53 protein-coding genes and 2 pseudogenes are annotated in these 57,135 nt (G+C 58.6%); 32 read left to right on the top strand and 23 right to left on the bottom strand.

Features of this window, described 5'->3' with window-relative positions:
• Positions 1-444 precede the first annotated feature (444 nt).
• The 4 genes from JQF37_RS19575 to JQF37_RS19590 all read left to right on the top strand — a co-directional run bounded on the left by JQF37_RS19575 (position 445) and on the right by JQF37_RS19590 (position 5,629).
• Positions 445-2,049, top strand: a complete 1,605-nt coding sequence (locus JQF37_RS19575) for a response regulator (RefSeq protein ID WP_130209433.1) — start codon at positions 445-447, stop codon at positions 2,047-2,049.
• The gene (locus tag JQF37_RS19580; protein WP_130209435.1) at positions 2,046-2,738 is read left to right on the top strand and encodes a HAMP domain-containing sensor histidine kinase; all 693 of its coding nucleotides are present in this window, start codon (positions 2,046-2,048) and stop codon (positions 2,736-2,738) included. The genes JQF37_RS19575 and JQF37_RS19580 overlap by 4 nt, the downstream gene beginning before the upstream one ends.
• Before the next feature lie 215 nt (positions 2,739-2,953).
• On the top strand, positions 2,954-4,195 hold the full coding sequence (locus JQF37_RS19585) for a glutamine synthetase family protein (protein ID WP_189340448.1): 1,242 nt from the start codon (positions 2,954-2,956) through the stop codon (positions 4,193-4,195).
• 69 nt (positions 4,196-4,264) lie between these two features.
• Positions 4,265-5,629, top strand: a complete 1,365-nt coding sequence (locus JQF37_RS19590) for an MFS transporter (protein WP_130209439.1) — start codon at positions 4,265-4,267, stop codon at positions 5,627-5,629.
• 63 nt (positions 5,630-5,692) lie between these two features.
• Here the strand turns inward: JQF37_RS19590 and JQF37_RS19595 are convergent, their stop codons facing one another.
• The 4 genes from JQF37_RS19595 to flgA all read right to left on the bottom strand — a co-directional run bounded on the left by JQF37_RS19595 (position 5,693) and on the right by flgA (position 8,317).
• The gene (locus JQF37_RS19595; protein ID WP_103406856.1) at positions 5,693-6,439 is read right to left on the bottom strand and encodes a flagellar brake protein; all 747 of its coding nucleotides are present in this window, start codon (positions 6,437-6,439) and stop codon (positions 5,693-5,695) included.
• 92 nt (positions 6,440-6,531) lie between these two features.
• Entirely contained in the window at positions 6,532-6,999 is a 468-nt protein-coding gene (locus JQF37_RS19600) for a flagellar protein FlgN (RefSeq protein WP_047532295.1), read from the bottom strand.
• Between the two features lie 49 nt (positions 7,000-7,048).
• Positions 7,049-7,375 (bottom strand): flagellar biosynthesis anti-sigma factor FlgM, encoded by a 327-nt coding sequence (gene flgM / locus JQF37_RS19605; protein WP_130209441.1) that lies wholly within the window; start codon positions 7,373-7,375, stop codon positions 7,049-7,051.
• Positions 7,376-7,555: 180 nt separating this feature from the next.
• A complete protein-coding gene (gene flgA, locus JQF37_RS19610) occupies positions 7,556-8,317 on the bottom strand; it encodes a flagellar basal body P-ring formation chaperone FlgA (RefSeq protein ID WP_130209443.1) in 762 nt (253 codons plus the stop codon).
• An 83-nt stretch (positions 8,318-8,400) separates the two neighbouring features.
• Here flgA and JQF37_RS19615 point away from each other — a divergent pair, with 83 nt between their 5' ends.
• The 6 genes from JQF37_RS19615 (at position 8,401) to flgE (ending at position 13,422) form a co-directional block, all read left to right on the top strand.
• Positions 8,401-9,333 (top strand): chemotaxis protein CheV, encoded by a 933-nt coding sequence (locus JQF37_RS19615; RefSeq protein WP_130209445.1) that lies wholly within the window; start codon positions 8,401-8,403, stop codon positions 9,331-9,333.
• A 46-nt stretch (positions 9,334-9,379) separates the two neighbouring features.
• Positions 9,380-10,207 (top strand): protein-glutamate O-methyltransferase CheR, encoded by an 828-nt coding sequence (gene cheR / locus JQF37_RS19620; protein ID WP_130209447.1) that lies wholly within the window; start codon positions 9,380-9,382, stop codon positions 10,205-10,207.
• Between the two features lie 277 nt (positions 10,208-10,484).
• Entirely contained in the window at positions 10,485-10,892 is a 408-nt protein-coding gene (gene flgB, locus JQF37_RS19625; protein ID WP_047532287.1) for a flagellar basal body rod protein FlgB, read from the top strand.
• 3 nt (positions 10,893-10,895) lie between these two features.
• On the top strand, positions 10,896-11,339 hold the full coding sequence (gene flgC, locus JQF37_RS19630; RefSeq protein WP_034146132.1) for a flagellar basal body rod protein FlgC: 444 nt from the start codon (positions 10,896-10,898) through the stop codon (positions 11,337-11,339).
• Positions 11,340-11,354: 15 nt separating this feature from the next.
• Positions 11,355-12,077, top strand: coding sequence for a flagellar hook assembly protein FlgD (flgD, locus tag JQF37_RS19635; protein WP_130209449.1), 723 nt, complete (start codon positions 11,355-11,357; stop codon positions 12,075-12,077).
• A 31-nt stretch (positions 12,078-12,108) separates the two neighbouring features.
• Entirely contained in the window at positions 12,109-13,422 is a 1,314-nt protein-coding gene (gene flgE, locus JQF37_RS19640; protein ID WP_130209451.1) for a flagellar hook protein FlgE, read from the top strand.
• 250 nt (positions 13,423-13,672) lie between these two features.
• On the opposite strand, the gene JQF37_RS19645 is transcribed toward flgE, so the two are convergent.
• A complete protein-coding gene (locus JQF37_RS19645; protein ID WP_090324544.1) occupies positions 13,673-16,567 on the bottom strand; it encodes a ribonucleoside-diphosphate reductase subunit alpha in 2,895 nt (964 codons plus the stop codon).
• 733 nt (positions 16,568-17,300) lie between these two features.
• On the opposite strand from JQF37_RS19645, the gene JQF37_RS19650 reads away from it, so the two are divergent.
• Both JQF37_RS19650 and JQF37_RS19655 read left to right on the top strand, forming a co-directional pair.
• Positions 17,301-18,023: a response regulator gene (locus tag JQF37_RS19650; RefSeq protein WP_130209453.1), complete on the top strand. Its 723-nt coding sequence runs from the start codon at positions 17,301-17,303 to the stop codon at positions 18,021-18,023.
• On the top strand, positions 18,020-19,630 hold the full coding sequence (locus JQF37_RS19655; RefSeq protein WP_130209455.1) for an ATP-binding protein: 1,611 nt from the start codon (positions 18,020-18,022) through the stop codon (positions 19,628-19,630). The genes JQF37_RS19650 and JQF37_RS19655 overlap by 4 nt, the downstream gene beginning before the upstream one ends.
• Positions 19,631-19,688: 58 nt before the next feature.
• Here the strand turns inward: JQF37_RS19655 and JQF37_RS19660 are convergent, their stop codons facing one another.
• Positions 19,689-20,414 carry a 4'-phosphopantetheinyl transferase superfamily protein gene (locus JQF37_RS19660; RefSeq protein ID WP_204149756.1) on the bottom strand — a complete coding sequence of 242 codons (726 nt, stop codon included), beginning with the start codon at positions 20,412-20,414 and terminating at the stop codon, positions 19,689-19,691.
• 109 nt (positions 20,415-20,523) lie between these two features.
• Positions 20,524-21,315 carry a dienelactone hydrolase family protein gene (locus JQF37_RS19665; protein WP_130209459.1) on the bottom strand — a complete coding sequence of 264 codons (792 nt, stop codon included), beginning with the start codon at positions 21,313-21,315 and terminating at the stop codon, positions 20,524-20,526.
• Between the two features lie 145 nt (positions 21,316-21,460).
• Here JQF37_RS19665 and JQF37_RS19670 point away from each other — a divergent pair, with 145 nt between their 5' ends.
• The 3 genes from JQF37_RS19670 (at position 21,461) to JQF37_RS19680 (ending at position 24,203) form a co-directional block, all read left to right on the top strand.
• A complete protein-coding gene (locus JQF37_RS19670) occupies positions 21,461-22,063 on the top strand; it encodes a hypothetical protein (RefSeq protein WP_130209461.1) in 603 nt (200 codons plus the stop codon).
• A 119-nt stretch (positions 22,064-22,182) separates the two neighbouring features.
• Positions 22,183-22,860 carry a response regulator gene (locus JQF37_RS19675; protein ID WP_034146140.1) on the top strand — a complete coding sequence of 226 codons (678 nt, stop codon included), beginning with the start codon at positions 22,183-22,185 and terminating at the stop codon, positions 22,858-22,860.
• On the top strand, positions 22,857-24,203 hold the full coding sequence (locus JQF37_RS19680) for an ATP-binding protein (RefSeq protein WP_130209463.1): 1,347 nt from the start codon (positions 22,857-22,859) through the stop codon (positions 24,201-24,203). The genes JQF37_RS19675 and JQF37_RS19680 overlap by 4 nt, the downstream gene beginning before the upstream one ends.
• Positions 24,204-24,228: 25 nt before the next feature.
• Here JQF37_RS19680 and JQF37_RS19685 read toward each other — a convergent pair whose 3' ends face one another.
• Positions 24,229-25,227, bottom strand: coding sequence for an AraC family transcriptional regulator (locus JQF37_RS19685; RefSeq protein WP_130209465.1), 999 nt, complete (start codon positions 25,225-25,227; stop codon positions 24,229-24,231).
• Positions 25,228-25,566: 339 nt separating this feature from the next.
• Here JQF37_RS19685 and JQF37_RS19690 point away from each other — a divergent pair, with 339 nt between their 5' ends.
• Both JQF37_RS19690 and JQF37_RS19695 read left to right on the top strand, forming a co-directional pair.
• Positions 25,567-26,901 (top strand): dicarboxylate/amino acid:cation symporter, encoded by a 1,335-nt coding sequence (locus JQF37_RS19690; protein WP_047532270.1) that lies wholly within the window; start codon positions 25,567-25,569, stop codon positions 26,899-26,901.
• 143 nt (positions 26,902-27,044) lie between these two features.
• On the top strand, positions 27,045-28,226 hold the full coding sequence (locus JQF37_RS19695) for a CaiB/BaiF CoA-transferase family protein (protein ID WP_130209467.1): 1,182 nt from the start codon (positions 27,045-27,047) through the stop codon (positions 28,224-28,226).
• A gap of 6 nt (positions 28,227-28,232) precedes the next feature.
• On the opposite strand, the gene JQF37_RS19700 is transcribed toward JQF37_RS19695, so the two are convergent.
• Positions 28,233-28,727 (bottom strand): SprT family zinc-dependent metalloprotease, encoded by a 495-nt coding sequence (locus JQF37_RS19700; RefSeq protein WP_130209469.1) that lies wholly within the window; start codon positions 28,725-28,727, stop codon positions 28,233-28,235.
• Positions 28,728-28,888: 161 nt separating this feature from the next.
• On the bottom strand, positions 28,889-29,491 hold the full coding sequence (locus JQF37_RS19705) for a Yip1 family protein (RefSeq protein ID WP_130209471.1): 603 nt from the start codon (positions 29,489-29,491) through the stop codon (positions 28,889-28,891).
• Between the two features lie 314 nt (positions 29,492-29,805).
• Between JQF37_RS19705 and ttcA the strand changes: the two genes are divergently transcribed.
• Positions 29,806-30,630: a tRNA 2-thiocytidine(32) synthetase TtcA gene (ttcA, locus tag JQF37_RS19710; RefSeq protein WP_103404903.1), complete on the top strand. Its 825-nt coding sequence runs from the start codon at positions 29,806-29,808 to the stop codon at positions 30,628-30,630.
• A gap of 132 nt (positions 30,631-30,762) precedes the next feature.
• On the top strand, positions 30,763-31,437 hold the full coding sequence (locus JQF37_RS19715) for a DNA-3-methyladenine glycosylase I (protein ID WP_130209473.1): 675 nt from the start codon (positions 30,763-30,765) through the stop codon (positions 31,435-31,437).
• A gap of 43 nt (positions 31,438-31,480) precedes the next feature.
• Here JQF37_RS19715 and JQF37_RS19720 read toward each other — a convergent pair whose 3' ends face one another.
• From JQF37_RS19720 to arsC, 3 genes are read right to left on the bottom strand one after another with little or no spacing between them, the layout of a single operon-like run.
• Positions 31,481-31,906 (bottom strand): DUF2069 domain-containing protein, encoded by a 426-nt coding sequence (locus tag JQF37_RS19720; protein WP_130209475.1) that lies wholly within the window; start codon positions 31,904-31,906, stop codon positions 31,481-31,483.
• A 1-nt stretch (position 31,907) separates the two neighbouring features.
• Complete coding sequence (wrbA, locus tag JQF37_RS19725) at positions 31,908-32,504, bottom strand: NAD(P)H:quinone oxidoreductase (RefSeq protein ID WP_130209477.1); 597 nt, start codon at positions 32,502-32,504, stop codon at positions 31,908-31,910.
• Positions 32,501-32,854 carry an arsenate reductase (glutaredoxin) gene (arsC, locus tag JQF37_RS19730; RefSeq protein WP_130209479.1) on the bottom strand — a complete coding sequence of 118 codons (354 nt, stop codon included), beginning with the start codon at positions 32,852-32,854 and terminating at the stop codon, positions 32,501-32,503. Before arsC ends, wrbA begins: the two co-directional genes overlap by 4 nt.
• 114 nt (positions 32,855-32,968) lie before the next feature.
• Between arsC and JQF37_RS19735 the strand changes: the two genes are divergently transcribed.
• Complete coding sequence (locus tag JQF37_RS19735; RefSeq protein ID WP_130209481.1) at positions 32,969-33,436, top strand: TlpA disulfide reductase family protein; 468 nt, start codon at positions 32,969-32,971, stop codon at positions 33,434-33,436.
• A 64-nt stretch (positions 33,437-33,500) separates the two neighbouring features.
• Here JQF37_RS19735 and JQF37_RS19740 read toward each other — a convergent pair whose 3' ends face one another.
• From JQF37_RS19740 to JQF37_RS19755, 4 genes and pseudogenes are all read right to left on the bottom strand, one after another.
• Entirely contained in the window at positions 33,501-33,905 is a 405-nt protein-coding gene (locus tag JQF37_RS19740; protein WP_047532250.1) for an META domain-containing protein, read from the bottom strand.
• Positions 33,905-34,339 carry a hypothetical protein gene (locus tag JQF37_RS19745; protein ID WP_047532249.1) on the bottom strand — a complete coding sequence of 145 codons (435 nt, stop codon included), beginning with the start codon at positions 34,337-34,339 and terminating at the stop codon, positions 33,905-33,907. The genes JQF37_RS19740 and JQF37_RS19745 overlap by 1 nt, the downstream gene beginning before the upstream one ends.
• Positions 34,340-34,416: 77 nt before the next feature.
• Positions 34,417-35,409 (bottom strand): 2-hydroxyacid dehydrogenase, encoded by a 993-nt coding sequence (locus JQF37_RS19750; RefSeq protein ID WP_130209483.1) that lies wholly within the window; start codon positions 35,407-35,409, stop codon positions 34,417-34,419.
• 21 nt (positions 35,410-35,430) lie between these two features.
• Positions 35,431-38,185: pseudogene (locus JQF37_RS19755) on the bottom strand (response regulator).
• A gap of 215 nt (positions 38,186-38,400) precedes the next feature.
• Here JQF37_RS19755 and JQF37_RS19760 point away from each other — a divergent pair.
• From JQF37_RS19760 to JQF37_RS19800, 9 genes are all read left to right on the top strand, one after another.
• Positions 38,401-39,120, top strand: coding sequence for a response regulator transcription factor (locus tag JQF37_RS19760; RefSeq protein WP_130209487.1), 720 nt, complete (start codon positions 38,401-38,403; stop codon positions 39,118-39,120).
• Positions 39,110-40,468: a sensor histidine kinase gene (locus JQF37_RS19765; protein ID WP_130209489.1), complete on the top strand. Its 1,359-nt coding sequence runs from the start codon at positions 39,110-39,112 to the stop codon at positions 40,466-40,468. Before JQF37_RS19760 ends, JQF37_RS19765 begins: the two co-directional genes overlap by 11 nt.
• Positions 40,469-40,635: 167 nt before the next feature.
• A complete protein-coding gene (locus JQF37_RS19770; protein ID WP_130209491.1) occupies positions 40,636-41,157 on the top strand; it encodes a hypothetical protein in 522 nt (173 codons plus the stop codon).
• A 773-nt stretch (positions 41,158-41,930) separates the two neighbouring features.
• Positions 41,931-42,833: a cysteine synthase CysM gene (cysM, locus tag JQF37_RS19775; protein WP_047532238.1), complete on the top strand. Its 903-nt coding sequence runs from the start codon at positions 41,931-41,933 to the stop codon at positions 42,831-42,833.
• On the top strand, positions 42,833-44,185 hold the full coding sequence (rlmD, locus tag JQF37_RS19780) for a 23S rRNA (uracil(1939)-C(5))-methyltransferase RlmD (protein ID WP_130209493.1): 1,353 nt from the start codon (positions 42,833-42,835) through the stop codon (positions 44,183-44,185). The genes cysM and rlmD overlap by 1 nt, the downstream gene beginning before the upstream one ends.
• A 122-nt stretch (positions 44,186-44,307) precedes the next feature.
• Positions 44,308-46,551, top strand: a complete 2,244-nt coding sequence (gene relA, locus JQF37_RS19785; protein WP_130209495.1) for a GTP diphosphokinase — start codon at positions 44,308-44,310, stop codon at positions 46,549-46,551.
• 138 nt (positions 46,552-46,689) lie between these two features.
• Entirely contained in the window at positions 46,690-47,523 is an 834-nt protein-coding gene (gene mazG / locus JQF37_RS19790) for a nucleoside triphosphate pyrophosphohydrolase (RefSeq protein WP_047532232.1), read from the top strand.
• Between the two features lie 28 nt (positions 47,524-47,551).
• A complete protein-coding gene (locus JQF37_RS19795) occupies positions 47,552-48,094 on the top strand; it encodes a DUF2058 domain-containing protein (protein ID WP_007988773.1) in 543 nt (180 codons plus the stop codon).
• Between the two features lie 236 nt (positions 48,095-48,330).
• Positions 48,331-49,278: a hypothetical protein gene (locus JQF37_RS19800; protein WP_130209496.1), complete on the top strand. Its 948-nt coding sequence runs from the start codon at positions 48,331-48,333 to the stop codon at positions 49,276-49,278.
• A gap of 62 nt (positions 49,279-49,340) precedes the next feature.
• On the opposite strand, the gene JQF37_RS19805 is transcribed toward JQF37_RS19800, so the two are convergent.
• The 6 genes and pseudogenes from JQF37_RS19805 to JQF37_RS19830 form a co-directional block, all read right to left on the bottom strand.
• A complete protein-coding gene (locus JQF37_RS19805) occupies positions 49,341-49,529 on the bottom strand; it encodes a hypothetical protein (RefSeq protein WP_130209498.1) in 189 nt (62 codons plus the stop codon).
• 399 nt (positions 49,530-49,928) lie between these two features.
• Positions 49,929-51,149 carry a beta-ketoacyl-ACP synthase I gene (gene fabB / locus JQF37_RS19810; protein WP_047532224.1) on the bottom strand — a complete coding sequence of 407 codons (1,221 nt, stop codon included), beginning with the start codon at positions 51,147-51,149 and terminating at the stop codon, positions 49,929-49,931.
• Between the two features lie 11 nt (positions 51,150-51,160).
• Complete coding sequence (gene fabA, locus JQF37_RS19815; protein WP_047532222.1) at positions 51,161-51,676, bottom strand: 3-hydroxyacyl-[acyl-carrier-protein] dehydratase FabA; 516 nt, start codon at positions 51,674-51,676, stop codon at positions 51,161-51,163.
• A 247-nt stretch (positions 51,677-51,923) separates the two neighbouring features.
• Positions 51,924-53,825 (bottom strand): ATP-binding protein, encoded by a 1,902-nt coding sequence (locus JQF37_RS19820; protein ID WP_130209500.1) that lies wholly within the window; start codon positions 53,823-53,825, stop codon positions 51,924-51,926.
• The gene (locus tag JQF37_RS19825) at positions 53,822-54,754 is read right to left on the bottom strand and encodes an ABC transporter substrate-binding protein (protein WP_130209502.1); all 933 of its coding nucleotides are present in this window, start codon (positions 54,752-54,754) and stop codon (positions 53,822-53,824) included. The genes JQF37_RS19820 and JQF37_RS19825 overlap by 4 nt, the downstream gene beginning before the upstream one ends.
• Before the next feature lie 42 nt (positions 54,755-54,796).
• Positions 54,797-55,008, bottom strand: a pseudogene (locus JQF37_RS19830) (TonB-dependent receptor); the annotation flags it as partial.
• 252 nt (positions 55,009-55,260) lie between these two features.
• Between JQF37_RS19830 and JQF37_RS19835 the strand changes: the two are divergent.
• The 3 genes from JQF37_RS19835 to sixA are packed head-to-tail and all read left to right on the top strand — an operon-like array spanning position 55,261 to position 57,116.
• On the top strand, positions 55,261-56,286 hold the full coding sequence (locus JQF37_RS19835) for an NAD(P)H-dependent glycerol-3-phosphate dehydrogenase (RefSeq protein ID WP_047532214.1): 1,026 nt from the start codon (positions 55,261-55,263) through the stop codon (positions 56,284-56,286).
• A 30-nt stretch (positions 56,287-56,316) separates the two neighbouring features.
• Positions 56,317-56,664, top strand: a complete 348-nt coding sequence (locus JQF37_RS19840; RefSeq protein ID WP_130209504.1) for a DUF4389 domain-containing protein — start codon at positions 56,317-56,319, stop codon at positions 56,662-56,664.
• Complete coding sequence (gene sixA / locus JQF37_RS19845) at positions 56,661-57,116, top strand: phosphohistidine phosphatase SixA (RefSeq protein WP_130209506.1); 456 nt, start codon at positions 56,661-56,663, stop codon at positions 57,114-57,116. Before JQF37_RS19840 ends, sixA begins: the two co-directional genes overlap by 4 nt.
• Positions 57,117-57,135: the final 19 nt, after the last annotated feature.

The following is a 57,135-nucleotide window of genomic DNA, read 5'->3' on the forward strand; positions in this document are numbered from 1 at the left end:
GCAGTGAAACGATGCATCGCCGATGGTAGTGTGGGGTTTCCCCATGTGAGAGTAGGTCATCGTCAAGATTAAATTCCGAAACCCCTATCTGCGTATGCAGGTAGGGGTTTTGTTTTTGTCCGCAGGAAAGTACGGCGCCGGAAATGGCAGCGGCAGCGGTGGTTTCTGGCTCCTGGGGGTATTACCTATGAGGCCTTTTTCGCAACGAAAAAAGCGCGATAGCCCTTTTGCCGCTTCAAGAGAACGCCACCTCTGGCCGATAACCGTATGGCTACAGTGAGCTTTATTTCTCGCATCCTCCGAGCCGTCGTTTCGGTTTGAGAAAAATCACTTGCTAGCTAATGGCTACTAGCTATCATCTGCGCGCCGAAAGAGGCAATGAAGCTGATCTTTTTCGCGTATTGGCCTTTTGGTTCTTCTTCTTAAATTGCCTGGAAATCTTCGATGCTGTCGTATCACCAAAAGAGTTTTCTGATCGTCGATGATTTTTCGGATTTCCGCAGTTCGGTCAGGTCCATGCTGCGGGAGCTGGGTGTGAAGGATGTAGATACTGCCGATTCCGGTGAGCAAGCGCTGCGTATGTGTGCGCAGAAGTCCTACGATTTCATCCTGCAGGATTTTCATCTCGGCGATGGCAAGAAGAACGGTCAACAAGTCCTCGAAGACCTGATGATCGAAAAGCTGATCAGCCATGAAAGTGTATTCGTCATGGTCACCGCCGAAACCAGTCAGGCCATGGTACTCAGCGCCCTGGAACACGAGCCCGACGCGTACCTGACCAAACCCTTCAACCGCTCCGGCCTGGCCCAGCGCCTGGAGCGCCTGGAGCAGCGTAAAACCTTGCTCAAGCCGATTCTGCAAGCGCTCGATCGGGACAAGCCTCTTGAAGTGCTAAACGCCTGCATCGCCCTGTGCAAGCAAGATATCCGCTACTCGCCATTGTGCCTGCGCTATCGTGCCGATGCCCTGCGTGATCTCAACCAGAATGAGGCGCTTGAGCGTCTTTACGACAGCATCATTGCCGATCGTCCTTTGCCCTGGGCCTTTGCCGGGCTTGGGCAATTACTGTTCAAGCGGGGTCAGGTTGCACAAGCTAAAGGTGTCTACGAAAAAGCACTGAAAGTGTTCCCGATGATGCCAGCGCTGTACGACGGTATGGCGGATGTGCTGGTCGCCGAAGGTGACACCAAGGCGGCGCAGGCCGTATTGGAAGAAGCAATTCGCTTATCGCCATTGGCCGTGCGCCGACAAGCGCAGTTAGGCAAGTTGGCGATGACCAATGAAGATTTTGACACAGCCTCCAGAGCCTACCGACAAGCTGTTAGCCAAGGCGCCCAGTCACGTTTCAAGGATGCGGAAAGTAACCTCGGACTGGCCCATGCCCTGATCAGCAAAGGGAGTGAAAAGGGCCTGGATACCCGAACGCGGCTGGAGATCAATACGACGCTGAGCGCTGTGGCCAAAGAGAATCCGTCCGACCCCGGTCTGCAAATTCGTGCCCGGTTGATGAAAGCGACCAGTCTTTTGCTCAACGACAGTGAAACTGCCGAAAAGCTTACCGAGCAAGCGATGATGCGCCTCGATGGCATGGAGCAGTTCATGAGCGCGGAAGCGGCACTCTTGGTGGCCAAGCAACTACAAATGCTTGGGCAACCCAGTGCGGGCGCGTCGATGTTGAAAAACTGTGCGGAAATCTATGGTGATGACCCCGCTGTCATGAAGGGTATCGCCAAGTTGACCGATGACCCGACCATCCTCAACTCCGGTAATGCCGCCGCTGACCTCAACCGGCAAGGCGTACGCGTGTACAAGACCGGTAATCTGGTAGAAGCCCGGGACGTGTTCCGCAAGGCCCTGGCGCTACAGCCGAAAAACATCAGCATCGCATTGAACATGGCGCAGGCATTGCTGCATGGCGCTGATACCAATGTGCCGTCGGCCGAGCTCGAAGAATGTCGAACCTGTCTGAAAATGGTTGGTTTGATGCCTGACACCGATGCTCGTTATCCGCGTTATCAGAAGCTTAAAAGCAAGGCGTTTGGCGAATGAACGACAACCAGCAAGCATTGGATTTCTCTACGGTGATTGCTTCAACCGTACACGACATGAAGAACTCATTGGCGATGCTGATGCGCGCCCACAGCCAATGGTTGGCAAACCTGCCCGACCCGACCCGTCAATCTGCGGAGCAGGGCGTGATTGAGTTCGAGTTCGCTCACCTCAACGGCATGCTCGTGCAGTTGCTGGGGCTGTACAAGTTGGGCGTCAATCAAATGCCCCTGCAGCCGGCCTACCATGAGTTGGATGACTTCATTGAAGCGCAATTGGCGTGTCACCAGGACGTGTTCGCCAGCCGTGGTATTGCCGCTTCTTTCGAGGTCGATCCGCTGAGCCCTTTGGGTTTCTTCGATCGGGAGCTGATTGCTTCGGTACTGGCCAACTGCATCAACAACGCCATTCGTTATGCCCGGCATGCGCTATTGATCACCGTCAGCGATGAGGCTGGGCAACTGGTGCTGACCATCAACGATGATGGTGAAGGGTATCCGTCCGAGATAATCGAGCGACAGGCCGATTATGTGCAGGGTATCAATCAAAGCAGCGGTAGTACCGGGCTGGGTTTGTACTTTGCAGCGCGGATCGCAGCCTTGCATCAGCGAAACGGCGTCGGGGGGCACACCAGGATCAGCAACGGCGGTCCATTGGGTGGAGGCGTATTCAGTCTTTACCTGCCTTGAGCCTTTCCCTGGCCGCAGACCTTTTTGATTGTCGCTGCTTGATATTCTGAACGCGCGGAGTCTATTTTGTACGGGTCGTCGTTCACGGCTCGCACAACAACAAGGATTGCGTCATGAAAGCGGATGGCCACAGTTCAATCGCGCAGCGATTGACGGGTATTGATGAGATTGAATGCGTCACACCGGACTTGAATGGCGTGCCACGGGGCAAAGTGATGACCGCCGAGGGCTTCCTCGACGGACGCCGTTTGCAGATGGCGCGCGGGGTGCTGCTGCAATGCATCATGGGTGGGTATCCGCCAGCGCGCTTTTATGGAAGCGATGATGGAGACCTCGCGCTGGTTGCAGATCACGCGCAGATCCATCGCCTGCCGTGGACCCAGCAGCCACGGGCATTCGCCATCTGCGACGCGGATGAGCTGACCGGTTCCAGCTCCAATCTTTCGACTCGTGGTCAACTCAAAGCTGTTATCGCACGTTACGCGGCGCTTGGCCTTGCGCCGGTGGTGGCAACCGAGCTGGAGTTCTTTGTCTTCGCACCTAATACCGATCCGTCTCAACCCTTCCAGCCTCCAACAGGTCTGGACGGACGTCGCGAGGACGGTCATTCGGCGTTCAGTGTCAGCTCCAATAACGGCCTGCGCCCGTTCTTCAGTGAGGTCTACGCCTGCATGGCGGCGTTGGGTTTGCCGCGCGATACTTTCATGCACGAAATGGGCGTCAGTCAGTTTGAGATCAACCTGCTGCACGGCGATCCGCTGCTATTGGCCGACCAGACATTCCTATTCAAACATTTGCTCAAAGAAGTGGCGCTCAAGCATGGCCTGATCGTTGTCTGCATGGCCAAGCCATTGGCGCATACGCCGGGCAGTTCGATGCATATCCACCAGAGCATCGTCGATATCGATAACGGACATAACGTATTCAGTGCTGAAGACGGCCAACCGACGGCGACCTTCCGTCATTTCATTGCCGGACAGCAGGCCTGCATGGCTGATTTCACCGCGCTGTTTGCGCCGAACGTGAACTCGTATCAGCGCTTGTGCCATCCCTTCGCGTCACCGAATAATGCCTGCTGGTCTCATGATAACCGGGCGGCAGGTTTGCGTATTCCGGCCAGTTCGCCGGTCGCTCGTCGGGTCGAGAATCGCTTGCCGGGGGCTGATGCCAACCCTTACCTGGCAATTGCCGCTAGCCTGGCGGCGGGACTCTATGGCATTGAACGACGACTGGAACCGAGCGATCCGATCCAGGGCGAATTTGAAGTGCCGGACAATCTTTCGTTACCCTGTACCTTGCATGCTGCTCTCGAGCGTCTGAAACGTAGCCAACTGGCAAAGGAACTGTTCGGTAAAGAGTTCATCGAAGGCTACATCGCTTCGAAGACCATGGAGTTGACCAGTTTTTATGATGAAATTACTCCCTGGGAACGGCGTGTACTAGCAGCCCAGGCCTGACGAAATGTCGACACCGGGCTATCGTTTGGATAGTCCGTTTCTCACTGCAAGGAGCCGCTCGGAACGCCGATGCGCCAAATCTGGAAATCCTTTCGAGCGCTATATTTCGCCTCGCTGATGATGTTGATCGGCTCAGGCCTTTTAAGTACTTACCTGGCGTTGCGCCTGGCTGCCGACCATGTCGACAGTCTGTGGGTCGGTGCATTGATGGCTGCCAACTATTTTGGCCTGGTACTGGGTGGCAAAATCGGCCACCGGTTGATTGCCCGGGTCGGCCACATTCGAGCTTATTCGGCCTGTGCCGGGATCGTCGGCGCGGCGGTGCTAGGCCATGGTCTGGTGAACTGGTTGCCTGCCTGGCTATTCCTGCGGGTAATCGTCGGTCTCGGCATGATGTGCCAATACATGGTCATCGAGAGCTGGCTCAATGAACAGGCTGACACCAAGCAACGCGGGGTGGTGTTTAGCGGCTACATGATTGCGTCGTATCTGGGGTTGGTGCTGGGTCAGTTGATTCTGGTCATGCACCCGGGGTTGGGGCTCGAGTTACTGATGTTGGTCGCCCTGTGCTTTGCCTTGTGCCTGGTGCCGGTGGCCCTGACCCGACGCATTCACCCGGCGCCGTTGCATCCGGCACCGATGGAGCCGAGGTTCTTTATCAAGCGTGTGCCGCAGTCGTTGAGTACGGTGTTGGGGGCTGGGCTGATCGTCGGTTCGTTTTATGGCTTGGCACCGCTGTATGCCTCTCAGCAAGGGTTATCCACCGAGCAGGTTGGTTTGTTCATGGGCAGCTGCATTTTTGCCGGGCTGCTGGTGCAATGGCCTCTGGGGTGGTTGTCCGATCGCTATGACCGGGCGCTGTTGATCCGCAGTTTTGCTTTCAGCCTGGCACTGGCCGCTTTGCCGTTGGCGATCATGGAGCGGGTTCCTCTAGAGGTATTGTTCATCGCCGGTTTTCTCTGCTCATTGGTCCAGTTCTGTCTGTATCCGCTGGCAGTGGCATTTTCCAATGACCACATCGAGGGGGATCGTCGTGTATCGCTGACCGCGATGTTGTTGGTGACCTACGGGGTCGGCGCCAGTATCGGACCACTGGTGGCCGGGGTGCTGATGAAGCTGTTCGGCAGCCAGATGCTTTATGCATTCTTCAGTTTTTTCGCGTTGATCCTGGTGTGGCGAATCCGTCCGAAAGCGGTAACCAACCTGCATCAGGTGGACGATGCGCCTCTGCAGCACGTCGCCATGCCGGATAGTATGTCGAGCTCGCCACTGGTGGCGGCACTCGATCCGCGGGTGAATGAGCAGGTGGTGCAGGACCAGATGCAGAACCCGATACCTTCCGAACCAGGGTCCGAATCGGAGCCTGAGGACGATACACCTCGTGAGCAGCCGGACGCGGGCAGCGAAAAAAGTTTTACCGAGGCCAGGCCATAACATTGAGGCAAAAAAAATGGGCAGTCACCGCAAGGGACTGCCCGTTTTTATTGAAGGACTGTCTCAGAAGTCGTCTTTGTCGAAGCGACGCGCTTCGCGTTGCAACTGATAGACGAACCGCTCGACCTGCCGTTGCACCAGTCCGCTCATGTTATGGAAGCGCACACCGGCGAAGGTGGTGGAGATCTTTTCTTCAAAGTGCAGGTAACGCAACTCGACCGGGGCTGTCATCTTGCCAAAGGGCAGGGCGGCCACGAAGCGGTCATAGACTTGACCCAATTGCAGGCGGTCAGTGATGTCGCCAGAAAAGCGTAACTTGCAACCGGTAGCCGAGATGTCCAGCAGCTTGCCGCTGATCGGTGCCTTGATTTTCTCGCCATCAAGGTCGACGTCGACCAATTGTGCCAGCTTCAACGCAGCGCGAAACGCATTGCGGCGCTGGTGGTAGACCACTTCATCGGGCAGCGTGCCGCGATAGCAACGACTATCGCCGGATTCGTCGATAGTCAGCGGACCGTTGCTTTCCCAAGCAATGCGCACGCCTTCGTGGAAGCCTTCGACTTTGAAGGGTTCGCCGGCCAACAGGAAACGTTCGCCGTCTCGGGGAATCATTTCGTCCAGGGCAATCATGTTGGTTTCACGATCAATGTCCACCAGATAGCTCTGGAAACGCTGGCTGCGCTCGTGGAACGTAATGATCAGTGGGTCATGACTTTCTTGCAGCTGGCGCAGGTTGCTGGAGATTTCCAGAGGCGTGCTAAGCACCTTGGGTGGCTGCGGAGCATCATCCGCATTTAAGGCATTGGACACGGTTAATCAATCTCCAGACAAATTTTGACTACGGCTAACTGGCATTTTGCCAGCATGTTTCGCGTCTTGATAGAGCGTGCTCATCGACAAGCTTAAGCCTGACTGAGCGGGCGCGGTTTCACAAGCTTGGAGAATGATCCGCTGGCATCGTAGAGCGCGGGAGGTTCGCCGCCGGTAAGAATTTTCAGCTGGGTAGCCGTAGCGGCTTGCTGTATCAGAATCGACTGTCCGTTGCTGGCATTGGTCGTGTGGCACTGGGCCAGGAGGTTGGTCAGCACATCGCTTTGCGCCAGCAATGCTTCGCCAACGCTTGACTGGCTGGCCAATTGTTCCAGGCCGCTGCGGTTGGCTGGCAGGTTGAGGCTGGCGAGGATCTCGCTGCGCTTGCGGCCATGCTGTTCGAGCAAGATGATCAATGCCTGTTTCTGCGCTAGAACGTTTTCGAGCAGAGGCATGTCGCGACCATGCAAGGCGAGGGACTCGATCTGCAGTAACTCCAGCAATTGTTGCGCTGGAGCAAAATCGTCGATGATCAGTTGCAGTAAATTAGTGTCTTGCATGGCTGGCCTTGGGTTTTAAGCGTCCAAAAGCCTGGCGCAGGCCTTGGGCCTAGCGCTGGGCTTCGAAGTTGAGCAGTTTGCTGGCTACACGGTTGCTGTCGACTTTGTAGCTGCCATCGGCGATCGCTGCTTTCAACGCAGCCACGCGGGCGTTGTCGACGACAGGTTGATCGCGCAGCGTATCAGTGACCTTTTGCAACTGTTGAGCCTCATTGCTGAGATGTACCGATTCCCCGCTTTTGACGGTACTGGCCTGTTCGGCCGGGGTATTCAGCGACGCGGATTTATCGGCCTCGGCCGCTGCCTGGCTTGCGCTGGTACGTGTACTGCCTGTAAGTGACGAGGAGCTGTTCAAACGGCTGAAATCGATGACCATGATAAAAAACCTCTGGGAATTTGGACGCTTGCCATGTTTTCGGCCATTCCCTGAAAAACTTTAGGCCCGTTTATCAATGAGCTTGCGCGCGTCAGTGCTCGCCCTGAATGGAGGACAGTTTAGGGAACAGCCTGGGTTAGCGCCATCCTCTTGAGCTGCGAGCACCAGGAATAGAGAACCCTACATGGACACTTCCACCTGACCCGGCGCGGTGACCTGCGCCTTGATGACTCGCTGGGAGTTGAGGTTCTTGACCCGGATCTGTTCGTTCAGGCCACCGCTGGCCAGTGCCTCGCCAGGCATTCTCACACTGAGCGTCCCCGTGCGTGCGGTAATCACCACCTGATCGCCCTTGCGAATGACTTCGGCCTGCTCGATGTGCACCAGGGTAATGACCTGGTCAGTGACCGTTGGTCGGGTCAATCTTTGCCCGATCGCCTGATCCACCGAGGTCAGATAGCCCTGGCTGATCAGGCTGATGTCGCGCTCTCGCAAGGTGACGTCTCCAAGTTCGACAATGCCGGCACGGCGCAGCGGTCGAGTGGTGGTCACGACGTCGCGAAACAGGCGTACTTGAGCGGGTACGAACACAGTCCAGGGCGAAGCGCCTTCGCAGCGAACCTTGACCGTTACCCGCCCCAACGGCTTGGCCGGACTCTCAAGAGAGGCTGTCAATTCCTTGTCGCACATTGGCATGCGCAATCGGGGATCGAGCTGGTTGACCTGGATTTCGTAGCGACCTTCCGTTTGACTGGTGGCCAGATAGTCTTCTACGGTGAACTCAAGAAAGCCCTGAGTGACGCCGATAAGCATGTCAGGCAAGGTAACCGCGTCAGCAAGGGCAGGGCTGCCAGCGTTGAACAGGCATGCAGCCGCCAACACGCCGATTAATTTGCGGTAGGGTGTGGCCAGGCGTCGAAATAATGTCGGTTCTGTGTTCATAGAGAGATAAAAAGCAAGCGCCGTGCCGTTTAGAGATGAATGTGCGTCGCAACAACACTTAGCGTTGGTGTAGGAGTCTGGGCATGGCTGGTGTAATGGATTCGGTAAACCAGCGCACGCAACTGGTGGGGCAGAATCGCCTTGAGCTGTTGTTGTTCCGTCTTGACGGCCAGCAGCTGTATGGGATCAACGTATTCAAGGTTCGGGAGGTGCTGCAATGCCCCCAATTGACGCTGATGCCCAAGTCCAGTCCTGTCGTGTGCGGCGTGGCGAATATTCGGGGGGCGACCATTCCAATCCTTGATCTGGCGATGGCGACCGGCTCCGGGGGCTTGAAAGACAGGAACAATCCTTTCGTGATCATCACGGAGTACAACACCAAGACCCAGGGTTTCCTGGTGCGCTCGGTGGAGCGCATCGTGAACATGAACTGGGAGGAGATTCATCCACCACCCAAGGGCACTGGTCGCGATCACTACCTGACGGCGGTGACTCGGGTCGACAATCAGCTCGTCGAAATCATCGATGTCGAAAAGGTGCTGGCGGAAGTGGCTCCGACACCGGAAGCGATTTCGGTCGGCGTGGTGGACGTCGAAACCCAGCACAAAGCGCTCTCTTTGCGTGTGCTGACGGTCGATGATTCGTCGGTGGCGCGCAAGCAGGTCACGCGTTGCCTGCAAACGGTCGGCGTCGAAGTGGTGGCATTGAACGATGGTCGGCAAGCGCTGGACTACCTGCGCAAACTGGTCGATGAGGGCAAGAAGCCGGAAGAAGAGTTCCTGATGATGATCTCCGACATCGAGATGCCGGAGATGGACGGGTACACACTGACGGCGGAGATCCGCAACGACCCTCGCATGCAAAAGCTTCATATCATCCTGCATACTTCGTTGTCGGGTGTGTTCAATCAGGCGATGGTCAAGAAAGTCGGTGCCGATGACTTCCTCGCCAAATTCCGTCCTGATGACCTGGCATCCCGGGTGGTCGACCGGATCAAAGCAGCAGACATCAGCTAGGGGCGTTCGGCTCCTGGCAGTCAACACGATTTAAGAGGCGGTAGCATTGTCAACGGGTAATTTGGATTTCGAACAGTTCCGGGTATTCCTGGAAAAAGCCTGTGGCATTTTGCTCGGTGAAAACAAGCAGTATCTGGTCTCGAGCCGTCTCAACAAACTGATGGAGCAGCAGGGTATCAAGTCGTTGGGTGAGCTTGTCCAGCGCATGCAGACCCAGCCGCGCAGCGGTTTGCGCGAGCAGGTGGTGGATGCCATGACCACCAATGAAACCCTCTGGTTTCGTGATACTTACCCCTTTGAAGTCTTGAAGAACAAGGTGCTGCCCGAAGCGATCAAGGCCAGTCCCGGTCAGCGTCTGCGTATCTGGTCGGCGGCATGCTCGTCGGGTCAGGAGCCGTATTCGCTGTCGATGTCCATCGATGAGTTCGAGCGGGCCAACATGGGACAGTTGAAGATGGGGGTGCAGATTGTTGCCACCGATCTTTCCGGCACCATGCTGACCAACTGCAAGACCGGCGAGTACGACAGCCTGGCCATTGGTCGCGGCCTGTCACCTGAGCGACTGCAACGATATTTCGACCCGAAAGGGCCGGGGCGCTGGGTCATCAAGGCTCCGATCAAGAGTCGGGTGGAGTTCCGCTCGTTCAATCTGCTGGACAGTTACGCCAGCCTGGGCAAGTTCGACATCGTGTTCTGCCGCAACGTCTTGATCTACTTTTCTGCCGAAGTGAAGAAGGACATCCTGTTGCGCATTCACAGTACGTTGAAGCCCGGTGGTTATCTGTTCCTTGGTGCTTCGGAAGCGCTGAATGGATTGCCGGATCATTACCAGATGGTCCAGTGCAGTCCGGGGATCATTTACCAGGCGAAGTGATTCGTTGCTGGACAGAAAACGGGAGACCTCAGAGGGCTCCCGTTTTTTTATGCCCGGTGTATTCCTGCCAACACCTCGAGCCCGCTTCCAAAAACGCATGCGTTTGCCAATGGGGAAGCGGCAGAAAAGCGGCAGGCGGCGGAAAACGGTTGCCGCTTTTCTGGCATTGCCGCGTTGCCACTGCTCGCAAAGCCCCGGTTTACGGGGTTTCATGAATTGGCATGACGCTTGCTAAGTTCATCGTACGAAAAATCAGGTCACCCGAAGGTTTCCCGACATGAGCATCAGCTTCGATAAAGCGCTCGGTATTCACGAAAAGGCTCTGGGCTTTCGCGCTCAGCGCGCCGAAGTTCTGGCCAACAACATTGCCAACGCCGACACCCCGAACTACAAGGCTCGGGATCTGGAGTTCTCTAAAGTGCTCGAGGCACAGAGCGATAAAGCCAAGAACGGCACGTTCGCCTTGAACATGACCAACAGTCGTCATATCGAAGCCGAAGGCCTGGGTAATGGTGATGAGTCGCTGATGTATCGCACGCCGATGCAACCCTCGATCGACCAGAACACCGTGGACGCTCAATTGGAACAGTCGAACTACGCGGAAAACGCAGTCGGCTTCCAGGCCAGCTTCACGCTGCTCAACAGCAAATTCAAGGGGCTGGTGTCAGCCCTGCGCGGAGAGTAAGTCATGTCCCTGTCCAGTGTTTTCAACATTGCCGGTAGCGGCATGAGTGCGCAAACCACTCGTTTGAACACCGTCGCTTCGAACATCGCCAACGCCGAAACCGTCTCGTCGAGCATCGACCAGACCTATCGTGCGCGTCACCCGGTATTCGCCACCATGTTCCAGGGCGGCCAGAGCGGCGGCAGCGATTCGCTGTTCCAGAACCAGGACGCCGCCGGTCAAGGCGTGCAGGTCATGGGCGTGGTCGAAGATCAGAGCAATCTCGAGGCGCGTTATGAGCCGAACCATCCGGCTGCCGATGCCAAGGGCTACGTCTACTACCCGAACGTCAACGTAGTGGAAGAAATGGCTGACATGATTTCCGCGAGTCGTTCGTTCCAGACCAACGCCGAAATGATGAACACCGCCAAAACCATGATGCAGAAAGTCCTGACCCTCGGTCAGTGATAAGGGGCGACTCAGATGAGTGTTAGCGATTCGACCAGCGGTTTGAGCCTCAAGGATGTCTTGGCCAATTCTTCGGTCAAGACCAGCACCACGAAGGACAGTCTGGGATCGGCGGTCAGCAGCTCCACAGGCAACCAGACCCTGGGCAAGGACGCGTTCCTGCAGTTGCTGGTGACGCAACTGAAAAACCAGAACCCGCTGGACCCGCAGGACAACAGCGCGTTCGTGGCTCAATTGGCACAGTTCAGTAGCCTGGAAGGGATTACCACGCTCAACGATACGGTCAGCGGCATTGCCAGCAACTACAACTCGTCTCAAGCGTTGCAGGCTTCTTCGCTGGTAGGTCGTTCTGTTGTTGCCCAGACCGACACCGCAGTGGTCGACACCTCCAAGAGTTTAAACGGTACGGCGGTCGTACCTGCCTCGACGAATCCGGTGACGATCAAGATCACTGATACCGATGGCAAAGTTGTTCGCACCATCGACCTGGGCAGCCAGCAAGCCGGTAACGCCAGTTTCATCTGGGACGGCAAAAACGATGCGGGCGAAGTGGCCAAGGCCGGCACTTACAAGTTTGCGGCTACCGCGACTTACGACAGTCAGGCGACCTCGCTGGTGACTTACCTGCCGGCCACCGTCAACAGCGTGACCATCAGCCAGACCGGTGGCGAGATGATGCTGAACCTGGCAGGCCTGGGCAGTGTTGCCCTCTCCAAAGTACAGACCATTGGTATATAGAGCCGACTAACACGGCACAAAGGAGTGGAATATGTCTTTCAATATCGGCCTCAGCGGTCTCTATGCAGCCAACAAACAGCTGGACGTAACCGGCAACAACATCGCCAACGTCGCGACCGCCGGTTTCAAATCGTCCCGTGCAGAATTCGAAGACGTGTACTCGGCCACGCGCCTGGGTACCGGTAGCAAGACTGTCGGCAACGGCGTGCGTCTGGCCAACGTTTCCCAGCAGTTTGGCCAGGGCGACGTGAACAACACCGGCAACGTGTTGGACATGGGTATCCAGGGCAACGGTTTCTTCATCCTTAGCGACAACGGCTCCCTGAGCTACACCCGTGCCGGTGCGTTCAAGACAGACGCCCAGAACTACGTGGTCGACAACAACGGCAACCGTCTGCAGGGTTATGGCGTCGACTCCAATGGCAAGATCATCAACGGTGTGTTGACTGACTTGAAGATTGATACGTCGAGCCTGAAGCCGAATCCGACTACCAAGGTTGATCAGACGATGAACCTGAACTCGGCGGAAACAATGCCTACCGTGGCCACGTTCAGCCCGACAGATACTAATAGCTATAACAAGACTATCTCCACCAAGGTCTACGACAGCCAGGGTAACGAGCACACCATGGACCAGTACTACGTGAAAACGGGTACCAATGCCTGGCGTGTCTATACCTACATGGACGGCCGTACCCCATCGGATCCGGCCAACAACACCCTGACTCCGTTGACCGCTGATATCACTTTCAACTCCGATGGCAGCATTAACACGCTGACGGCGGGTGCCGGCTGGACCAAGACCGGTAACACGTTGACCATGACTGGTTGGGTGCCTGGCGCCATTACAAACGCCGCAGCGATTCCAGTGACCTGGGGCCCGAACGGTTCCGTCGCTGCCACTGGCGGTATTGCGTTCAACATGGCGCTGACCACTTCTTACAACTCGCCAACCGCCCGTACCGCCCAATACCAGGACGGCTACGCCACCGGCCAGATCTCCAGCCTGACCATCGACGAAAGCGGCGTCATGACCGCCAACTTCAGCAACCAGCAAACCAAGGCCATCGGACAGGTAGCGGTGGCCAGCTTCGCCAACGAGCAAGGCTTGCAGCCAATCGGCGGTACCCGCTGGAAAGAAACCTTCGCCTCGGGCGTGGCCGGCGTTGATGCACCGAAAACCGGTACCCTGGGCGCAGTGGTTTCCAACTCCCTGGAAGAGTCCAACGTTAACCTGACCAACGAACTGGTCGACCTGATCAAGGCGCAGAGCAACTACCAGGCGAACGCCAAGACCATCTCCACCCAAAGCACCATCATGCAGACCATTATTCAGATGACCTGATGCAGGTTGGCTGAAAGCGCTGCACAAAAAGCCCCTCGCAAGAGGGGCTTTTTAGTTTTGGGTCGGTCCGGTAGGAGCGAGCCTGCTCGCGATGGACGTTAACGATCACGCGTTCTGGCTGATCACCCGTGTTGCTTTCGCTTACATCGCGAGCAAGCTCGCTCCTTCAAGAGGCAAAAGAAAACCCCCGATCAGCCAGTGGCTCATCGGGGGTTTCAGGTAAGCGCTTTGCGACGCTGACCAGCTCAGCTTATTGGCAAGCTTCGCAATCCGGCTCGTCGATGGCGCAAGCCTTCGGCACTGGCGCCGGACCTGCTGGCGCAGCCAGGACCGAGTCGTCACCGTGGTTGCCGCCGCTGGAAACAGCGTTCAGCTTGCCGGTGTTGATGGTCGACTTCTCGGTGCTGGTCGCGGCCAGGGCACGGAGGTAGTAAGTGGTTTTCAGACCACGGTACCAGGCCATGCGGTAGGTCACGTCCAGCTTCTTGCCCGAAGCGCCGGCGATGTACAGGTTCAGGGACTGGGCTTGGTCGATCCACTTCTGACGACGGCTTGCTGCGTCAACGATCCACTTGGTGTCCACTTCGAAGGCGGTCGCGTAGAGCTCTTTGAGTTCTTGCGGGATGCGCTCGATTTGCTGCACGGAACCGTCGTAGTACTTCAGGTCGTTGATCATGACCGAATCCCACAGGCCGCGAGCTTTCAGATCGCGAACCAGATACGGGTTGATCACGGTGAACTCGCCCGACAAGTTCGATTTCACATAGAGGTTCTGGTAGGTCGGTTCGATCGACTGCGAAACGCCAGTGATGTTGGCGATAGTCGCGGTCGGAGCGATGGCCATGATGTTGGAGTTACGAATGCCTTTCTGTACACGGGCGCGCACAGGGGCCCAGTCCAGGGTTTCGTTCAGGTCAACGTCGATGTACTTCTGGCCACGTTGCTCGATCAGGATCTGTTGCGAATCCAGCGGCAGGATGCCCTTGGACCACAGAGAGCCCTGGAACGTCTCGTAGGCGCCGCGCTCGTCAGCCAGGTCGCAGGAAGCCTGGATCGCGTAGTAGCTGACCGCTTCCATCGACTTGTCGGCGAACTCGACAGCCGCGTCGGAACCGTAAGGGATGTGTTGCAGGTACAGCGCGTCCTGGAAGCCCATGATGCCCAGGCCGACCGGACGGTGCTTGAAGTTGGAGTTCTTCGCTTGCGGCACCGAGTAGTAGTTGATGTCGATCACGTTATCGAGCATGCGCACGGCAGTGTTCACGGTGCGTTGCAGCTTGGCGGTGTCCAGCTTGCCGTTGACGATGTGGTTCGGCAGGTTGATCGAGCCCAGGTTGCAAACGGCGATTTCGTCCTTGTTGGTGTTCAAGGTGATCTCGGTGCACAGGTTCGAGCTGTGGACAACGCCGACGTGCTGCTGCGGGCTGCGCAGGTTGCACGGGTCTTTGAAGGTCAGCCATGGGTGGCCGGTTTCAAACAGCATGGACAGCATTTTACGCCACAGGTCTTTGGCCTGGATGGTCTTGAACAGCTTGACCTTGCCTGGGTACTCGGTCAGGGCTTCGTAGTACTCGTAGCGCTCTTCGAAGGCCTTGCCGGTCAGGTCGTGCAGGTCTGGAACTTCGGACGGCGAGAACAGGGTCCACTTGCCGTCATCGAAGACACGCTTCATGAACAGGTCAGGAATCCAGTTGGCGGTGTTCATGTCGTGGGTACGACGACGATCATCACCGGTGTTCTTGCGCAGTTCGATGAATTCCTCGATGTCCATGTGCCAGGTTTCCAGGTAGGCACAGACAGCGCCCTTGCGCTTGCCACCCTGGTTAACGGCGACGGCGGTGTCGTTCACCACTTTCAGGAACGGTACGACGCCCTGGGATTTGCCGTTGGTGCCCTTGATGTACGAACCCAGGGCACGAACAGGCGTCCAGTCGTTGCCCAGGCCACCGGCGAATTTCGACAGCATGGCGTTGTCGTGGATCGCGTGGTAGATGCCCGACAGGTCATCCGGCACGGTGGTCAGGTAGCAGCTCGACAGCTGCGGACGCAGGGTGCCGGCGTTGAACAGCGTTGGCGTCGAGGACATGTAGTCGAAGGACGACAACAGGTTGTAGAACTCGATCGCGCGGTCTTCCTTTTGCTTCTCTTCGATCGCCAGGCCCATGGCCACGCGCATGAAGAAAATCTGCGGCAGTTCGAACCGCACGCCATCCTTGTGGATGAAGTAACGGTCGTACAGGGTTTGCAGGCCCAGGTAGGTGAACTGCTGGTCGCGCTCGTGGTTGATCGCCTTGCCCAGTTTTTCCAGGTCGAAGTCGGCCAGAACCGGGTTCAGCAATTCGAATTCGATACCCTTGGCGATGTAGGCAGGCAGGGCCTTGGCGTACAGGTCGACCATTTCGTGGTGGGTGGCGCTTTCGGCGACGCCGAGGAAGCCCAGGCCTTCGGCACGCAGGGTGTCCATCAGCAGGCGGGCGGTGACGAACGAGTAGTTCGGCTCGCGCTCGACCAGCGTACGGGCAGTCATCACCAGGGCGGTGTTGACGTCGGTCAGGGCCACGCCGTCGTACAGGTTTTTCAGGGTTTCGCGCTGGATCAGGTCGCCGTCGACTTCTTCCAGGCCTTCGCAGGCTTCGGTGACGATGGTGTTCAGGCGGCCCATGTCCAGCGGCGCCAGGCTGCCGTCGGCACGGGTGATGCGGATCGAAGGATGAGCGTTGACCGCTTCTTCGGCCGGGGCGCGTACGGCGCGTTCCTTGGAACGGGCATCACGATAGATCACGTAGTCGCGAGCGACTTTCTGCTCGCCGGCGCGCATCAGGGCCAGTTCTACCTGGTCCTGGATTTCTTCGATGTGGATGGTGCCGCCCGATGGCATGCGACGCTTGAAGGTCGCGGTGACCTGTTCGGTCAGGCGTGCAACGGTGTCGTGGATTCGCGACGAAGCGGCAGCGGTGCCGCCCTCAACTGCGAGAAACGCTTTGGTGATGGCGACGGTGATTTTGTCATCGGTGTAAGGAACGACAGTGCCGTTACGCTTGATCACGCGAAGCTGGCCTGGCGCGGTGGCGGACAGATCCGAATTCGAATCAGCGGCCTGCGGCAAGGTGCCCTGCGGGTTCTCGCGAGTTGTGTCGGTTTGCATGGGTGTCTCCACGTTCTCTATGTTTGTTTGGGCACCATCACGGTGCCCACCGTTCTGTCCTGAAGCACTACAACCGGCGAATGCCGGGAATAACAACTTCGGGACAGTAGGAAGGGGGCTATTTGGGCGCCGCTTCCATGCCGAAGTCTTTGGTCTCACGCCTTGGGCGGGAGGCCGGGGTCCTTTGAGGTGACAGTTGGGGACTGCAACACCCGTACCGTTTTCACCCTTTTGGGCCGAAATACAGTAACCATCCGCACGCGCGGTTTTGGCTTTCGAAAATACGTTTGGTTCAACCGGAGGGTGGCAAGAAAAGCGCTTGAAATTGATGTCCGGTTTGTGTTTGGTCTTTTGCGCAAAACCCTACATCTAGGGTTTTTTTGGCGCCGAGGTACAAGATAATGCGTTTTGGGGGGGGATTGCAACGTACTACCTGTGGATAAACCTGTGCGTAAATTGTGTGTGAAAGAGCGAATCGGCGTGTAGGCCGCAATGCTGCTGGACCGGACCTTTTTTCATCAATTTTCAATGATCGAAAACGGCCAGGTGGATTTTTAAGGGCGCGAACCCTATCACAAAAAACCGTCTTGTCCGAACGCATTTAGCGGCTTGTGTTCTGCGCGAGCGACGTTTATACAATCGGCCAGCATGCAGGCAATTTATCCTCCCCAATCATTACAAAAAGACGGGCGGATCCTTCCTTATTAGAGTTACTGGCGAGAAGAGGTCACCCGTGGAGCAAGAAGCCTGGCAGGTATTGATTGTCGAGGATGACCAGCGTCTGGCCGAACTCACCCGCGATTACCTGGAAGCCAACGGCCTGCGAGTGTCGATCGAAGGCAATGGTGCCCTTGCCGCTGCCCGCATCATCAAGGAAAAACCGGACCTGGTAATCCTCGACCTGATGCTGCCCGGCGAGGACGGCTTGAGCATTTGCCGCAAAGTCCGCGACCGCTATGACGGGCCGATCCTGATGCTCACCGCGCGTACCGACGATACCGACCAGATCCTCGGCCTCGACCTGGGTGCCGACGACTACGTATGCAAACCCGTGCGTCCACGCTTGCTGCTGGCACGCATCCAGGCGTTGTTGCGGCGTAGTGAAATACCAGAAGCCGCCCCGGAGAAACAACGGCGGCTGCAGTTCGGTCCGTTGGTCGTGGACAACGCTTTGCGCGAAGCCTGGCTTAACGACAATGGCATCGAACTGACCAGCGCCGAATTCGATCTGCTCTGGCTGTTGGTAGCCAATGCCGGACGCATTCTGTCCCGGGAAGAAATCTTCACGGCGCTGCGTGGCATCGGCTATGACGGCCAGGATCGCTCCATCGACGTGCGCATTTCACGCATCCGCCCGAAAATCGGCGATGACCCGGATCACCCTCGTCTGATCAAGACCGTGCGCAGCAAAGGCTACCTGTTCGTTCCTGAGGCCTGTGTAGACTCGCCGCTGTGAACTCGATCTTCCTGCGAATCTACGGCGGCATGTGCGCCGCGCTGGTCCTGGTGGCGGTGCTCGGTGTGCTGGCGTTACACATGCTCAACCAGGTACGCAGCGAGCAGTACCGCGAGCGCCTGGCCCATGGCACGTTCTCGTTGATGGCCGACAACCTGCAACCGATGAACGAGACCGAGCGCCATCGTGCCTTGCTGGTGTGGGAGCGCCTGCTGGGGATTCCGCTGGCGCTGAAAACCTTCAACCAGACCGACCTTGACCTGACGCAGCGCACCCGCGTGCTGCACGGTCAAGCGCTGGTGGAGCAGACCGGTCCGCATGCGGCGAAGGTTTACCGGCTGGTCAGCGAAAAGGAACAACTGGTACTCACGGGGGAAGTCCAGCAGATCAGTGAGCAACTGGCGCGGGCGACGATTTACCTGTTGACCGATGAACTGGTGCGCGTGCCGGTGGCCGAGCAACCCCAGCGCCTGGCACAACTGAAGCAGGACAAGGGTTTTGGCTTCGACTTGCGTCTGGTCACGGTCGATGAGGCGGACATGGACGAGGACCAGAGTCGTCGAGTGTCCGAAGGTGACACGGTGATGGCGCTGGGCAAGGAGGGCGATTCGATCCGCGTGTTCGCCGGCATGGTCGGGACCCCATGGGTCCTGGAAATCGGCCCTTTGTATCAGATGAATCCTTATCCGCCGGAATGGCTCGTGCTGATTGCCGCACTGGGACTCACGCTGATCGGTTTGATCGTTTACCTGCTGGTTCGCCAACTGGAGCGCCGCTTGCGCGGTCTTGAGGCAGCGGCCACGCGCATCGCCAAGGGGAGCCTGGAAACCCGTGTGCCGGCGCGCGGTGCGGACTCGGTGGGGCGTCTGGCGTCGGCGTTCAACGGCATGGCCGAACACTTGCAACAATTGCTGGCGATCCAGCGCGAACTGGTGCGCGCCGTTTCCCACGAGCTGCGTACGCCGGTGGCGCGCCTGCGTTTCGGCCTGGAGATGATTGGTTCGGCCACCACGCCGCAAGCCCTGGAAAAGTACTGTGAAGGCATGGACCACGACATTGAGGATCTCGACCGACTGGTCGATGAAATGCTCACTTACGCACGGCTCGAGCAGGGCTCGCCGGCGCTGAACTTCCAGCGCATCGACCTGGATGCGCTGGTCAATCAGGTGATCGAGGAGCTGGCGCCTTTGCGTGCCGACGTCACGGTGCAGCGCGGGTTGTGCCTGTCGGCGGCCGATTGCGACGACGCCTGGGTCGAGGCTGAACCGCGCTACCTGCATCGGGCGCTGCAGAACCTGGTGAGTAACGCCATGCGTCACGCGCAATCACGGGTGACCATCAGCTATCAGGTTGGGCAGCAGCGCTGTCGGGTCGATGTCGAGGATGACGGGCCGGGCGTGCCGGAAATCGCCTGGGAGAAAATCTTTACTCCGTTTCTGCGCCTCGACGACAGCCGTACCCGTGCTTCGGGCGGGCATGGGTTGGGGTTGTCCATCGTGCGACGCATCATTCATTGGCACGACGGGCGGGCGTTGATCGGCAAGAGCAAGAGCCTGGGGGGCGCCTGTTTCAGTTTGAGCTGGCCGCGCAATCAGGAGAAGCGTTGAGAGCTTGGTTGTCTGGGCAATCGCCTCTGCGAGGAGTCCCGTACAGGCGCTAGAGTTTTCAGGCCTGGAGACTGACCAGGCTCAACAACTGCCCATCCTTGACCCCGAACTGCGCATCCAGCTCGGTGCCGTTGCGCCACTCGGCGGACAGGTCCGTCAGTAATCGCAGCCGCACCTCTCCACTTTCAGTCCACTCCAGTACTTCGGCGTGTTCAAAGTAGAAACGCTGCCGGACGATCGGATAGAGCGCCTTGAACAGGCTCTCTTTCACCGAAAAGGTCAGGGTTACCCATAACGCCAGTTGATCGTGATGGCCGGCCGCCATGCGCTGCAGTTCGGGCGGGGTGAGGATCTCTGCGGCCAGGCGCTCGGCCCGTTCGGCGTTCAGCAGGTTTTCCAGGTCCATTCCCAGTCCGCGCCAATGGCTTTTTTTTGCGACGATAGCGGCGGCACGGCCCGTGCTGTGAGTGATCGAGCCGGTAATGTGTGCCGGCCAGACGGGGGCCCGGTCTTCGCCGATGGCCGGGCTGACGTTCAGACCTTCCAATTGTTGCAGTGCGGCACGGGCGCAGACACGGCCGGCGAGAAACTCCGCCTGACGCTTGGCGACGGAGCGCTGGATGGTCGCTGGCGCTTCAATGGCGCTGCGCTGGAAATCGTCGCTGACCAGTTGCGAGGTATTGAAGTGCGTGCTCAACAGCACGGTATCGGGCAGCACATGGGGCAGCGGCCAATGGGCATCGAGTGGGGTGCAGAAAGCGGGCAGGGCGGGGATTGGGTTCATGTCTGGCATTTTGCCGGGTTGGATTGGCGCTGGGTAGTAGTCAAGGGCTTTGGGGCGAGGGAGCAAGCTCCCTCGCCCCAGGGATGCTCGGCTCCCGACGTTGGGCGTGTCAGCTGAAAATCTTTTTGAAAAACGCCTGCATGTCCGCCCACGACTTTTCATCCGCCGGCTTGTTGTAACCGATGTCCGGCCCGCCATGATCGCCGTGGCTCAAGCGATCGGCATCAGGATTGCTGAAGCCATGCTTGGCACCGTCGAGGCTGACGAATGTGTAGTCGGCGCCGGCCTTGTCCATTTCGGCTTTGAACGCAGCGACATTTTCGGGAGTGATCATGCTGTCCCGGGCGCCGTGTTCGACGAGAATTTTCGCTTTCACGCTGCCTGGCGTAGCAGGGGTATTGGTTGCCAGTGCGCCGTGGAAACTGACGACACCAGCCAAAGGCACACCCTGACGTGCCGCATTGAGCACCACGCCGCCACCGAAGCAGTAGCCAATGGCGGCCATTTTATTGGGGTCGGTTTGCGGCTGTTTCTTCAGCAGATCGAGCCCGGCCTGGAACCGTGCGCTGGCCACCGCGCTGTCTTTCAAAACGGCTTGCATGAAAGCCATGGCGTCCTTCGGATGTTCGGTGTTCTTGCCGTCACCATACATATCGATGGCCAGTGCGCTGTAGCCCAGACCGGCCAGATCCCGGGCACGTCGTTTGGCGTAGTCGTTGAGCCCCCAGAATTCGTGCACGACCACAACACCTGGGCGCGGTCCTTTGATCGCATCGTCGTAGGCGTAATAGCCGATCATTTTCGTGCCGTCGGCAGTTTGGTAGGGCATTTCCTGGGTCTTGATGGCGGCCTGGCTGAGTCCGCTCAAGGCCAGCAAGAGGACAGCGAAGAACATGCGCATGGTCGAATCTCCTGTTGAAACTCATGGAAACACTCGGGAAGAGTTGGTTCAGCTTAGGTTAAGGGCGCGTTCAGGGGGAGTTCAGGGCGGCGTAAGTAGTCTTGCCCCGTAGCCAACAAACAAGCAACTTACGAGGAGTTTCACCATGACTGGATTCAAAAAACTGCTTCTGGCATTCACCATTTTGGGCGCAAGCACGACAGCGTTCGCGTCCAACGACACTTTTGGCGGCCTGACTTTAGGGCAGACCAGCGACAAGATCAAAAAGTCCCACGCCCTGAACGACAACCTTAATCGTCCGAACGCTGACGGCGTGATTGGCAAGGACACAACCTGGGGTGTGCGTCTGGGCCAGCAAAACAGCCAAGGGCGCTACTACGCCACTTACGACAACGTGTCGGGCTCGCACAATGGCATTAAACTGCGTCAGGAAAATCTCTTGGGCAGCTACGATCTGTTCTACCCGGTAGGTGGCACTACCAAACTCTTCGGCGGCGCCTCGGCGGGATTGACCAAAATGACTCAGGAATCGCCAGGTTTCAGTCGCGACAGCAATATCGGTTACGCGATTGGCGGACAGATGGGAGTTTTACAGCAGGTTTCGCAAAATACGTCGGTTGAACTGGGGTACCGTTACCTGCGAAGCAATGCCAGCACCGAGATGAGCGAGCACGGTGGCAGCAAACAGGGTTCGCTGAGACTGACCAGCAGCGCCCAGACTTACGTTTCCGCCAACTACGCTTTCTGAAAAAAACATTCGCGACGGGCCGGCACCGGATCAACCAGGAGGTTGAGCCGGTGCCGGCCTGTAAACTATCGAGGTGTGCTGTGCGTGCCTCTGGAGACTGATGTGCCTGGGAGCGTGTTATGAAACTGCTGGTTGTCGAAGATGAGGCGCTATTGCGCCATCACCTGCAAACCCGCCTGACGGATAGCGGGCACGTAGTCGAGTCCGTGGCCAATGCCGAAGAGGCTTTGTACCAGACCGAACAGTTCAATCATGACTTGGCGGTGATCGACCTCGGCCTGCCGGGCATGGGCGGGCTCGATCTGATTCGCCAACTGCGCTCGCGGGGCAAGACCTTTCCGATCCTCATTCTCACGGCGCGTGGCAACTGGCAGGACAAGGTCGAAGGCCTCGCCGCCGGTGCTGATGACTATGTCGTCAAGCCGTTCCAGTTCGAAGAACTCGACGCCCGGCTCAACGCTTTGCTGCGTCGGTCCAGTGGTTTCACACAGTCGACCATTGTCGCTGGGCCGTTGTTGCTCGACCTCAATCGAAAACAGGCGACTCTCGATGAACAGCCGCTGGCGCTGACGGCGTACGAGTACCGTATCCTTGAATACCTGATGCGCCATCACCAGCAAGTGGTGGCCAAGGATCGCCTGATGGAACAGTTGTACCCGGATGACGACGAGCGTGATCCGAACGTGATCGAAGTGCTGGTCGGCCGCCTGCGGCGCAAGTTGGAAGGGCCGGCCGGGTTCAAGCCGATCGATACCGTACGGGGCCTCGGCTACCTGTTCAATGAGCGTTGCACTTGATCAGTTCTCTTCGTCTGCGTTTGATGGTCGCCGCCACCCTTCTGGCGGTGTTGTTCATGCTGGCGTTGCTGCCGGCCATGCAGGGTGCGTTCAGCCTGGCTCTGCAGGATTCCATCGAACAGCGTCTGGCGTCGGATGTGACGACGCTGATCTCCGCCGCCCGGGTGGAGAACAACCATCTGCAGATGCCGGCGCAATTGCCCGACGAGCGCTTCAATCTCACTGACAGCCGTTTGCTCGGTTATATCTATGACCGTGAAGGTCGTCTGGTCTGGCGGTCGAAGGGGACTCAGGAAGAGAACATCAATTACAAGCCGCGCTATGACGGAAGCGGTAACGAGTTCGCAAGAATCAGCGAAGCCAATGGCCAGGAGTTCTTCGTCTATGACGTCGAGGTCAAGCTGCTGGGTGGTAAAAGCGCGGCGTTCAGCATTGTCGCGCTGCAGCCGGTACGTGAATACGAACGCACCCTTGAAGGTCTGCGGGATAACCTCTACCTGGGCTTCGGTGCGGCATTGCTGGTATTGCTGGCCTTACTGTGGATCGGTCTGACCTGGGGCTTGCAGGCGTTGCGCCGGCTCAGTCAGGAGCTGGACGAGATCGAAGGCGGCACCCGCGAAAGTCTCAGCGAGCAACATCCGCGCGAACTGCTGCGCTTGACTGGCTCCCTGAACCGCTTGCTACACAGCGAGCGTGAGCAGCGTAGCCGTTATCGCGACTCCCTTGATGATCTGGCGCACAGCCTCAAAACCCCGTTGACGGTGTTGCAAGGCGTCAGCGAAGACATGGCGCAACGCCCGGAAAATCGTGAGCAAGCCCGGGTCCTGCAAACCCAGATCGAGCGCATGAGTCAGCAGATCAGCTATCAATTGCAACGCGCCAGCCTGCGCAAAAGCGGTCTTGTGCGCCATCAGGTGCAACTGCAGCCTGTGTTGCAAAGTCTGTGTGACACTTTGGATAAGGTTTATCGCGACAAGCGCGTGCGAGTCGCCATGGACTTGCCGCCGCAGTGTTATGTGCCCATCGAGCAGGGCGCCTTGCTGGAGATGATGGGGAACCTGCTGGAGAACGCTTATCGCTTGTGCCTTGGTGAAGTGCGAATCAGCGTTCGCCAAACCTTGAGCGGTATCGAGTTGTGTGTCGAAGACGACGGCCCCGGAGTGCCCCCCGACCAGCGCGCGCGAATCCTGCAGCGCGGTGAGCGTCTTGACCGCCAGCATCCGGGGCAGGGCATCGGCCTGGCAGTGGTCAAGGACATCATTGAAAGCTACAGCGCCAAACTGACTCTGGGCGACTCACCCTTGGGCGGAGCGGCGTTCCGGATTCATTTCCCGGCGGTTTGATCCTGGTTTCCTACAGGTTATTCCTTCAATTCTCCTGAGCGCGGTACGCCCCCGGCGTCAGCCCCGTCCACTTCTTGAACGCCCGATGAAACGCCGAGGGCTCGGAAAATCCCAGCTGCTCGGCAATCTGTTGCAACGACAGGTTGGCGCGGCTCAAATGATAAATCGCAATGTCACGACGCAATTGGTCCTTCAACTCCTGGAAACTGCTGCCTTCTTCGCGTAAATGGCGGCGCAAGGTTTGCGGGCTGATGTGCAGGTGCGCGGCCACGGCTTCCAGATCCGGCCAGCGCGAACTGTCGCGACTGAGCAGCCGCCGCAGCTGACTGCTCAAACTGTCGCCATCGTCAGGGCGCGATAGCAGATCGGCAGGAGAGCGCTCAAGAAAAAGCTTGAGCGTCCGCTCGTCCTGCAACAGCGGCATGTTCAAGTAGCGGCTGTGAAACAGCAGGCTGCTGTGCAGGGTGGAAAACTCAAACGGACAGGAAAATAGCAAATCGTATTCGGCCCCATGCTCCGGTCGCGGATAGCTGAACGTGGCTTGTTCCAATCGAATGCGCTGGCCGATCAGCCAGCTGCCGAAGCGGTGCCAGATCACCAGCAGGCTTTCGGTGAGGAAATGGTCCGGATCCCACAGATGCGCATCGTCCAGGCTCAGGCGGATCATTTCATCTTCGCGCGTCAGGGTCAGGCGCGGGGCATCGGGGAATAGGCTATAAAACAATAAGCCACGGTTGAGTGCCTTATCCAGATTTCGGCAGTGGATCACGGCATGACACATCATTGCGAAGCTGCCCGGCTTGCTCTGGCCTTTTCCGAAACCCAGGTACTCGTCGTCCAGTGCCAGCCAAAGTGCCTGGATCAGTCGAGCGAACTGTTCCGGAGCGATACGCGCCCGCGGCTCGTCGAGCAATTCGGGGCTGATCCCCAATTGCTGCAACAGAGCCGAATAGTCATAACCACGCCGTTGCGCGCCACCGAGGGCGGCACGGGCGAAATGACTGGCGATGGTGCGTTCGCGCATGACAGACAAATCCATCTATTGAGCGACGGATGGTAGCGGCGGCACTTGCCAATGAACAGGGCGGATATCCGCCAAATTGCAGGATGAGATCCGGTCGATGGGCGGAAATCCGCCACTGCAATCTATCCGCCGGATAAACAGAAAATGCTTGCAACCCTTGCTGTCAAAAGGCTTGCAGGGTTTTCGCGGAAGGTGGCATGGGCCTTGCGATACAACGAGCAGATGCCTGCCGTCGCGGGGCTCGAAAAAACAAATCCCTCCAGTGCAGGAGGGTTCGCAATTCAGGTGCCGTGGATAACAGATGGATGTTGTCACCGTGCACTCTTGAGGAACTTTGCAATGACGACTCGTCAGCCACTGTACAAATCCCTGTATTTCCAGGTGATCGTTGCAATTGTCATCGGTATTTTGCTCGGTCACTACTACCCACAGCTCGGTGTGGCCGTTAAGCCGCTGGGTGACGGGTTCATCAAACTGATCAAAATGATCATCGCCCCTATCATTTTCTGCACCGTCGTCAGCGGTATCGCCGGCATGCAGGACATGAAGTCGGTCGGCAAGACCGGTGGTTACGCACTGCTCTACTTCGAAATCGTTTCGACCATTGCCTTGCTGGTAGGTCTGGTTGTGGTCAACATCGTGCAGCCAGGCGCTGGCATGCACATCGACGTCAGCACGCTGGACGCCTCCAAAGTCGCCACTTATGTTGCGGCCGGTGCCGATCAAAGTGTCGTCGGCTTCCTGCTCAATGTGATCCCGACCACCATCGTCGGCGCGTTCGCCACGGGCGACATCCTGCAAGTGCTGATGTTCTCGGTGATCTTCGGTTTCGCCCTGCATCGCCTGGGTGCCTACGGCAAGCCGATCCTCGACTTCATCGATCGCTTCGCCCACGTGATGTTCAACATCATCAACATGATCATGAAGCTCGCGCCAATTGGTGCCTTTGGTGCCATGGCGTTCACCATCGGTGCCTACGGTGTCGGGTCGCTGGTGCAACTGGGTCAGTTGATGGCCTGCTTCTACATCACTTGCCTGCTGTTCATCCTGATCGTGCTGGGCGCTATCGCTCGCGCTCACGGTTTCAGCGTGCTGAAAGTGATCCGCTACATCCGTGAAGAACTGCTGATCGTGCTGGGTACTTCGTCCTCGGAATCGGTACTGCCGCGCATGCTGATCAAGATGGAGCGTCTGGGGGCGCAGAAATCCGTGGTGGGTCTGGTGATCCCGACCGGTTACTCGTTCAACCTCGACGGCACTGCGATCTACCTGACCATGGCGGCCGTGTTCATTGCCCAGGCCACCGATACTCACATGGATATCACGCACCAGATCACCTTGCTGGTGGTACTGCTGCTGTCCTCCAAGGGCGCTGCGGGCGTGACCGGCAGTGGTTTCATCGTACTGGCCGCCACCCTGTCCGCCGTGGGCCACCTGCCGGTTGCCGGTCTGGCGCTGATCCTCGGTATCGACCGCTTCATGTCCGAAGCCCGTGCGCTGACCAACCTGGTGGGCAACGCCGTTGCCACATTGGTGGTGGCCAAGTGGGTCAAGGAGCTGGACACCGACGTGATGCACGCCGAGCTGGCCTCGGGCGGTCGCGGCATTGCCGATGAACCTAAGGACGATGTTCTGGGCCACGTCGAAGGGGCAACCCCGACTAACGCCAAGTAAACTTTGTCATGATGAAAAAACCCGCTTCGGCGGGTTTTTTTTGCCCGCGACCTGAGCACAACGGTCACCGTCACTGGCACATTAGGTGATTGCCCCTGGGCGTCTGGCTGCCTAGTCTGGGGCATCGTCTAGGGAGAACAGTCATGGTTGGTCCACTGGCATCACTCAAGGTTCTGGATTTTTCGACACTACTGCCCGGGCCGTTCGCCTCGCTGCTGCTGGCGGACATGGGCGCCGAGGTGCTGCGCATCGAGTCGCCGACTCGCATGGACCTGCTGCGCGTGCTGCCGCCCCATGACCGGGGCGTTTCCGCCAGTCATGCCTACCTCAATCGCAACAAGCGCAGCCTGGCGATGGACCTCAAGCAACCCGAGGCGCTTGACGTGATCAAACAGCTGCTGCAGGACTACGACATCGTCCTGGAGCAATTTCGCCCTGGCGTCATGGAACGATTGGGCCTGGGCTATGAAGCCTTGAAAGCGATCAATCCGAAGCTGATTTATGTGTCGATCACCGGTTACGGGCAGACCGGCCCCTACAAGGATCGCGCCGGGCATGACATCAACTACCTGGCCCTGGCCGGGCTATCAAGCTACACCGGCCGCGCCGACAGTGGGCCGCTGCCCTTGGGCGCCCAGGTGGCGGATGTCGCCGGTGGCTCGCTGCACGGGGTGATCGGCCTGCTGGCGGCGGTGATCGCTCGGCAGCAAACGGGTCTGGGGCAGTACCTGGATGTGAGCATGACCGATTGTGCGTTCAGCCTGAACGCCATGGCCGGAGCCGGGTATCTGGCCTGTGGCGTTGAGCCGGGTCGGGAAGACCAGATGCTCAACGGCGGGAGTTTCTACGACTATTACCGCTCGCGGGACGGGCGCTGGTTGTCGGTGGGCAGCCTGGAACCGGACTTCATGAAACGGCTGTGCACGGCCTTGGGGCTGGAGGAACTGGCCAACCTCGGCTTATCGCCGCAACCGACCCAGCAAAAACGCCTCAAGGACGCGCTGAAGGTCGAGTTCGAGAAGCATGATTTTGCCGAGTTGTGTGCAATGTTTGCCGGGCTGGATGCCTGTGTCGAACCGGTGTTGAGTCTGAGCGAGGCGGTGCAGCATCCACAAATGCAGGCGCGGGAGTTGGTGACCGAGGTGCCACGGGGGGATGGTACGAGCCAGCTGCAGATGGCGTGTCCATTGAAGTTTTCGCAAGGTTTGCCGCAGCCCGGACATATTGGCGCGACGCTGGGGCAGCATACGGATCAGGTGTTGGATGAGTTGGGTTATAGCGCTGAGCGGATTGCTGAATTGCGGCGTGCCAAGGTGGTTCTCTAGCGCCCACTACTCGACCCGCATCTCCCCGCTGAACACCAACGTGTTTCGACACCGCCGACACAAATACCGTCGGCCCTGTCGTACCAGGCTATGGCGCTGCGCCGAAAACGGAAAGTCACTGTCTGCGCACGGGCATCTATAGATGTAACGGGTCACGCTGCGGCGTTTGACGTCATAGGTGTGGCAGCGGTTGGGCGGCAGTTCGTACACGCCGCGCATGATCAATTGCCATTCTTCGCCATGGGGCTGGATGCGGTCGCCGAACAGTTGGTGGGCAATCAGGTGCGCGACTTCGTGGGCTACCGTCTGCTTGAGGAAGTCTTCGGTGTTTTCCCGATACAGTTGCGGGTTGAAGCGCAGCAGGTTCTCGTGCAAATGCGCGACACCGGCTTTTTGCCCGCGCAGCTTGAGGCTTACCACGGGGCGTTTGAAGGTTCGTTTGAAAAAGGATTCGGCTTGTTGGAAACAGTCTTCGACGCGGATATTGAGTTGCTCGGGCATGCTTGATGGATCTCCAGAGGTGTCGAGTATGCCGCAACCCTCGAGCCTTGCGAATCGCCGAAGCGCCGAATGGTTGTTGCCGTTGTCTGTACTGGAGGCATTAAAAGGCCGCCTTGCGGCGGCCGGTGTGTCGGCAGATCTAGTTTTTGGAGGGTGTGTTGCTAATTGGTATAGACCGGCCCCACGCCGAGTCCCCAGACGATCACGGTGAACGCCATGATGGCCACCAGCACCACCAGGCCTACGGCAAGTACTGAACTGGAAAATAGAAAGCCTTCGTCGGATGGAATGTTCATGAACGTCGGCAAGCCGACATACAACAGGTAAACGGTGTAGCAGATCGCCGCGGTGCCGACGATCATTCCCAGCCACATGTGCGGGTACAGCGCCGCAAGGCCGCCAATGAACAGCGGGGTTGCGGTGTAGGTGGCAAATGCCACGCAACGCGCCAGGCTTGGATTGGCATCATAGGTGCGGGCCATCCAGTGGATGAACGCGCCCATGACTGCTACGCCGCCCAGCATGGCCAGGTATGACATGATGGTCATCCATAGCGCGCTCTCATGGGTCAGCATCACCGGCGCTCGATTGCCGATGACCCAGCCGACCTGCGTGGTGCCGATAAACGCCGACACCGCGGGAATCGCCGCCAGAATCAGTGTGTGGGTCAGGTACATGTGGCTGATGCTTTCCTCCTGGTCGCCACGGATTTCTTTCCATTCCTGATCAGGGTGGGTGAAAAGCCCCACTACGTGATGGATCATGCCAGTCACTCCTCTTGTTTTTACCGTCGCCCCCCAGTGGAGCGCTTACGGGCCAAATCGGCCAAGTAAGTTACAGGTCTGGATATGAATGCGACCTTATGTCGCAGTATAGGAAGGAGTTTCCCTTGAGGGAGTAAGGGTATTAGAGCAAATCGCGCTGTAAACGCGCGTCTTAATCGCCGTAGAGTCTGTGCAGGACCGAATTTATGGGGAGGGAACTGGCTCCCTGCCCACATGGGCTGCGAGGGCCTTCGCCAGCGAGGTGTTTTTGCGTAAAATGCCGGCCTTTCGTCACACCTCACGGATTTCGCGTCATGGGCACTCTTACGGTCAACCAGAACAAACTGCAAAAGCGCCTTCGCCGCCAGGCCGGTGAGGCTGTTGCCGACTTCAACATGATTGAAGACGGTGACAAGGTCATGGTCTGCCTGTCCGGTGGCAAGGACAGCTACACCATGCTCGATGTGCTGATGCACTTGCAGAAGGTGGCGCCGATCAAGTTCGAGATCGTGGCCGTGAACATGGATCAGAAGCAGCCGGGCTTCCCTGAGCACGTGCTGCCGGCCTACCTCAAAGAACTGGGCATCGAGTACCACATTGTCGAGAAAGACACTTACTCGGTGGTCAAGGAACTGATTCCGGAGGGCAAGACCACCTGCTCGCTGTGCTCGCGCCTGCGTCGCGGCACGCTCTATACCTTCGCCGACGAAATCGGCGCGACCAAGATGGCGCTCGGCCACCATCGTGACGACATTGTCGAGACGTTTTTCCTGAACATGTTCTTCAACGGGTCGCTCAAGGCCATGCCGCCAAAACTGCGCGCCGACGATGGCCGCAACGTGGTGATCCGCCCTCTGGCCTACTGCAACGAAAAAGACATCCAGGCCTATTCGGACCTCAAGCAATTTCCGATCATCCCGTGCAACCTCTGCGGCTCCCAGGAAAACCTGCAGCGTCAGGTGGTCAAGGAAATGCTGCAGGACTGGGAGCGCAAGACCCCGGGTCGTACCGAGAGCATTTTCCGCAGCCTGCAGAACGTGATCCCGTCGCAACTGGCGGACCGCAACCTGTTCGACTTCACTAGCCTGCGTATCGACGAAAGCGCTGCATCTCGCTTCGTCAATGTGGTCAACCTGTAACCACAATTACTGTGGGAGCGAGCTTGCTCGCGATGGCGTCCTGTCAGTCGACAACACTACCGGCTGACAGATCGCCATCGCGAGCAAGCTCGCTCCCACATTTGGTTTTTGTTTCATTCCTCAGGAGAGGGCATGCGCGACTACAAGTGGCTGAACGAATACTGCTTGAACCGTTTCGGTTCGGCGGCTGAACTGGAAGCCCATCTGCCCGTTCCCAAGACCCCGGCGCAATTGCGCAAAATCAGCGACGATCGCTACCTCTCGACCATGGCATTGCGTGTATTCCGCGCCGGGCTCAAGCACAGCCTGGTCGACGCCAAGTGGCCGGCCTTCGAAGAGGTCTTCTTCAAGTTCAACCCGGAAAAAGTCGTGCTGATGAGCGCCGAACACCTGGAGCGCCTGATGCAGGACGCGCGGATCATCCGCCACCTGGGCAAGCTCAAGAGCGTGCCGCGCAATGCGCAGTTCGTGCTGGATGTGGCTCATGAAAAGGGCAGCTTCGGCGCGATGATCGCCGATTGGCCGGTGACCGATATCGTCGGGCTCTGGACCTTCCTGAAAAAGCGTGGCCATCAGTTGGGCGGTCTGTCGGCGCCGCGTTTTCTTCGCATGGTTGGCAAAGACACCTTTGTGCCGAGCTATGACGTGGTGGCGGCATTGAATGCACAGAACATCATTGACAAGGTGCCCAGCAGCCAGCGGGATCTGGCGTTGGTGCAGGGTGTGTTCAACCAGTGGCATGAGGAAAGTGGCGGACGGCCGATGAGCCAGATTTCGATGATGCTGGCTTACACCGTGAATCATTGAGACCGAGTCGACCTATCGCGGGCAAGCCCGCGATGGCTTCAGATCAGACGGCAGAGATTTCGCCTTCGCCCGCCAGCTTGCGGTTCAACTGATACCGCCAGCGCACATACAACAGTGCCGAGCAGAACACTGCCAGGCTCGCGCCCATCTCCAGCAAGCCGAAAATCTGCCGGTTCGGGTCATAGGCAGCCAACGCGCCCTTGATGAAATACAGGTTCACCACAAAGCACATCCATGAATGTCCACGGGCGTTGCCGACGATCATTCCCGGCGCCAGCAACAGCAGCGGCACCAGTTCGATCAGCAGGATCACCCACGGCCGCGCACCGTGCAGATCGGCGACTGCCAGGTAGTAGACGCAAAGCAGCCCCACCAGCCCGAAAAAGCACAGCAGGCTGATGACGCGCATGGCCCGGACCCGGGGGTCGAGCCACTCGATGGAAGGCAGGATCTTCGGCTTCTTGGCCACTTTAGCGCTCCAGTTTCTGGGCAGTCTTGGCCAGGCGTGAGCCCAGCGCGCGGCACAGCGTCACTTCATGGGCATCCAGACCGCTTTTGCCGTCGGCACCAGCATGGTGGCTGGCGCCATATGGCGTGCCGCCACCCTGGGTTTCCAGCAGCGCCGATTCGCTATACGGCAGGCCGGTAATCAGCATGCCGTGGTGCAGTAGCGGCAGCATCATTGAGAGCAGGGTGGTTTCCTGGCCGCCGTGCAGGCTCGCCGTGGACGTGAAGACCCCGGCCGGTTTGCCGACGAGGGCGCCGGTCAGCCACAGGTTGCTGGTGCCGTCGAGAAAGTACTTGAGCGGCGCCGCCATGTTGCCGAAGCGGGTGGGGCTGCCCAGCGCCAGGCCGGCGCAGTTCTTCAGGTCATCGAGGGTGGCGTAGAGCGCGCCTTCCTCCGGAATATCCGGCGCCACGGCTTCGCATTCGGTGGAGATCGCCGGCACCGTGCGCAACCGCGCCTCAAGGCCGGCCTGTTCGACGCCCCGGGCAATCTGCCGGGCCATTTCGTTGGTCGAGCCACTGCGGCTGTAGTACAGCACCAGGATGTAGGGCGCAGTCACGGCAGCAGCTCCAGAATCTGCTCCGGCGGACGGCCGATGACGGCTTTGTCGCCGACTTCGAGAATCGGTCGCTCCATCAATTTAGGGTGAGCGGCGATGGCGGCGATCAATTGCGCTTCGCTCAGGCTGCTGTCGGCCAGGTTGAGGCTCTTGTACTCGTCCTCGCCAGTGCGCAGCAGTTGTCGGGCGCTGATCCCGAGTTTGCCCAGCAGGCTCTGGATTTGTGCGGCGTCCAGTGGCGTTTCGAGGTAGCGCACCACGGACGGCGTCAGGCCACGGGCTTCAAGCAGTTCGAGCGCACCGCGGGATTTCGAGCAGCGCGGGTTGTGATAAAGCGTCAGATCGGTCATGAGCGGGTCGCATCTTGCGTAAGGTGGCGGCTATTCTAACTGTGCAGCGCGCATTCCTGAACCGCGAGAGGCGATGGGTCGCAGGCGCATTCAATTTTTGACAAGGAACACGACATGACAAGGCGACTGGCAGCGGCATTGATGATCATCGGGGCGTTGATGCTGGGGGGCTGCGGTAACGACTACGGCATCGACCAGAACGGACAGAAAGTCGCCGCCGATCGTCTGGACGGTAAATGGCTGGTACTCAACTATTGGGCGGAGTGGTGCGGCCCGTGCCGTACCGAGATCCCGGAATTGAACCACTTGGCCGACCAGCTCAAGGACAGGAAGATCGGTGTGTTCGGGGTCAATTTCGACAATGTGCAGGGCGAAGATCTGAAAGGTGCCAGCGAGAAACTCGGGATCAAGTTCACCGTGTTGGCGCAGGATCCAGCCGATTTGTTCGAACTACCACGCAGCGAGGCGTTGCCGGTGACTTACATCATCGATAACAAGGGCAAGGTGCGCGAACAATTGATGGGCGAGCAAACGGCGGCGGGGGTGATGGCGAAGCTGGAGGCGTTGCAGGCTAAAAACTGACTTTAACGATGTGAACGCTTGTGGCGAGGGTGCTTGTCGGATCGCCGCACCCTCGCCATGTTGATCAACCCTCTTCAAGCCACCAGCGCAGCGGCTTGCCTTCAGCCGGCCAGAAGCGCATCTGGTCAATCGGCGAAACGTCCCAGCGCTGTACATTCTCCAGCGCCTGGAGGAAGCGTTTTTCCTGTTCCATCAGCGCCGGCGCGCAGAGTTTGCGGGTGCTGCCGACTTTGCCAAAACTGAGCTTGTCGCCTTCCAGCGTGTACGGCGCGAACCAGTGGTTGCAGCCGCCGCTACCGTAGGCCCGACCGTCGTCAGCGAGGGTGATGGTCAGGTGGCTGTAATCCATCAGGGGACGTTCGCCGATCCACTCCAGGATGTAGCTACGATTTTGTTGCAATTGCACCGGCTCGGCGGCGCAGCCAAACAGGCTGGCGCCGACCATCGCGGTCAGAGCGAGGCGTTTCATCACGCGGGCTCCTGGCATTTCGGGCACAGGTGTTTCTCGCCAACGGACTTCCAGCCCAGCTCGGCAATCCGTGCAGTGGCCGCAGGTTTTTCCGCTTTAGTGCCCAGTTTGGCGTCGACCGCGAACTCGAAACTCAATTCTTTGGCGCAGCTGTCACAGTTCACTTGCCAGGTGTGGATCGCCAATTCGCCGAACACCGGACCACTGGCCACCGCGACCCATTGGCCGGGCGGGTTGATCAGGTGGCGAACCGTTTCGACGGTCAGGCGCATGGACAAGTCCTTGGCGCCTTTGAGGGTCACGATCAGCACGTCGTTGTTACGAATCGAGCCGCCGTTGCCGGTGACTTGATAACGCCCCGGCACCAGGGCGCGGCATTCGGTGAGGGTGTGTTGCGGGTTCATCAGGTTGTAGCGGAAATCGTGTTCGACCATGGGTCCTCCAAATATGCGCGATATGCTAGCACGGGCATACGCGCAGCATGGCGCGGGCATATGACCTTCGATCAGGTTCAGTCGCCCTCGACCCGATTTTCGGGTTTGCCTGCCATCCATGCCGCGATGTTCTGCAGGGTGGTCGCGGCAATCGCGCCCAATGCTTCGCGGGTCAGGAACGCCTGGTGCGCGGTCACGATCACGTTGGGGAACGTCAGCAGTCGCGCCAGCACATCGTCCTGCAATGGCAAGTCTGAACGGTCTTCGAAGAACAGCTGCGCCTCCTCCTCATAGACATCCAGCCCCAGATAACCCAATTGACCATCCTTCAAGGCATCGATCAACGCAGGTGTATCCACCAGGCCACCGCGTCCGGTGTTGATCAGCATCGCGCCCGGCTGCATGTGCGCCAGTGATTCGCGGTTGATCAAATGTTTGCTCTCTTTGTTGAGCGGGCAATGCAAGCTGATGATCTGCGACTCGGCCAGCAGTTGCGGCAAGCTCAGATAACGAGCGCCCAGTGCTTCGACTTCGGGGTTGGGGAAAGGGTCGTAGGCCAACAGCTTGCAACCGAAGCCGTTCATGATTCTGGCGAAGGTCGCGCCGATTTGCCCGGTGCCGACCACGCCGACAGTCTTGCCCACGAGGTCGAAGCCGGTCAGCCCGTGCAGGCTGAAATCGCCTTCGCGGGTGCGGTTGTAGGCGCGGTGCAAGCGGCGGTTGAGCGCCAATATCAGTGCCACCGCATGTTCGGCCACCGCGTGCGGCGAATAGGCCGGGACGCGCACAATCGCCAGCCCCAGGCGTTTCGCCGCAGCCAGGTCGACATGGTTGTAACCGGCCGAGCGCAGGGCGATCAGCCGGGTGCCGCCCGCAGCAAGGCGTTCGAGCACCGGGGCGCCGAGGTCATCATTGATGAAGGCGCAGACCACCTCGTGCTGCTCGGCCAATGCCACCGTATCGAGGCTCAGGCGTGCCGATTGAAAGTGCAGCTCGATATCGGCGGGCAGGTCTGCGGCGAGAAAGCTGTCGCGGTCGTAGGTCTGGCTGCTGAAAAGAATCGTGCGCATGCTGTCCTCCTGGAAAGTGCATCAGGCGTTGATACGCGCCTGGGCGGCCAGGCGATTGATCGCCCGGTCGAGTTCTTCGAGAGCGCCAAAGGCTCGTGGGTCCTGTTGCTTGAGCAGGGTTTCGCTGCGCTGGCAGGCGGCGCGCAGTTGTGGAACGCCGCAATAGCGGGTGGCGCCATGCAGACGATGGACCCGTTCGATCAGGGCATTGTGGTCGTGGCTTTCCTGAGCCTGACGGATCGCTTCACGGTCGGCTTCCAGCGAGGCCAACAGCATCGCCAGCATGTCCGCCGCCAGGTCGGCCTTGCCCGCCGCCAGGCGCAAACCCTCTTCGTGATCGAGCACCTGCAACTCATAGGCACTGCCATGGCTGTCGCCCAAGCGCTCCGGATGCTGGTTGCGCAGCGCCAGGCCACTCCATTTCAGCACCACTTGCGCCAGTTGCCGCTCGCTGATCGGTTTGGTCAGGTAGTCGTCCATCCCGCTTTGCAGCAACGCACGTTTTTCATTGGCCATGGCGTGGGCGGTGAGGGCGATGATGGGCAATGGCGTGCAATGACGATCGCTTTCCCACTGACGGATCGCTTCGGTGCTCTGGCGCCCATCCATGCCAGGCATCTGCACGTCCATCAGCACCAGATCGAACGTCTCGCTCTGCACCGCCTTGATCGCGGCATAACCACTTTCCACCGCGAGCACCTTGGCGCCCATGTCTTCGAGCAGGGTTTGCACCAGCAGCAGATTGGCCGGGTTGTCGTCGACGCACAGCACCTTCGGCGCGCGGCTGGAAACCGGTTCTTCGGGTTCGTTGCGCAGCTGGCGCGGGTTGATCAGATCGGACAGCGCACGACGCAGTTTACGGGTGCAGGCCGGTTTGGCCTGCAGTTGACTGTGAGGGTTGGGTACCGAGAGATGGAACAGCGTCTGCTCCGTGGTCGGGCACAGCACCAGCACTTTGCAGCCCAGGTGCTCGAGGTCCCAGATGTACTGGTTCAAGCGTTCCGGTGGCATGTCATTGCTGGTGACACCCAATACCGCCAGATCGATCGCCTGTTCGGTCTGGTGGGCGCCGGTCACGCCGTTGGTCAGGCTTTCCAGGGTGTTGAACGGTGTGACGTCGAGTCCACAATCTTCCAATTGGTGCTGCAACGCCTGGCGGGCCAGTTCGTGGTTTTCCAGTACCGCCACGCGTCGTCCCATCAGTGGTGGGCCGGGCAGGTCTTCGGCATCGTCGCGGGTCTTGGGCAAGTTGAGGCTGATCCAGAATTCCGACCCCTCTCCCGGCGTGCTGTCGACGCCGATCTCTCCGCCCATCTGTTCGATCAGGCGCTTGGAAATCACCAGCCCCAGACCGGTGCCACCCGGTTGCCGCGCCAGCGAATTATCGGCCTGACTGAAGGCCTGGAACAGCGCGCGTACGTCCTGGTTAGACAGACCGATGCCGGTGTCCTGAATACTGATGCGCAGTTGCACACTGTCTTCGTGTTCGTCTTCGAGCATGGCCCGGGCGACGATGGTGCCTTCGCGGGTGAACTTGATCGCGTTGCTCACGAGGTTGGTGAGGATCTGCTTGAGCCGCAGCGGATCGCCCACCAGCGACAGCGGTGTGTCGCGGTAGACCAGGCTCACCAGTTCCAGCTGCTTGGCGTGGGCGGCGGGGGCGAGGATGGTCAGGGTGTCCTGCAGCAGGTCGCGCAGGTTGAACGGAATATGGTCGAGCACCAGTTTGCCGGCCTCGATTTTCGAGAAGTCGAGAATCTCGTTGATGATCCCCAGCAGGCTGTCGGCTGATTTTTCGATGGTGCCCAGGTAGTCGAGCTGGCGCGGGGTCAGTTCGCTTTTTTGCAGCAGATGGGTGAAACCGAGAATGCCATTGAGCGGCGTACGAATTTCATGGCTCATGTTGGCCAGGAACTCGGATTTGATCCGGCTCGCCTCCAGCGCTTCCTTGCGCGCCAGATCGAGTTCGATGTTCTGGATTTCGATGGTTTCGAGGTTCTGGCGCACGTCTTCAGTGGCCTGATCGATGCTGTGCTGCAATTCTTCCTGGGCATTTTGCAGGGTGCCAGCCATGCGGTTGATCCCTGACGCCAGCTCGTCCAGCTCCTGGCTGCCGAGGGGGGGGCAGGCGGGTTTCCAGATGCCCATCCTTGAGCTGAGCCACGGCTTGCTTGATCTGAGTCAGCGGTCGATTGATGGTGCGGCCCATGCGCAATGCCAGCAGGGCCGCGCCACTCAGGCCGGCCGCAATCATCAGCAGGCTGGCAAACAAGCTGCGATAACCGCGCAGCAACATACCGTTGTGGGACAGTTCGAGTTCGACCCAGCCCAGCAGGCGGTCGGCTTCATCGGGAATCAGGTCGCCGGCCAGGTTGCGGTGCTTGCCGAATACCGGAAGCAGATAACGCGTTGCATCGCTGCCACTACGGCGCAGCATTTGCGAGCCATCACCCAGCGGTGCCGGGTTGAGCATGGTCGGGCCTGCGTGGGCCAATGGCGTGCGGTCCGGAGCGAGGAAGGTCACCGCACGCACATCAGGTTGTTCCAGGGACTGCGTGGCGATGCGCTCAAGCAACTCACTGTTCTTGTGCCCCATGGCCGGAGCCACCAGCGGTGCCAGTTGCTCGGCGATCATTTCGCCGCGCTGCATGAGTTGGGTTTGCAGGTCGGATTGCTGCATCCAGGTAAAATAACCGCCCAGAACCAAGGCCATCAGGCTGGTCGGCAACAGGGTCAGCAACAGCACGCGGCCTTTAATTCCCAGTTTCTTGAGCACGCATCTCTCCTGCATCCCGCTATTTATAGAGCTACACGTGCATCCGGCACGTATCACTTGCGCAGTGTAGCGATTTGCCGGCGGGCAATCTTCGTAAAATTGATGTCGTCATTCGTCGCTCAGCCCGACACTTTTCCGTTGAGGACATGGCCTTGGGTTGCCGTCGTCGGCGCAATCTTGAATAATTATCAACTGAGAATTATTTGCAGATACTCATGACGCTCATTTCAGCTGGCCACCCCCGCATCCTTTCCATTGAAGATGACCTCGTCCTGGGTGCTTATGTTCATGAGCATCTGGGTCGTAGTGGCTTTCAGGTGACCTGGTGCCAGAACGGCCAGGAAGGTCTGAAGGTTGCCCGCGAGCAAGCCTTCGATGTGGTGCTGATGGATATTTTGCTGCCAGGCCTGGACGGGCTGTCGGTGTTGACGCAACTGCGTCGCAGCCATTCCACTCCAGTGTTGTTGATGTCCGCGCTCGGCGCCGAGGCGGATCGGATCAGCGGCTTTCGTCTGGGGGCCGATGATTACTTGCCCAAACCCTTCAGCATGGTCGAGTTGCGGGTGCGAATCGAGGCGATCCTGCGCCGGGTCGCACTCGACCGGCGACCAATGCCGGAAGCGATTGCTCCTGCGGTGGACAGTCTGCGTTTCGATGATGAGCGCTTCGACGTCATTTATGGCGGGCAGGCTGCCGGCCTGACCCGAAGCGAATATCGGCTGCTGGAAACCCTGAATCGCAATGGCGACGAAGTGTTGAGCAAGGCCTTCCTTTATCAGCATGTGCTGCAACGCGGCTACGCGGCCCATGACCGTAGCCTGGACATGCACATCAGCCAGATTCGCCGCAAGCTCAAGGCCATCGATTACACCGAGCGGGAAGTGCGCACGGTCTGGGGCAAGGGTTACACCTTGAGTGTCAGCGATGACCTATAACTTGCCGGGCCGGCATTCGCTGTTCTGGAAACTGGCTTGCCTGTTAGTGGCGTTCTGTTTGCTGATGATCTGGCTGAGTTGGTCCTGGGGGCGCTATATGGAAGAGCAAAACCAGTATCTGTCAGATGAGGCTCGCAGCACCTTGAACCGCTATGCCACCGAAGCCGAGCAGGCGTGGCAGCAGGGACGGCGGGCGGGCGTCGATGGTTGGTTGAAAAATATGCAACTGCAGGAGTCGGGCTGGGTTGGCGTCATCGATGGAGATTTGCAGTCGCTGAGCAGCCAGCCTCTGACCGACGAGGAAGTCCAGCACTTGACCTTTCTGCGTCGTGTCGATTGGCCCATTCACCGCAAGGGCCTGCCGTGGCTACGTCTGCCGTTTCCCGGCGATCCGTACGCCGGCAGCCTGGTCATCGAGTTGCCCCAGCGGTTCATGCCGGGGCGCTACAAAGTCTTTTGGCGCGTGATCACCAATGGGGTGATTCCAGGGCTGTTCACATTACTGCTGTGTGTCGGCCTTTACCGTCTGCTGGTGGTGCCGCTCAATCACCTGCGTGAGCAGGCCAATGCCTGGCGTGCGGACCAATTAAATGTGCGGCTGTCGAGCAGCACCACCAATCGTGCGGATGAATTGGGCGAGCTGGGCAGGGCGTTCGATCACATGTCCGAACGCCTGCAAAGCACGGTGGCCTTGCAACAGCAATTGCTGCGCGATCTGTCTCATGAATTGCGCACGCCATTGAGTCGCCTGCGCGTGGCCAGTGAAAGCGAACACAGTCTGACGCAACTGCGCGAACGCATAGGCCGCGAAGTCGACGGTATGCAACGCCTGATCGAAGACACATTGCAATTGGCCTGGCTCGACACCGAGCGCACTCGACTGCCCGATGAAGCGATCCAGATTCAGGCTCTGTGGGAAATGCTCACGGAAAACGCCTGCTATGAAAGTGGCTGGCCGGCGCATCAACTGCAGTGCACGGTGGATGCGTCCTGTTGGGTTCGCGGACATCTCAATACTTTGGCTCAAGCGCTGGAAAATACGCTGCGTAATGCGATTCGCCATTCACCTTCCAGTGGCATTGTCCGGCTTGCCGGGCAGCGTGACGGTGATTATTGGCATCTGTGGCTGGAGGATCAGGGTAGCGGCGTGGCGGAAGCCGATCTGGAGCGGATCTTCCTGCCATTTACCCGTCTCGACGGCTCGCGGCCAGGGGATGGAGGTTTTGGGTTGGGATTGAGTATTGCGAGGAATGCGGTGCAACGTCAGGGAGGGAAACTTTGGGCGCAGAACACCAAGCACGGGTTGCGGATTAATATGCGGTTATTGGCTGATAAAACGCCAGTTTAATAGGGCAAAAGCTGGATTGGGGCTGCGCTCATACAACTAGCTCGGAAATATCCTACATCCAGAGAAGTACTTGGTGTATGAAAGTTCTGAAATGAGAAAAGCGATCTCAAGGCTTTAATGTGACGGGCGATACCTACCTTGCAGATCAATATCAAGGAGGACCGCTAATGGATGTCATAATAAGAACACCCGCCCTATCAATGCAGGCTGATGCCTATGTCATCAAGAATCCTTACGAAACAAAAAATGCTCATACAATAACCAAAGCCTCTGATGCCGCTGATGTATTGAATTTGACAAGCGAGTCTGAAATAGAGGCGTTGAAAGAATTGATAAGGGGATGCGATTTTACGTCGATAAGTACCAACCAGCTCGCAAGGATTGGATCAAGGCTTTGTGAGCTTGATTTGATAGATGAGCACGTAGCATGCGCTTTTATATCAGGACATATGGCGTTTGATAAAAATGGTTACTCGATTGAAAGAGATGTTAAATATAACGCAATTGCCATGTTTAACCAGATGCTGGGTGATAACAAGGCATACGCCCGCGAATGGCCTATGTATGCTCATCAGGAGTCATTCAAGATCGTGACGAGAAAGCTGCTGGGTGCCAATCAGGTGATAAACGCGCTCTCCTATTTTGCGAACTCATCTGGAAAAGATCTGTTTATCAGCATTCAGGCTTGAGTAAATCGATACCCGGCAATATTGACGGGTACCGGCAAGCTATTGCTCATCGAGCATAGCGTGTGGTCCCGGAATATTGTCTTTGTGTATTAAGCGTATTCTCGTGGCGTACCCTGTAAGTCCCCAGCGGGCCAAGTACTGAAGCAGTGTTGCCACGGCCGCCGGCGACTTGAGTCCAGGTTGAACCAGTTTGTCTATCATTGTATAGCTTCGGGGCAGAGCCAGCGCCTGAGGCGGTAATAGTGGCGGAAATGTTGGCCTGCCGACATCCGTTTGCACTGGTAATCGTAAAAGGGCCTTGTGCTATAACGAACGAGTTAGCGGGTACGGATCCGTTGTAGGTATTAAGAATGCTAATACATGCTGCTGAGGCTTGAGTGCTCGCCAGAATCAGGCTGGCGAGGGAAAGCGAAAAAAATGTTTTCATCTAAGTGCTCATTTAAAGTAGTTGTCAATGTGATGGGTGTCGCGAAATCGTATGAAGTGCATATTCCGCGTTACAAAAGACTATCCCTGAAAACCATTGCCAAGTAGTTCATGCATGTCGTCGTGAGTTGCAGGAAATTTCTGATGGAGTGAGTTTTTCGTTGATAGGGAGCCAGGGCGGATGATGGCTATTTAGTGACATCCACCCTCTGCCTGTTCCAGCCAGAACGCAGGAGTCAAAACCATCCTTATACCCATAAGCCATAAGCACCACACTTTGCGTGATATGGCCTGACCCGGTTTGCCGGTATGATAGGCGCCCCCGCAGTCTGGATTGCGAATACGCCATGACCTTGCAGTACCCAACCATCGCCGATTGCGTCGGCAACACTCCGCTGGTCCGTTTGCAGCGCTTGCCCGGCACCACCAGCAACACCCTTTTGCTCAAGCTCGAAGGGAACAACCCGGCGGGTTCGGTCAAGGACCGTCCGGCGCTGTCGATGATCACCCGCGCCGAGCTGCGCGGGCAGATCCACGCCGGCGATACGCTGATCGAAGCGACCTCGGGTAATACCGGAATCGCGCTGGCCATGGCCGCCGCGATCAAGGGTTACAAGATGATCCTGATCATGCCGGACAACTCCAGCGCCGAACGCAAGGCGGCCATGACCGCCTACGGTGCCGAGCTGATTCTGGTCAGCCAGGAAGAAGGCATGGAAGGCGCTCGCGACCTTGCCCAGCGCATGGAAGCCGAAGGCCGTGGCAAGGTGCTGGATCAGTTCGCCAACGGGGATAACCCTGAAGCGCACTACACCACCACTGGCCCGGAAATCTGGCGCCAGACCCAGGGCACGATCACCCATTTCGTCAGCTCCATGGGCACCACTGGCACGATCATGGGCGTCTCGCGCTATTTGAAAGAGCAGAGCGAGAGCGTGCAGATCATCGGCTTGCAGCCAATGGAAGGCTCGGCGATCCCGGGCATCCGTCGCTGGCCACAGGAATATCTGCCGAAGATCTACCAGGCTGATCGTGTGGACCGTATCGTCGACATGGCCCAAAGCGAAGCCGAAGACGTGACCCGTCGCCTGGCCCGTGAAGAAGGCATTTTCTGCGGCGTATCCTCGGGCGGTGCCGTGGCGGCGATGCTGCGTCTGTCCAAAGAAGTTGAAAACGCGGTGATCGTCGCGATCATCTGCGACCGTGGCGACCGTTACCTGTCGACCGGCATTTTCGACGCGCCCAACTGATGGCCAAGCATGAGAGAGGCCTGCGCTTCCAGCCCACCGGCGGCAGCAAGGCCCCGCAAGTCCCGACCGGCAAAAAGCAGCGCCTGACCATCGAGCGCCTGGCCAATGACGGTCGCGGTATCGCGTTTTTCGAAGGCCGCACCTGGTTCGTCATCGGCGCGTTGGCCGGTGAAGAAATCGAGGCGCGCGTGCTCGGTGCCCACGGCAAAGTGGTCGAGGCGCGTACCGAACGGGTGTTCAAGGCCAGCGAACTGCGCCGCCCGACGCCGTGCGCCCATGCTGGCCGTTGCGGTGGCTGCAGCGTGCAACATTTGCCGCACGACGAACAGCTTGCCCTGAAACAGCGCATGCTCGCCGAGCAATTGTCGAAGGTCGCTGGCGTCGAACCCGAAGAATGGGCGGCTCCTTTGAGCGGTCCGGAATTCGCTTATCGTCGCCGCGCCCGAGTGGCTGTGCGCTGGGACATGAAGGCGAAAAAACTCGAAGTGGGTTTCCGCGCCGCCGGCAGCCAGGACATTGTCGCCATTGATCAATGCCCGGTGCTGGTACAACCCTTGCAGCCCATCATGACCGGCTTGCCGGAAATGCTGAGGCGCTTGAGCAAACCTCAGGCGCTTGGCCATGTGGAGCTGTTCAGCGGTTCTTCGCTGGCCGTGTTGCTGCGGCACATGGCGCCGTTGTCCGATAGCGACATGACCGTCCTCAAGGATTTCTGCGCGTTGCATGAAGCCCAGTTGTGGCTGCACGGTGACGGAGAGCCGCATCCGGTTGAGGCCGCCCCGTCGTTGGGCTATCGCCTGGAACCGTGGAATCTGGAGCTGGCCTATCGGCCGGGGGATTTCATTCAGGTCAACGCCGGAGTCAACGAGGCGATGGTTGCCCAGGCGCTGGAATGGTTGAAGCCGGCAGCGGATGAACGGGTTCTCGACCTGTTCTGTGGCCTGGGCAACTTTGCCTTGCCGCTGGCGCAGTCCGTACGTGAAGTGGTGGCAGTGGAAGGTGTGCAGGTGATGGTCGAGCGGGCAGCCGCGAACGCCGTTAGCAATAATCTGCATAACGCGAAGTTTTTTCAGGCCGATTTATCCCAGCCTTTGACCGACGCCGAATGGGCCGCCGAAGGCTTTTGTGCGGTACTCTTGGACCCACCGCGTGACGGCGCTTTCGAGGTGGTGCGCAAGCTCAAATCTCTGGGCGCCGAACGGCTGGTGTATGTGTCTTGCAACCCGGCAACCCTGGCGCGCGACACGGTCGAATTGATCAAGCAGGGCTACCGGTTAAAACGTGCCGGGATTCTCGATATGTTTCCTCAGACGGCGCATGTCGAGGCCATGGCGTTATTTGAAGCGAGCTAGGATGCTCGTCTGGTCCGACTGGCCCGCCTGTGCAGCCGCGCACCAGCCCCGCGTGGGCTCACGGGCAACGAAGGTCAGCGATTTTGACGCATTGAATCTGCGTCGTAGGGAAGGTAAGCAAGATGGTACAGGTGAGAGCACACCAGCCGATCAACACCGACGGCAGTATCAATCTCGAGGCTTGGCTCGATCATGCGGTCAGTGTCGATCTGGCACTGGATCGCGAAGCCTTGAAAGAAGCCTGCGAGTACGCTCGCGAGGCCGAACAACAAGCCAATGCGGCGAAGAACCTGTGGGCGGAAGGAAACTCGAGTTTCCGCACCGGCCTTGAGATCGCCGAGATTCTCGCCGACCTCAAACTCGATCAGGATTCGCTGGTCGCCGCGGTCTTGTACCGTGGCGTACGCGAAGGCCAGATTCAGTTGCCCGCGGTCAGCCAGCGCTTCGGTCCGGTGGTGGCCAAACTCATCGACGGCGTGCAACGCATGGCGGCGATCAGCGACAGCCTGAGCCCGCGTAAATCCATGGTGATGGGCGCTCAAGGCCAGGTCGAAAACCTGCGCAAAATGCTCGTGGCCATGGTCGACGATGTTCGCGTCGCGCTGATCAAACTGGCCGAACGTACCTGTGCGATCCGTGCGGTAAAAACCGCCGATGACGAGAAGCGCAACCGCGTGGCACGTGAAGTCTTCGACATCTACGCGCCGCTCGCCCATCGCCTGGGTATCGGTCATATCAAATGGGAACTGGAGGACTTGTCCTTCCGTTACCTCGAGCCTGACCAGTACAAGCAGATCGCCAAGCTGCTCCATGAGCGGCGCCTGGATCGCGAGCGCTTCATCAGCGACGTGATGAGCCAGCTGAAAAACGAATTGCAGGCCACCGGTGTCGAGGCCGACATCAGTGGTCGGGCCAAACACATCTATTCGATTTGGCGCAAAATGCAGCGCAAGGGTCTGGAGTTCAGCCAGATCTACGACGTGCGTGCCGTTCGCGTGTTGGTTCCGGAAATGCGCGACTGCTACACCGCGCTGGGTATCGTCCACACCCTGTGGCGGCACATTCCGAAAGAGTTCGACGACTACATCGCCAACCCCAAGGAGAATGGTTACCGCTCGCTGCACACGGCGGTGATCGGCCCGGAAGGCAAGGTGCTGGAAGTACAGATCCGCACCCACGCCATGCACGAAGAAGCCGAACTGGGTGTTTGCGCGCACTGGCGTTACAAAGGCACCGACGTCAAGTCCGGCTCCAACCACTACGAAGAGAAGATTTCCTGGCTGCGTCAGGTGCTTGAGTGGCATGAAGAATTGGGCGACATCGGCGGCCTGGCGGAGCAGTTGCGGGTCGATATCGAACCCGATCGGGTCTACATCTTCACCCCCGACGGTCACGCCATCGACTTGCCGAAGGGCGCGACGCCGCTGGACTTCGCCTACCGCGTGCACACCGAGATCGGTCACAACTGCCGTGGCGCCAAGATCAACGGGCGCATCGTGCCGCTCAACTACAGCCTGCAAACCGGTGAGCAGGTCGAGATCATCACCAGCAAGCACGGTACTCCGAGCCGGGACTGGCTGAACCCGAACCTGGGTTACGTCACCACGTCACGGGCGCGGGCGAAGATCGTTCACTGGTTCAAATTGCAGGCGCGCGACCAGAACGTCGCCGCCGGCAAGACCCTGCTGGAGCGTGAACTCAATCGCCTCGGCCTGCCGCAGGTGGACTTCGACAAGCTGGCCGACAAGGCCAACATGAAGACGGCCGACGACATGTTCGCCGCGCTCGGCGCCGGCGATCTGCGCCTGGCGCAACTGGTCAACCTGGCGCAGCAACTGGTCGAGCCGGAGCGGGGCAACGAGCAGCTGGAACTGATTCCGCGCAAGGCCACCGGTTACAAACCGGGCAAGCGCGGCGATATCCAGATCCAGGGCGTCGGCAACCTGATGACCCAGATGGCGGGTTGCTGCCAGCCGTTGCCGGGCGATGCGATCGTCGGTTACATCACCCAGGGCCGTGGCGTGAGCATTCACCGCCAGGACTGCGCCTCGGTGCTGCAACTGGCCGGGCGCGAGCCAGAGCGAATCATCCAGGTCAGCTGGGGGCCGGTGCCGGTGCTCACTTACCCGGTGGACATCGTCATTCGCGCTTACGACCGCTCCGGTCTGCTGCGTGACGTTTCGCAGGTGCTGCTCAACGAGCGCATCAACGTGCTGGCGGTCAACACACGCTCGAACAAAGAGGACAACACCGCACTGATGTCCCTGACCATCGAGATTCCGGGCCTGGATGCGCTGGGGCGGTTGCTGGGGCGGATTTCCCAGTTGCCGAACATTATTGAGACCCGGCGTAACCGTACGCCATAAAACGGGAGCGCTTCACTGTAGGGGCGAGCCTGCTCGCGATGGACGTTAACGAAGACGGGTGCTGTCTGGATGAGCGCGCCGCCCTCTGAGCCATCGCGAGCAGGCTCGTTCCAACAGGGAGCGGACAGAGATTGAACGATGTATTCACTCGAAGACCTGCTGCACCTCATGAACCGCCTGCGCGACCCGCAGTACGGTTGCCCGTGGGACATCAAGCAAACCTACGCCACCATCGTTCCACATACCCTTGAGGAAGCCTACGAGGTCGCCGACGCCATCGAGCGTGGTGACTTCGATCACTTGCAGGGTGAGTTGGGCGATCTGCTGTTCCAGGTGGTTTACTACAGCCAGCTGGCCCGGGAAGAAGGGCGTTTCGAATTCGCCGGTGTGGTCGACAGCATTACCCGCAAGCTGATTCGCCGGCATCCACACGTGTTCCCCACCGGTGATCTGTATGCGCCACTGGATGTCCCGCGCCTGAATGAAGAGCAGGTCAAACAGCGCTGGGAGGCCATCAAGGCTGAAGAGCGTGCGGAAAAATCTTTGGCGCCCGAACAGCTGTCCTTGCTCGACGATGTCCCGGCTGCACTGCCGGCATTGTCGCGTTCCGCCAAATTGCAGAAGCGAGCAGGGCAGGTCGGTTTCGACTGGCCGGATGCCTTGCCGGTGCTGGACAAAGTCCGTGAAGAGCTCGATGAAATCCTGGAGGCGATGGCTGACAATGACCCGGCAGCGATTGCCGATGAAGTCGGCGATCTGTTGTTTTCAGTGGTGAATCTGGCGCGCCATCTCAAGGTCGATCCGGAAACCGCACTGCGGAGCGCCAACGGCAAGTTCGAAAGACGTTTCCGTTTTATCGAACAGGCATTGCGCGACACCCATCGTCCCATGGAAGATTGCACCCTCGAAGAGTTGGACGCCCTGTGGGGTGAAGCCAAACGCCAGGAAAAGAATTTGCCCAACTGCGGTTGAGCCGTTGCCTAAGTGAGTAATAAGCACCATGAGCATTTCCCTTCGCGACCAGTTGCTCAAAGCAGGGCTGGTCAACCAGAAGCAAGCCAAGCAGGTCAGCAAGGACAAGCAGAAGCAGCAGCGCCTTGCCCACAAGGGCCAGATTGAGCTCGACGATTCCCAGCAGCGCGCGGCGCAGGAAGCCATGGCCGAGAAAGTCAAGCGCGACCAGGAGCTCAACCGTCAGCAGCAAGAAAAGGCCGAGGCCAAGGCCCGTGCCGCACAGGTCAAGCAATTGATCGAAGTCTCGCGCCTGCCAAAACTGACGACCGAGGACTACTACAACTTCGTCGACGACAAGAAGGTCAAGCGCATCTCGGTCAACACCCTGATGCGTAACAAACTCAGCAGCGGTTCGTTGGCCATCGTTCATCATGCCGGTGGTTATGAAGTGATTCCGCGCGAAGCGGCGCTGAAGATCCAGGAGCGCGACCCACAGCGCATCGTGCAGTTGAACGTGCAAACCGAAGAAGTCAGCGTCGAAGACGATCCGTACGCAGCGTACAAGATTCCTGATGATTTGATGTGGTAATCGATTCGTTGTTTTATTGGCTTTAAATGTTTGCTGGTAATTTGCGTCATTAATACATTGAGCCCGAAAGATTGTATCGATACGATCTTTCGGGTTTTCTTTTGCCCAAAAATAACCTTCGTTAAATGGCGTTCGTCGACGGCTCTCGGTTTGGGAGCGCGGCGGCAGTTATTTGTGTGGGCGTGCTGTGTGGAAGGGAACAAATGGAATGAACTAAAATAAACAAGGATTGATCAATGCAAGTCAGTATTGCTTCATTACGCCAGCCAACTTTTAAGTCGCAGTTCTCCAAGGCGCGAAAGCCTGGGCAGGCCATAGACGATTACCTGACCAGTGAACTGGACGCCCGGATTGAATATCTGCGACGCAAGATACGGATCGCCGCCAAGGCAGCCCGTGCAGATCATGCCGGTGCCGACTGGCTTTTCTTTACGTTGCCGGAATTTTTCTGGAATGTGCCATGGCACGAGGTTCGCAGCGAAGCAGAACTTCATCAGTTGAACTCGGCTTATCTGGACAAGATCCCTGAGTACGTCGTGTCATTAATGAAAGATCTGCCGGCTGAGCGATACGGCAAGATCGTTTTTCTGGGGGGAAGTTGTGCGACCCTCATCAAGGTCGGTGAGGAGGAGTCCGGTTACTACGATGTCATTAATTATTTGCTGGCGATCAGTAATAAAGAATATGAGGTTGACGTTCCTTTAATCTCGATGTGGCCAAAGCGTTATGTGTCAGGTATCGATTTCGGCAAGAATGTCGGGTCCAGGGACGGTTATTGGTTCTTTAAGCTCTTCGATGAAGTTGTCGTCAGGGTAAAAGATGTCAGTAGCGTGCGAGCCGAGCATAGTTATTTCGGCGGGTATGAAGGCAAGTTCATTAACAGTCTGGTTCCGGGGTGCCCGTTCGGTATTAACCTGTGCCTGGATTACACCGCGCTGAAAGGCGGGGAGCGCGAGAAAGAGATTGAACTGACAGAGGTGAAAATCGACTTTCTGATTGCCTGTGGCATGGATTTCGACTTCAACAAGCGTCACCCGTCCTCGGTCCAGTACTCGATCCGCAATGACGGCATGGGGGACGGAGAGTGCGAAGTGGTGAAGCTTGAGAGTGGTCGGATCGTCAGTATTGTCCCTTCGGTAGTCATTGACGACTCCCTTCATCTGTCGGTGCTTCATATTGAATGAGTCGTGTCAGCTGGTTGCAGCCTGCCCGGGAAGGGCAGGCTGCAGGACGTTGGAGTCTGACTTCAACCGATTGCGAGCTCGCGTTTGCGCTCCAGCGATTCCAGTTCGGCTCTGTAGTTTTGTGCGTCGGTCTCGGAGTGGAACATCCCGACCAGCATGTCTTGTTGGTGTACATCCCAGATCCGGATTCCGGCGGCTACGCCTTCGTGGGATTTATGTGAATCGTCGCGTTCAGTTACTTTGACAGTCATCTGCTAGCTCCAATCTCGGTTATCTGCAGCAAGGCGTGTGCAGGGCTTTGTTATATGTTTTGTTAGCTTGCTAAGTAAATGACAAAATTTGGTAACAGTCTTTTGCAAAATCAGACAAAGTCTCGCAGGCCTTGCAGTCTGCGACATTCAGCCGCAGCTCCTTGAGTTTCATGACAAAAGCTTCATGTTCGCCTTGAAGAAAACCGCTGTTTGACGCTGACCAAAATCCCCTGGGGGACCGAGCTCGCCGGTGATGAGGGCGTGTCAGTCGACATCATTGTTGCGTGGCTACACCGCATCGCCAGCAAGCTCGCGCCTGCAGGTTTTTACGTTTTCCAGGCAAAAAAAACGCCCCGAACCAGTCGGGGCGTTTTCGTGTGCAGCGAAGCGGCGGGGGTATTACTTACCCTGCCAGCGCTTCAGTACCAGCGTGGCGTTGGTGCCACCGAAACCGAAGCTGTTGCTCATCACGGTGTTGACCGCGACGTCTTCACGAGTTTTGGTCAGGACTGGCAGGTCAGCCACTTCCGGGTCCAGCTCGTCGATGTTGGCGGAACCCGCCATGAAGTTGCCTTCCATCATCAGCATGCAGTAGATCGCTTCGTGAACGCCGGCGGCGCCCAGGGAGTGACCCGACAGGCTCTTGGTGGAGCTGATGGCCGGCGCCTTGTCACCAAAGACTGCGCGCACACCTTTCATTTCCGCGACGTCGCCGACCGGAGTCGAGGTGCCGTGGGTGTTCAGGTAGTCGATCGGAGCATCAACGGTGGACATGGCCATCTGCATGCAGCGGATGGCGCCTTCGCCGCTTGGCGCGACCATGTCGTAGCCGTCGGAGGTCGCGCCGTAGCCAACGATTTCCGCGTAGATCTTCGCGCCACGGGCCAGAGCGTGTTCCAGTTCCTCAACCACGACCATGCCGCCACCACCGGCGATCACGAAACCGTCACGGTCGGCGTCGTAGGCACGGGAGGCTTTTTCCGGGGTGTCGTTGCGCTTGCTGGACAGTGCGCCCATGGCGTCGAACAGGAACGACTGGCTCCAGTGTTCTTCTTCACCGCCGCCGGCGAATACGATGTCCTGCTTGCCCATCTGGATCTGTTCCATGGCGGTACCGATGCAGTGAGCACTGGTGGCGCAGGCGGAAGCGATGGAGTAGTTCAGGCCCTTGATCTTGAATGGCGTGGCCAGGCAAGCGGAAACGGTGCTGCTCATGGTCCGCGTTACGCGGTACGGGCCGACGCGCTTGACGCCTTTCTCGCGCAGGATGTCCAGCGCTTCCATCTGGTTCAGCGTGGAGGCGCCACCGGAACCGGCGATCAGGCCGGTACGCGGGTTGGACACTTGCTCTTCGGTCAGGCCGGAGTCAGCGATGGCATCTTTCATGGCCAGGTAGGCGTAAGCCGCCGCGTGGCCGACGAAGCGATAGATCTTGCGATCGATCAGCTCTTCGAGGGGAAGGTCGATGGAGCCGGAAACCTGGCTACGCAGACCCATTTCAGCATATTCCGGGTTGAACCGGATGCCAGGGCGGCTTGCACGCAGGTTAGCGGAGACGGTCTCTTTGTCATTGCCCAGGCACGAAACAATGCCCAGACCAGTGATAACGACGCGGCGCATGCGGATAACCCTTAGAAGTTGTCAGTGGAGGTGAAAACGCCGACCCGGAGGCCTTCGGCGGTGTAGATCTCGCGACCGTCGACAGTGACCGAACCATCGGCGATGGCCAGGTTCAGCTTGCCCTTGAGCACGCGTTTGATATGGATGTTGTAGGTCACTTTCTTGGCGGTCGGCAGGACCTGGCCGAAGAATTTCACTTCGCCCGAACCCAGGGCGCGACCGCGGCCCGGCAGGCCTTGCCAGCCGAGGAAAAAGCCGACCAGTTGCCACATGGCGTCGAGGCCCAGGCAGCCTGGCATCACCGGATCACCTTCGAAGTGGCAGGCGAAAAACCACAGGTCCGGAGTGATATCCAGCTCGGCGACCAATTCACCTTTGCCGTACTTGCCACCCTCTTCGCTGATCAGGGTGATGCGATCAACCATCAGCATGTTGGGGGCGGGCAGTTGCGCGTTACCTGGGCCGAACAGCTCACCGCGACTGCAGCGCAGCAGGTCTTCCCGGGTAAAGGCTTTTTGTTTGGTCATGCGAGCTCCTCAATAGTCCCATGCGGCAGGTGGGGCAAATCTTCCCGGCCGATCGAAGCGTTCATGCCTCGAGCCGGCAGCCTACTCATAGACTATTGCGTTGTGGTGAAAGTCACAGCACCAAGGACATGAATGTACACTTGTGCACTGAAATTTTTATTCAAGCCCCTTTTCGGGCCTGTTCGGGTGCCTAAGACTGCCGCACTTTCGTGTTTCACGCCAGTCGCAGATGCTTCAAAGGCCTGTACTACTGCACCCAGCGCTGCAGAATTTGCTGAAGATCAACGCGTTTGAAGGGCTTGGCCAGGTAATCGTTCATCCCTGCCGATAAACAGGCTTCCCGGTCGCCCTGCAAGGCATTGGCGGTCAGGGCGATGATCGGCAGGTCGGTACAGCCGGGCAGTTGGCGGATCTGTCGGGTGGCCTCGTAGCCGTCGATGATCGGCAGTCGGCAGTCCATCAGAATCGCTTCGAAGATCAGGCTCTCGGCACTGCGAACAGCCTGCGCGCCATCGACGGCGACGCTGACGGTAAAGCCCAGGCTGCGCAACATGGCTTCGATGACGGTCTGATTGACCGGGTTGTCCTCGACCAGCAACACATTGCGGCCTTCACCATCGCCATTGCCACTCGGTGCGCGCGAGGACAGCACGGGCAGCGGCTGTTGATAGAGCGCCAGCGGGATTTCCAGGGTGAACACCGAGCCTCGACCTTCTTCGCTCTGGGCGCGCAAGGTGCCGCCCATGCGTTCGGCGAGGGTGCGGGCGATCGGCAAGCCCAGGCCGGTGCCGCCGTAACGCCTTGAAATAGAACTGTCGGCCTGCTGGAACGCATTGAACATCAATTCCAGGCTTTCGGGCGAAATGCCGATCCCGCTGTCGCGAACGGTGCAGGTGAACCACAACAATTGGTGATCCAGTGATTGCCACTGGGATTCGATGGTCACCCGGCCCTGCTCGGTGAACTTCAACGCGTTGCCGACCAGGTTGACCAGAATCTGCCGGATGCGCGTCGGGTCACCCTGAACCTGCAACCCCCGCATGTCTTCGGGGATCTGCAGCTGCAGATCGAGCCCGCGCTGCGCGGCGCTGTGCTGGAACGACTGGGCGCACGCACCGATCAGGTCCGCGAGGTTGAACGGAATATGTTCGAGCTCCAGTTCCGAGCGTTCGATACGCGAGAAATCCAGAATGTCGTTGATGACTTTCAACAGGTGTTCGGTGGATTCCGAGGCCAGCGCCGCGTATTCGACCTGCTCTTCAGTCATGTCAGTGGTTTCCAGCAACTGCAGCATGCCCAGCACGCCATTCATGGGTGTGCGCAGTTCGTGGCTCATCATCGCGAGGAAATCCGACTTGGCATTGTTGGCTTTTTCCGCTTCTTCGCGGGTCTGGATCAGTTGCGCCATTGCCTGTTGCTGTTTGCGGCTGGCCTGTTCGAGGCCGCTGGCGAGGTTGTTGATGTGTTGCGACAGGGCGCCCAGCTCGGTGTCATCGACGATGGGCAAGGGGGTTTTGAAGTCGCCGTTCTGAATCGCCTTGACCGCATCGCCGATGTCGCGGATCGGTTGCGACAGGCTCCCTGCCAGACGCCGGGCGACCAGGAACGTAAATAACAGCGCGAACAGCGCCAGGATGCCGGCCTTGAGCAGGATTTCCTGCTGGCGTTGACTGAACGCATCACTGGACAGACCGACGATGACCCGGCCCAGATAGTCTTCGGCGGGAGCCGTAGCCGTGCTCTTGCCACTCTGGAAAAAATCATTGTGCAGCGGCACCTGTTGCAGCCGCACCGGTGCCTGGAACACTTCGACCTGATGCGGGCGATTGTGGCTTTCCGACGGTTGTTCGACGTACACCAGAATCCGGTTGGCGCTGTCCTGGATTTCCAGGAAGCGCACATGGGGCGTGGCCAGCGAGGCCTTGAGCAGGCTTTCGAGCACCTCGTTGTTGCCGGAAATCACTCCGTATTCGGTCGCCGGGGCCAGTTGGTTGGCGATCAACTGGCCGGTGTGGTTGAGCTCCTGGCGCAGGTCCTGGATCCGCACGAACGTGAAGAAGCTGATCAACAACAGTGTCAGCAGCAGGGCAGGGCCGAGGCTGATGAGCTGGGTCCGGGTATTGATGTCCCAGCGACGACGGAAGCTCATGGGTGGCGTTCTCCTTCAGCCAACAGCGCTGCTACAGACGCTTCATTGATCTGTTCAATACCTAGCGAGCGAGCCACCTGTGCGTTGCTTGAAACTTTGAAGCGCGACGGGTAGTACGAGCGTGGCCAACTGGCGGGTGGCTGGTCGAGCAGGTTGTCGAGGGTCGCCAGCCAATCGCTCTGATCACTGTAGGTGCTGGCCAGGCTCCCGGCCTTGACGAACCCGGCATTGGGGCCGATCAGCGCCAGTTGCCGGGCATAGCTGCTGAGCAACAGGTTTTTCGCGGTTTTCGGGTTGTACAGGTCGGGATCGTCGAGGCCCAGCAACACATCGCTGTTTTTCAGCAACATTTGCAGTGGACGGCTGTCGTGGGTGTTGTCCCAGCGCTCGGTGACCACCTCAAGGCCTAGTGGCAGAGCCGCCTGGCGCAACTCTTTAAGCAGGAATTCACTGTGGTTGTCGTACAGCACGCCAATCCGTTTGACCTGAGGCAGGAGGATTCGGGTCAGGCGCAATTGGCGGCCCGGCGGGGGATCGCTCCAGAGCAGGCTGAGGCGGGGCGCCGGGGTGTCACCCAGACGTTGCTGTGCTTGCAGTCGGCTGATGCGCAGCACCAGCGTCGGTGGGCCTTGGGTATCTTGCAGGCGCCAGTCGAGGCTCGGCAGGTCGAGCAGAATCAAGCGGATATCGCCGTGAAGCTCGCCCGGTGGCGGAAGATCGGCCACTGGTTGAAAGCGCACGTTGTCGCCCGGTCGCAGTTCCCGAAGGGCCTGGCTGAAGGATTGCACGCCGGGGCTGTCTTCAATGCCGGTCAGCAGAATGTCTGCGGCCTGGACCATCAGGCTGTTCAGCCAGCCACTGACCACCAGGCACAACAGGGCCAGCAGGTGGCCGAAGGTGGGCGGCTTGCGGGTCCGGGCAGGCAGCATTTAAAACGCCAGCTCCGTACTGAAGTACATCGCTCGACGTTCGTCGTCGTAGAACAGCTTCATATCCATGGCCAGGCTCCATTCGGCGAAAAACCGTTATAGCCCAGTTCGCGGGAGCGCATGTGTTCTTGATCGAGGTTGCCGGGGCCGCGCGTCTGGACGAAACAGCGGGCGCTGGACCGGCCATAGGCCGCACGGGTCAGGTGGGTGACCCGGGAGCGCCGGTTGACGTAGTTTTCGAACAGGTCCGGCGAGCTGAAGGCGAGCGCCAGTACCTGCGGCGAGCGAGGTGAAGGGGAACCCAGGGGCACAACACTTCCTTGTTAGCGAGTGATGGCGCGCATGTTAACCGAGCTGTACGACTTTTCTACTCACGATGTCAGCGTCTTCCACGGTTTTATCGGACTTTTTTGTACGTGCGCCGCTAATTGACGCGGGGGCTGGCCGCCACTGGGCCGCTCCGTATAATGCCGACATCGCCACTGGTATGGATTAACGGATTGCATATGACTGAACAGCGCCCGATTGCGGTCCTGGGAGGCGGAAGTTTTGGTACCGCCGTGGCTAATCTGCTGGCCGAAAACGGTCATCAGGTCTTGCAGTGGATGCGTGACCCCGAGCAGGCCGAGGCCATCCGGGTCAATCGTGAGAACCCGCGTTACCTCAAAGGCATCAAGATTCTGCCCGGTGTGACACCGGTCACCGATCTGCAAGCCACCCTGGACGCCTGCGACCTGTGTTTCGTCGCGCTGCCGTCCAGCGCATTGCGCTCGGTGCTGGCCCCGCATGCCGAGCGTTTGCGCGGCAAGTTTCTGGTCAGTCTGACCAAAGGCATCGAAGCCCACACTTTCAAACTGATGAGTGAGATCCTCGAGGAAATCGCTCCGCAAGCACGCATCGGCGTGTTGTCCGGGCCGAACCTGGCCCGCGAAGTCGCCGAACACGCACTGACCGCCACCGTGGTCGCCAGTGAAGACGAAGAGCTCTGCCAGCGGGTTCAGGCGGCGTTGCACGGGCGCACCTTTCGCGTATATGCCAGTGCCGATCGTTTCGGTGTGGAGCTGGGCGGGGCGTTGAAAAACGTCTACGCGATCATCGCCGGCATGGCGGTGGCGCTGGGCATGGGAGAAAACACCAAGAGCATGCTGATCACCCGGGCATTGGCGGAAATGACCCGCTTCGCGGTGAATCAGGGTGCCAACCCAATGACGTTCCTGGGCCTGGCGGGCGTCGGCGATTTGATCGTCACCTGTTCATCGCCGAAAAGCCGCAACTATCAGGTCGGCTTCGCCCTCGGCCAGGGTTTGAGCCTGGACGAGGCGGTCAATCGCCTGGGCGAGGTCGCTGAAGGCGTCAACACCCTGAAAGTGCTCAAGGCCAAGGCTCAGGAGGTCGGCGTGTATATGCCGCTGGTCGCCGGGCTGCATGCGATCCTGTTCGAAGGGCGCACGCTGGAGCAGGTGATTGAGCTGCTGATGCGCGCCGAGCCGAAGACGGACGTCGATTTCATTTCCACCAGTGGCTTCAACTAAGCCCTCTATGTAACAGGAACGGAGCGAGACATGAGCGATCAAAAAGTACAAGCCAAATACGAGTCCATCCTGTTGCGGGTGTTGTGGATGGTCGTCTTCGTACTGGTCTGGCAAGTGGCGCAGTTCATCCTTGGCGCGGTGGTGCTGGTGCAGTTGATCTATCGTTTGATTTACGGCGCCCCGAACGCAACCCTGATGAATTTCGGCGACAGCCTGAGCCAGTTTCTGGCGCAGATCGGTCGTTTCGGCAGTTTTCACAGCGATCAGAAACCCTGGCCGTTCGCTGACTGGCCAACACCGCGTACGCCGGAAGGTGAAGCGCCACACGCCGCGCCGCCAGCCCCGCATCCGGCTCGAGATGAGGAACCCAAGCTATGAAACTCTGGGTATTGCGTCATGGTGAGGCTGAACCTCACGGCTCCAAATCCCATGATTCGGAGCGGGCACTGACCGCTCACGGTCGTGAAGAAGTCCTGCGCAGCGCTGCGTTGTTGATCGGCCAGCCGCTCACCGCTATCTATGCCAGCCCTTACCTGCGAGCGCAGGAAACCGCACAGCTTGTACGCGAGGCACTGGCTTTCGAACCGGAGATCCGTACCGTCGAGTGGCTGACGCCGGAAACCGATCCGGACAAGGTGGCCGAACAACTGGTGTCGGTGAGCAATGTCCTGCTGGTCAGCCACAACCCGCTGGTGGGTCACTTGCTGAGCTACCTGCAACATGGCGCCGGGTATCCGCCGGAGAAGGTCGGCACTGCCGGACTGGCTGAAATCAGCGGCGATGAGTTGCTGATCGGGTCGATGAAGCTCGCAGGAATCAAGCATCCGTAATGGCGTTGCTTTGCTTTAT

This window comes from Pseudomonas sp. MIL9, assembly GCF_016887925.1.
GTDB lineage: Bacteria > Pseudomonadota > Gammaproteobacteria > Pseudomonadales > Pseudomonadaceae > Aquipseudomonas > Aquipseudomonas mohnii.

Coding starts and splice junctions, on each gene's coding strand:
- JQF37_RS19575 (WP_130209433.1), top strand. CDS start 445: ATGCTGTCGTATCACCAAAAGAGTTTTCTGATCGTCGATGATTTTTCG.
- JQF37_RS19580 (WP_130209435.1), top strand. CDS start 2,046: ATGAACGACAACCAGCAAGCATTGGATTTCTCTACGGTGATTGCTTCA.
- JQF37_RS19585 (WP_189340448.1), top strand. CDS start 2,954: ATGACCGCCGAGGGCTTCCTCGACGGACGCCGTTTGCAGATGGCGCGC.
- JQF37_RS19590 (WP_130209439.1), top strand. CDS start 4,265: ATGCGCCAAATCTGGAAATCCTTTCGAGCGCTATATTTCGCCTCGCTG.
- JQF37_RS19600 (WP_047532295.1), bottom strand. CDS start 6,999: ATGCAAGACACTAATTTACTGCAACTGATCATCGACGATTTTGCTCCA.
- flgM (WP_130209441.1), bottom strand. CDS start 7,375: ATGGTCATCGATTTCAGCCGTTTGAACAGCTCCTCGTCACTTACAGGC.
- flgA (WP_130209443.1), bottom strand. CDS start 8,317: ATGAACACAGAACCGACATTATTTCGACGCCTGGCCACACCCTACCGC.
- JQF37_RS19615 (WP_130209445.1), top strand. CDS start 8,401: ATGGCTGGTGTAATGGATTCGGTAAACCAGCGCACGCAACTGGTGGGG.
- flgB (WP_047532287.1), top strand. CDS start 10,485: ATGAGCATCAGCTTCGATAAAGCGCTCGGTATTCACGAAAAGGCTCTG.
- flgC (WP_034146132.1), top strand. CDS start 10,896: ATGTCCCTGTCCAGTGTTTTCAACATTGCCGGTAGCGGCATGAGTGCG.
- flgD (WP_130209449.1), top strand. CDS start 11,355: ATGAGTGTTAGCGATTCGACCAGCGGTTTGAGCCTCAAGGATGTCTTG.
- flgE (WP_130209451.1), top strand. CDS start 12,109: ATGTCTTTCAATATCGGCCTCAGCGGTCTCTATGCAGCCAACAAACAG.
- JQF37_RS19645 (WP_090324544.1), bottom strand. CDS start 16,567: ATGCAAACCGACACAACTCGCGAGAACCCGCAGGGCACCTTGCCGCAG.
- JQF37_RS19660 (WP_204149756.1), bottom strand. CDS start 20,414: ATGAACCCAATCCCCGCCCTGCCCGCTTTCTGCACCCCACTCGATGCC.
- JQF37_RS19665 (WP_130209459.1), bottom strand. CDS start 21,315: ATGCGCATGTTCTTCGCTGTCCTCTTGCTGGCCTTGAGCGGACTCAGC.
- JQF37_RS19670 (WP_130209461.1), top strand. CDS start 21,461: ATGACTGGATTCAAAAAACTGCTTCTGGCATTCACCATTTTGGGCGCA.
- JQF37_RS19675 (WP_034146140.1), top strand. CDS start 22,183: ATGAAACTGCTGGTTGTCGAAGATGAGGCGCTATTGCGCCATCACCTG.
- JQF37_RS19685 (WP_130209465.1), bottom strand. CDS start 25,227: ATGCGCGAACGCACCATCGCCAGTCATTTCGCCCGTGCCGCCCTCGGT.
- JQF37_RS19690 (WP_047532270.1), top strand. CDS start 25,567: ATGACGACTCGTCAGCCACTGTACAAATCCCTGTATTTCCAGGTGATC.
- JQF37_RS19695 (WP_130209467.1), top strand. CDS start 27,045: ATGGTTGGTCCACTGGCATCACTCAAGGTTCTGGATTTTTCGACACTA.
- JQF37_RS19700 (WP_130209469.1), bottom strand. CDS start 28,727: ATGCCCGAGCAACTCAATATCCGCGTCGAAGACTGTTTCCAACAAGCC.
- JQF37_RS19705 (WP_130209471.1), bottom strand. CDS start 29,491: ATGATCCATCACGTAGTGGGGCTTTTCACCCACCCTGATCAGGAATGG.
- ttcA (WP_103404903.1), top strand. CDS start 29,806: ATGGGCACTCTTACGGTCAACCAGAACAAACTGCAAAAGCGCCTTCGC.
- JQF37_RS19715 (WP_130209473.1), top strand. CDS start 30,763: ATGCGCGACTACAAGTGGCTGAACGAATACTGCTTGAACCGTTTCGGT.
- arsC (WP_130209479.1), bottom strand. CDS start 32,854: ATGACCGATCTGACGCTTTATCACAACCCGCGCTGCTCGAAATCCCGC.
- JQF37_RS19735 (WP_130209481.1), top strand. CDS start 32,969: ATGACAAGGCGACTGGCAGCGGCATTGATGATCATCGGGGCGTTGATG.
- JQF37_RS19740 (WP_047532250.1), bottom strand. CDS start 33,905: ATGAAACGCCTCGCTCTGACCGCGATGGTCGGCGCCAGCCTGTTTGGC.
- JQF37_RS19745 (WP_047532249.1), bottom strand. CDS start 34,339: ATGGTCGAACACGATTTCCGCTACAACCTGATGAACCCGCAACACACC.
- JQF37_RS19750 (WP_130209483.1), bottom strand. CDS start 35,409: ATGCGCACGATTCTTTTCAGCAGCCAGACCTACGACCGCGACAGCTTT.
- JQF37_RS19760 (WP_130209487.1), top strand. CDS start 38,401: ATGACGCTCATTTCAGCTGGCCACCCCCGCATCCTTTCCATTGAAGAT.
- JQF37_RS19765 (WP_130209489.1), top strand. CDS start 39,110: ATGACCTATAACTTGCCGGGCCGGCATTCGCTGTTCTGGAAACTGGCT.
- JQF37_RS19770 (WP_130209491.1), top strand. CDS start 40,636: ATGGATGTCATAATAAGAACACCCGCCCTATCAATGCAGGCTGATGCC.
- cysM (WP_047532238.1), top strand. CDS start 41,931: ATGACCTTGCAGTACCCAACCATCGCCGATTGCGTCGGCAACACTCCG.
- rlmD (WP_130209493.1), top strand. CDS start 42,833: ATGGCCAAGCATGAGAGAGGCCTGCGCTTCCAGCCCACCGGCGGCAGC.
- relA (WP_130209495.1), top strand. CDS start 44,308: ATGGTACAGGTGAGAGCACACCAGCCGATCAACACCGACGGCAGTATC.
- mazG (WP_047532232.1), top strand. CDS start 46,690: ATGTATTCACTCGAAGACCTGCTGCACCTCATGAACCGCCTGCGCGAC.
- JQF37_RS19795 (WP_007988773.1), top strand. CDS start 47,552: ATGAGCATTTCCCTTCGCGACCAGTTGCTCAAAGCAGGGCTGGTCAAC.
- JQF37_RS19800 (WP_130209496.1), top strand. CDS start 48,331: ATGCAAGTCAGTATTGCTTCATTACGCCAGCCAACTTTTAAGTCGCAG.
- JQF37_RS19805 (WP_130209498.1), bottom strand. CDS start 49,529: ATGACTGTCAAAGTAACTGAACGCGACGATTCACATAAATCCCACGAA.
- fabB (WP_047532224.1), bottom strand. CDS start 51,149: ATGCGCCGCGTCGTTATCACTGGTCTGGGCATTGTTTCGTGCCTGGGC.
- fabA (WP_047532222.1), bottom strand. CDS start 51,676: ATGACCAAACAAAAAGCCTTTACCCGGGAAGACCTGCTGCGCTGCAGT.
- JQF37_RS19820 (WP_130209500.1), bottom strand. CDS start 53,825: ATGAGCTTCCGTCGTCGCTGGGACATCAATACCCGGACCCAGCTCATC.
- JQF37_RS19825 (WP_130209502.1), bottom strand. CDS start 54,754: ATGCTGCCTGCCCGGACCCGCAAGCCGCCCACCTTCGGCCACCTGCTG.
- JQF37_RS19835 (WP_047532214.1), top strand. CDS start 55,261: ATGACTGAACAGCGCCCGATTGCGGTCCTGGGAGGCGGAAGTTTTGGT.
- JQF37_RS19840 (WP_130209504.1), top strand. CDS start 56,317: ATGAGCGATCAAAAAGTACAAGCCAAATACGAGTCCATCCTGTTGCGG.
- sixA (WP_130209506.1), top strand. CDS start 56,661: ATGAAACTCTGGGTATTGCGTCATGGTGAGGCTGAACCTCACGGCTCC.